Source organism: Arenicella sp. 4NH20-0111 (genome assembly GCF_040366405.1).
Classification (GTDB): Bacteria; Pseudomonadota; Gammaproteobacteria; order Arenicellales; family Arenicellaceae; genus Arenicella.
In genome coordinates this window covers 634386-692056 of the sequence record NZ_BAABWF010000001.1, presented here as the reverse complement: position 1 = coordinate 692056, position 57671 = coordinate 634386, and the positions used below count along the sequence as shown (strand labels likewise).

Annotated in this window: 55 protein-coding genes (2 of these 55 cut by a window edge); 22 read left to right on the top strand and 33 right to left on the bottom strand. The window is 44.8% G+C overall.

Annotated features, from left to right (window positions below):
• The 9 genes from ABWW54_RS02925 to ABWW54_RS02885 form a co-directional block, all read left to right on the top strand.
• Positions 1–503, top strand: partial view of a TIR domain-containing protein gene (locus ABWW54_RS02925; protein WP_353409933.1) — the final stretch only. It extends 1387 nt beyond the left edge of the window; 503 of the gene's 1890 nt are visible here — the last part of the coding sequence; its start codon lies beyond the left edge, outside the window; it ends in the stop codon at positions 501–503.
• A gap of 24 nt (positions 504–527) precedes the next feature.
• Positions 528–2327 (top strand): adenylate/guanylate cyclase domain-containing protein, encoded by a 1800-nt coding sequence (locus tag ABWW54_RS02920; protein WP_353409931.1) that lies wholly within the window; start codon positions 528–530, stop codon positions 2325–2327.
• Between the two features lie 207 nt (positions 2328–2534).
• Positions 2535–3935, top strand: a complete 1401-nt coding sequence (locus ABWW54_RS02915) for a sugar porter family MFS transporter (RefSeq protein WP_353409929.1) — start codon at positions 2535–2537, stop codon at positions 3933–3935.
• Between the two features lies 1 nt (position 3936).
• Positions 3937–4602 carry an NUDIX hydrolase gene (locus tag ABWW54_RS02910; RefSeq protein ID WP_353409927.1) on the top strand — a complete coding sequence of 222 codons (666 nt, stop codon included), beginning with the start codon at positions 3937–3939 and terminating at the stop codon, positions 4600–4602.
• 53 nt (positions 4603–4655) lie between these two features.
• The gene (locus ABWW54_RS02905; RefSeq protein ID WP_353409925.1) at positions 4656–7058 is read left to right on the top strand and encodes a glycoside hydrolase family 3 N-terminal domain-containing protein; all 2403 of its coding nucleotides are present in this window, start codon (positions 4656–4658) and stop codon (positions 7056–7058) included.
• A gap of 175 nt (positions 7059–7233) precedes the next feature.
• Entirely contained in the window at positions 7234–7614 is a 381-nt protein-coding gene (locus ABWW54_RS02900; protein ID WP_353409923.1) for a hypothetical protein, read from the top strand.
• Positions 7615–7726: 112 nt separating this feature from the next.
• Entirely contained in the window at positions 7727–9718 is a 1992-nt protein-coding gene (locus tag ABWW54_RS02895) for a TonB-dependent receptor family protein (protein WP_353409921.1), read from the top strand.
• 102 nt (positions 9719–9820) lie between these two features.
• Positions 9821–11104: a PepSY-associated TM helix domain-containing protein gene (locus ABWW54_RS02890; protein WP_353409919.1), complete on the top strand. Its 1284-nt coding sequence runs from the start codon at positions 9821–9823 to the stop codon at positions 11102–11104.
• 143 nt (positions 11105–11247) lie between these two features.
• Positions 11248–11682: a glutaredoxin domain-containing protein gene (locus ABWW54_RS02885; protein ID WP_353409917.1), complete on the top strand. Its 435-nt coding sequence runs from the start codon at positions 11248–11250 to the stop codon at positions 11680–11682.
• 18 nt (positions 11683–11700) lie between these two features.
• On the opposite strand, the gene ABWW54_RS02880 is transcribed toward ABWW54_RS02885, so the two are convergent.
• The 3 genes from ABWW54_RS02880 to ABWW54_RS02870 form a co-directional block, all read right to left on the bottom strand.
• A complete protein-coding gene (locus tag ABWW54_RS02880; protein ID WP_353410380.1) occupies positions 11701–13425 on the bottom strand; it encodes a bifunctional protein-serine/threonine kinase/phosphatase in 1725 nt (574 codons plus the stop codon).
• A gap of 148 nt (positions 13426–13573) precedes the next feature.
• The gene (locus ABWW54_RS02875; RefSeq protein ID WP_353409915.1) at positions 13574–14386 is read right to left on the bottom strand and encodes a formate/nitrite transporter family protein; all 813 of its coding nucleotides are present in this window, start codon (positions 14384–14386) and stop codon (positions 13574–13576) included.
• Positions 14387–14571: 185 nt separating this feature from the next.
• Complete coding sequence (locus ABWW54_RS02870; protein WP_353409913.1) at positions 14572–15333, bottom strand: hypothetical protein; 762 nt, start codon at positions 15331–15333, stop codon at positions 14572–14574.
• 113 nt (positions 15334–15446) lie between these two features.
• On the opposite strand from ABWW54_RS02870, the gene ABWW54_RS02865 reads away from it, so the two are divergent.
• The 10 genes from ABWW54_RS02865 (at position 15447) to ABWW54_RS02820 (ending at position 21882) form a co-directional block, all read left to right on the top strand.
• Positions 15447–16613 carry a sensor histidine kinase gene (locus ABWW54_RS02865; RefSeq protein WP_353409911.1) on the top strand — a complete coding sequence of 389 codons (1167 nt, stop codon included), beginning with the start codon at positions 15447–15449 and terminating at the stop codon, positions 16611–16613.
• A 1-nt stretch (position 16614) separates the two neighbouring features.
• Positions 16615–17268 (top strand): response regulator, encoded by a 654-nt coding sequence (locus ABWW54_RS02860; RefSeq protein WP_353410378.1) that lies wholly within the window; start codon positions 16615–16617, stop codon positions 17266–17268.
• A gap of 352 nt (positions 17269–17620) precedes the next feature.
• Complete coding sequence (locus tag ABWW54_RS02855; RefSeq protein ID WP_353409909.1) at positions 17621–18085, top strand: hypothetical protein; 465 nt, start codon at positions 17621–17623, stop codon at positions 18083–18085.
• 194 nt (positions 18086–18279) lie between these two features.
• The gene (locus tag ABWW54_RS02850) at positions 18280–18495 is read left to right on the top strand and encodes a helix-turn-helix domain-containing protein (protein ID WP_353409907.1); all 216 of its coding nucleotides are present in this window, start codon (positions 18280–18282) and stop codon (positions 18493–18495) included.
• Between the two features lie 18 nt (positions 18496–18513).
• The gene (locus ABWW54_RS02845; protein WP_353409905.1) at positions 18514–19020 is read left to right on the top strand and encodes a Clp protease N-terminal domain-containing protein; all 507 of its coding nucleotides are present in this window, start codon (positions 18514–18516) and stop codon (positions 19018–19020) included.
• 100 nt (positions 19021–19120) lie between these two features.
• Positions 19121–19645 (top strand): ion channel, encoded by a 525-nt coding sequence (locus ABWW54_RS02840; protein WP_353409903.1) that lies wholly within the window; start codon positions 19121–19123, stop codon positions 19643–19645.
• A gap of 80 nt (positions 19646–19725) precedes the next feature.
• Positions 19726–20190: a hypothetical protein gene (locus ABWW54_RS02835; RefSeq protein ID WP_353409901.1), complete on the top strand. Its 465-nt coding sequence runs from the start codon at positions 19726–19728 to the stop codon at positions 20188–20190.
• A 115-nt stretch (positions 20191–20305) separates the two neighbouring features.
• Complete coding sequence (locus ABWW54_RS02830; protein WP_353409899.1) at positions 20306–20731, top strand: energy transducer TonB; 426 nt, start codon at positions 20306–20308, stop codon at positions 20729–20731.
• 291 nt (positions 20732–21022) lie between these two features.
• Positions 21023–21487 (top strand): hypothetical protein, encoded by a 465-nt coding sequence (locus ABWW54_RS02825; RefSeq protein ID WP_353409897.1) that lies wholly within the window; start codon positions 21023–21025, stop codon positions 21485–21487.
• Positions 21484–21882 carry a hypothetical protein gene (locus ABWW54_RS02820; RefSeq protein WP_353409895.1) on the top strand — a complete coding sequence of 133 codons (399 nt, stop codon included), beginning with the start codon at positions 21484–21486 and terminating at the stop codon, positions 21880–21882. The genes ABWW54_RS02825 and ABWW54_RS02820 overlap by 4 nt, the downstream gene beginning before the upstream one ends.
• Positions 21883–21962: 80 nt before the next feature.
• On the opposite strand, the gene ABWW54_RS02815 is transcribed toward ABWW54_RS02820, so the two are convergent.
• From ABWW54_RS02815 to ABWW54_RS02800, 4 genes are all read right to left on the bottom strand, one after another.
• A complete protein-coding gene (locus tag ABWW54_RS02815) occupies positions 21963–22553 on the bottom strand; it encodes a hypothetical protein (protein WP_353409893.1) in 591 nt (196 codons plus the stop codon).
• 105 nt (positions 22554–22658) lie between these two features.
• Positions 22659–23504 (bottom strand): 2OG-Fe(II) oxygenase, encoded by an 846-nt coding sequence (locus ABWW54_RS02810; protein WP_353409891.1) that lies wholly within the window; start codon positions 23502–23504, stop codon positions 22659–22661.
• A 181-nt stretch (positions 23505–23685) separates the two neighbouring features.
• Positions 23686–24654: a heme-binding protein gene (locus ABWW54_RS02805; RefSeq protein WP_353409889.1), complete on the bottom strand. Its 969-nt coding sequence runs from the start codon at positions 24652–24654 to the stop codon at positions 23686–23688.
• Positions 24655–24754: 100 nt separating this feature from the next.
• Positions 24755–26674 carry a flavin monoamine oxidase family protein gene (locus tag ABWW54_RS02800; protein ID WP_353409887.1) on the bottom strand — a complete coding sequence of 640 codons (1920 nt, stop codon included), beginning with the start codon at positions 26672–26674 and terminating at the stop codon, positions 24755–24757.
• 374 nt (positions 26675–27048) lie between these two features.
• Between ABWW54_RS02800 and ABWW54_RS02795 the strand changes: the two genes are divergently transcribed.
• Positions 27049–28692, top strand: coding sequence for a C13 family peptidase (locus tag ABWW54_RS02795; RefSeq protein WP_353409885.1), 1644 nt, complete (start codon positions 27049–27051; stop codon positions 28690–28692).
• 75 nt (positions 28693–28767) lie between these two features.
• Here ABWW54_RS02795 and ppa read toward each other — a convergent pair whose 3' ends face one another.
• Positions 28768–29304, bottom strand: a complete 537-nt coding sequence (gene ppa, locus ABWW54_RS02790; RefSeq protein WP_353409883.1) for an inorganic diphosphatase — start codon at positions 29302–29304, stop codon at positions 28768–28770.
• Positions 29305–29588: 284 nt separating this feature from the next.
• On the opposite strand from ppa, the gene ABWW54_RS02785 reads away from it, so the two are divergent.
• Positions 29589–31598, top strand: coding sequence for a sodium-translocating pyrophosphatase (locus ABWW54_RS02785; RefSeq protein ID WP_353409881.1), 2010 nt, complete (start codon positions 29589–29591; stop codon positions 31596–31598).
• A 69-nt stretch (positions 31599–31667) separates the two neighbouring features.
• On the opposite strand, the gene ABWW54_RS02780 is transcribed toward ABWW54_RS02785, so the two are convergent.
• A complete protein-coding gene (locus tag ABWW54_RS02780) occupies positions 31668–32312 on the bottom strand; it encodes a helix-turn-helix domain-containing protein (RefSeq protein ID WP_353409879.1) in 645 nt (214 codons plus the stop codon).
• A 264-nt stretch (positions 32313–32576) separates the two neighbouring features.
• On the opposite strand from ABWW54_RS02780, the gene ABWW54_RS02775 reads away from it, so the two are divergent.
• Positions 32577–33923 (top strand): zinc-dependent metalloprotease family protein, encoded by a 1347-nt coding sequence (locus tag ABWW54_RS02775; protein ID WP_353409878.1) that lies wholly within the window; start codon positions 32577–32579, stop codon positions 33921–33923.
• Between the two features lie 15 nt (positions 33924–33938).
• Here ABWW54_RS02775 and ABWW54_RS02770 read toward each other — a convergent pair whose 3' ends face one another.
• The 24 genes from ABWW54_RS02770 to yidC form a co-directional block, all read right to left on the bottom strand.
• On the bottom strand, positions 33939–34472 hold the full coding sequence (locus tag ABWW54_RS02770; RefSeq protein WP_353409876.1) for a chorismate--pyruvate lyase family protein: 534 nt from the start codon (positions 34470–34472) through the stop codon (positions 33939–33941).
• A gap of 30 nt (positions 34473–34502) precedes the next feature.
• The gene (locus ABWW54_RS02765) at positions 34503–36392 is read right to left on the bottom strand and encodes a M48 family metallopeptidase (RefSeq protein ID WP_353409874.1); all 1890 of its coding nucleotides are present in this window, start codon (positions 36390–36392) and stop codon (positions 34503–34505) included.
• Positions 36393–36495: 103 nt separating this feature from the next.
• Entirely contained in the window at positions 36496–37083 is a 588-nt protein-coding gene (locus ABWW54_RS02760) for a LemA family protein (RefSeq protein WP_353409872.1), read from the bottom strand.
• Positions 37084–37245: 162 nt separating this feature from the next.
• The gene (locus tag ABWW54_RS02755) at positions 37246–37665 is read right to left on the bottom strand and encodes a F0F1 ATP synthase subunit epsilon (protein WP_353409870.1); all 420 of its coding nucleotides are present in this window, start codon (positions 37663–37665) and stop codon (positions 37246–37248) included.
• Positions 37666–37844: 179 nt separating this feature from the next.
• Positions 37845–39218 (bottom strand): F0F1 ATP synthase subunit beta, encoded by a 1374-nt coding sequence (gene atpD, locus ABWW54_RS02750; protein ID WP_353409868.1) that lies wholly within the window; start codon positions 39216–39218, stop codon positions 37845–37847.
• Between the two features lie 115 nt (positions 39219–39333).
• Positions 39334–40200 (bottom strand): F0F1 ATP synthase subunit gamma, encoded by an 867-nt coding sequence (gene atpG / locus ABWW54_RS02745; RefSeq protein WP_353409866.1) that lies wholly within the window; start codon positions 40198–40200, stop codon positions 39334–39336.
• Between the two features lie 103 nt (positions 40201–40303).
• The gene (gene atpA, locus ABWW54_RS02740) at positions 40304–41845 is read right to left on the bottom strand and encodes a F0F1 ATP synthase subunit alpha (RefSeq protein ID WP_353409864.1); all 1542 of its coding nucleotides are present in this window, start codon (positions 41843–41845) and stop codon (positions 40304–40306) included.
• Between the two features lie 40 nt (positions 41846–41885).
• Positions 41886–42422, bottom strand: a complete 537-nt coding sequence (locus ABWW54_RS02735; protein ID WP_353409862.1) for a F0F1 ATP synthase subunit delta — start codon at positions 42420–42422, stop codon at positions 41886–41888.
• Positions 42423–42468: 46 nt separating this feature from the next.
• On the bottom strand, positions 42469–42948 hold the full coding sequence (locus tag ABWW54_RS02730; RefSeq protein WP_353409860.1) for a F0F1 ATP synthase subunit B: 480 nt from the start codon (positions 42946–42948) through the stop codon (positions 42469–42471).
• Positions 42949–42981: 33 nt separating this feature from the next.
• Positions 42982–43260, bottom strand: a complete 279-nt coding sequence (gene atpE, locus ABWW54_RS02725) for a F0F1 ATP synthase subunit C (RefSeq protein ID WP_353409858.1) — start codon at positions 43258–43260, stop codon at positions 42982–42984.
• Positions 43261–43317: 57 nt separating this feature from the next.
• Positions 43318–44169 carry a F0F1 ATP synthase subunit A gene (atpB, locus tag ABWW54_RS02720; RefSeq protein ID WP_353409856.1) on the bottom strand — a complete coding sequence of 284 codons (852 nt, stop codon included), beginning with the start codon at positions 44167–44169 and terminating at the stop codon, positions 43318–43320.
• Positions 44170–44190: 21 nt separating this feature from the next.
• The gene (locus ABWW54_RS02715) at positions 44191–44661 is read right to left on the bottom strand and encodes an ATP synthase subunit I (protein WP_353409854.1); all 471 of its coding nucleotides are present in this window, start codon (positions 44659–44661) and stop codon (positions 44191–44193) included.
• A 203-nt stretch (positions 44662–44864) separates the two neighbouring features.
• Complete coding sequence (locus ABWW54_RS02710; RefSeq protein ID WP_353409852.1) at positions 44865–45728, bottom strand: ParB/RepB/Spo0J family partition protein; 864 nt, start codon at positions 45726–45728, stop codon at positions 44865–44867.
• A 19-nt stretch (positions 45729–45747) separates the two neighbouring features.
• Complete coding sequence (locus ABWW54_RS02705; protein ID WP_353409850.1) at positions 45748–46527, bottom strand: ParA family protein; 780 nt, start codon at positions 46525–46527, stop codon at positions 45748–45750.
• 45 nt (positions 46528–46572) lie between these two features.
• Complete coding sequence (gene rsmG / locus ABWW54_RS02700) at positions 46573–47223, bottom strand: 16S rRNA (guanine(527)-N(7))-methyltransferase RsmG (RefSeq protein ID WP_353409848.1); 651 nt, start codon at positions 47221–47223, stop codon at positions 46573–46575.
• A 175-nt stretch (positions 47224–47398) separates the two neighbouring features.
• On the bottom strand, positions 47399–49279 hold the full coding sequence (mnmG, locus tag ABWW54_RS02695) for a tRNA uridine-5-carboxymethylaminomethyl(34) synthesis enzyme MnmG (RefSeq protein WP_353409846.1): 1881 nt from the start codon (positions 49277–49279) through the stop codon (positions 47399–47401).
• A 129-nt stretch (positions 49280–49408) separates the two neighbouring features.
• Positions 49409–50479 carry a lipase secretion chaperone gene (locus ABWW54_RS02690; RefSeq protein ID WP_353409844.1) on the bottom strand — a complete coding sequence of 357 codons (1071 nt, stop codon included), beginning with the start codon at positions 50477–50479 and terminating at the stop codon, positions 49409–49411.
• Positions 50480–50490: 11 nt separating this feature from the next.
• Positions 50491–51402, bottom strand: coding sequence for an esterase/lipase family protein (locus ABWW54_RS02685; protein WP_353409842.1), 912 nt, complete (start codon positions 51400–51402; stop codon positions 50491–50493).
• A 17-nt stretch (positions 51403–51419) separates the two neighbouring features.
• The gene (locus ABWW54_RS02680; RefSeq protein ID WP_353409840.1) at positions 51420–51764 is read right to left on the bottom strand and encodes a cupin domain-containing protein; all 345 of its coding nucleotides are present in this window, start codon (positions 51762–51764) and stop codon (positions 51420–51422) included.
• Between the two features lie 61 nt (positions 51765–51825).
• On the bottom strand, positions 51826–52863 hold the full coding sequence (locus ABWW54_RS02675; RefSeq protein WP_353409838.1) for a hypothetical protein: 1038 nt from the start codon (positions 52861–52863) through the stop codon (positions 51826–51828).
• Positions 52864–53095: 232 nt separating this feature from the next.
• A complete protein-coding gene (locus tag ABWW54_RS02670) occupies positions 53096–54295 on the bottom strand; it encodes a hypothetical protein (RefSeq protein WP_353409836.1) in 1200 nt (399 codons plus the stop codon).
• 252 nt (positions 54296–54547) lie between these two features.
• Positions 54548–55219: a hypothetical protein gene (locus ABWW54_RS02665; protein WP_353409834.1), complete on the bottom strand. Its 672-nt coding sequence runs from the start codon at positions 55217–55219 to the stop codon at positions 54548–54550.
• 113 nt (positions 55220–55332) lie between these two features.
• Positions 55333–56664 (bottom strand): tRNA uridine-5-carboxymethylaminomethyl(34) synthesis GTPase MnmE, encoded by a 1332-nt coding sequence (gene mnmE, locus ABWW54_RS02660; protein WP_353409832.1) that lies wholly within the window; start codon positions 56662–56664, stop codon positions 55333–55335.
• Positions 56665–56679: 15 nt separating this feature from the next.
• A protein-coding gene (yidC, locus tag ABWW54_RS02655) for a membrane protein insertase YidC (RefSeq protein ID WP_353409830.1) crosses the window boundary here: on the bottom strand, positions 56680–57671 show its 3' portion. Its footprint extends 676 nt past the window's final position; the window shows 992 of its 1668 coding nt (coding positions 677–1668); its start codon lies off the right edge, out of view — the gene reads right to left on this strand; the stop codon is at positions 56680–56682.

Genomic DNA, 57671 nt, shown 5'->3' with positions numbered 1-57671 from the left:
ACGGTGAAGGCATCGCTCGAAATTACAAAGCGTCTACGCAATGGTTAACCAAAGCGGCTCAAGGCGGTAACAGTCAAGCGCAATATGAGTTAAGTGAACGCTTTCAAGCGGGCAAAGGGACCTATCAAAATTCCGAGGAAGCGGTCAACTGGCTCACTCGCGCCGCTCAACAAGACAATGTAGACGCTCAAACTGGGCTAGCTGAACGGTATTCAACGGGCAATGGTGTCCCTAAGAACGATGAGCTCGCCTTGAGCTGGTACCTCAAAGCCGCAAAGCAGGGTGGACTCAAAGCTCAGAAGAGCTTGGCCACCATCTACGAGTTTGGATTGGGAACCAACAGCGACCTAATTGCAGCCGTAAAGTGGTACACAGCCGCCGCCAGTCAAGGCGATATGAGCTCAACACTCTATTTGGAAAAATTATTAAATAAGGCTCCGCAACTAAGAGAGTTGGTAGACCTAGAGGCTTCCGAAACCGGCATTCAACGAACGCCGCAATAACAACATCAACAAAGGACTGGTTTAATGACAGCAGCGCATGAACAAATTGTAGGCAGAGTTAAACAAGCCATGCGTACTGGCGAATATTTACGTGCTTATGATTGGGCTTTAATCGGGCTTGAAGACATGCCCGATGAAAGCGAGCTTCAATATCTTGCTGTGCTCGCATTGGCTCGAACTGGCGCCACCGACCAAGCTCAATCTCGCTATAAAGAATTCGGTCTAAGCGACATAGACAATATCGACTACGCAGCCTTGGAAGCTAGGCTGGTAAAAGACAAAGCCTTGGTGAGTCATCCTCGTAAAAAACCATCGAGATTTACATCCGCCGCTAAACTTTACGAAGCCGTGTTTGCACGGACTGAAGAAAAAGAATTTTATCCTGCAATTAACGCGGCAACGACCTACTATCTCGCGGGCGATCATACCAAAGCAGACTCCTTAGCGCGTACGGTATTGTCGCTATGCCAACAAACCGAACCCAACTATTGGCGCTACGCATCGGAAGCCGAAGCACATCTTTTGATGGGCAATATTGACTTGGCGGTTAAAGCACTGGAATCCTCAAACGAATATTCCGATGGAAACCTAGCGGCGATGGGAGCCACAAAAAAACAATTGGCCTTGATCTGCAATGACCCTGCGATATTAGACACGTTGAAGATTCCCAGGGTGGCCCATTTTGCAGGACATATCATCAGCACAGATTCCACGACTGGGCGCTTTCCTGCGTCACTGGAAAGTGAAGTGGCGGGAAAGATCGAAAAGCTCGTAGACCAGTTGGACGTGGGCATTGGTTATGGCTCACTTGCTGCGGGTGCTGACATTCTGTTTGCGGAAGCAATTTTACGACGGGGCGGAGAACTACACATCACGCTGCCTTTCAACCTCGAAGAGTTTAAACGCGTGTCTGTGGGATGTTCTGGTGAACGCTGGTTAACTCGATTTGATGCCTGTTGGGAACAAGCATCCAGCCACAGTTTTTCCTCTGAAGGTAACTATCGTGGAGACAACACCCTCTTTAACTACTGCAGCCTTTATTCAATGGGTCGAGCGTGTCTAAAACAACAACATTTAGCCGCGTCACTGTCGCAACTTTTGGTCTGGGACGAAGAAACAGCCTCCACCGTTGCTGGCACCTACAGTGACTATAAAATATGGACGGATTTAGGGTACGAAAGTCACATCGTGTCTTTGGCACGTAACACTGGACTATCTAACCAGCATTCGCCCGCAACATCAGCCAGTGATGAACCCGCTGAAAACGCCAAACAACTTCACGCTATATTATTCGGGGACATTCGCGGATTCAGTAGCTTATCTGATGCCAAGTTGCCTAAATTCGTGAAAGAAATAATGGGCTGTTTAGCAACGGTGTTAGACAACATCAACGCCGAGTACCATGGTGATGCGGTGCTAATGGCGAATACTTGGGGAGATGGCCTTTTTATTGTGTTAAGAAACGTCGAAATTGCCGCTCAGTGTGCCATTCACATGCAACAAGCACTGAAAAAGCTTGAATTGAATGATGAAGAATTACAAGAAAAAGCCGAGCTTCGACTCGGCATTCATTTCGGGCCAATATACGAAATTAAAGACCCCGTTACTAAACGCGAGAACTTTTTTGGAGAGCACGTAAATCGCGCGGCTCGAATCGAACCAATCACGCCTCCCGGTCAAGTATACGTCACTGAATCTTTTGCCGCTCAACTGGCACTAACGCACGGTGCAGACTATAAAACCGAATACGTAGGTTACATGCCAATGGCAAAAAATTACGGCGATTTACCGATGTATCTACTCCGAGAAGCATTCGATGATTAGCGCCCGTACTCACTGGCCCTCAAAACTTAGACCAGCACTCAACACTGATTAGAGCAGCCTGTGCTCGGCAGTAGAGCACTTTCGCGCATGCGATAACTATAGTCATATTGACTATACCGGAGTTATCTTTATACTTTAGCGAATCTTCTACGGCGCTTAACCCGAAGCTCGGTAGCAAATAAAAATAAAATCAACCTGGAGCTACCGATGGATTCAAAGAAGAACTATAACCTGCCACTGATCATAGCCATTAGCTTTGTAGCCACCTTAGGAGGATTCCTGTTTGGGTTTGACAGCGGTGTCATTAACGGCACTGTAGATGGCTTACGTACAGCCTTCAACTCCGACAGTATTGGAACCGGTTTTAACGTAGCTTCCATGCTTCTAGGGTGTGCTGTGGGCGCATTTTTCGCTGGAAGGCTTGCTGATCGCTTAGGAAGGAGGTCGTTACTGCTCATCTCCGCGGTCCTTTTCATAGTCAGTGCCTGGGGCTCAGGTATTTCAGAATCCTCATTCGCCTTCATCATCTACCGAGTATTAGGTGGGTTGGCTGTGGGCGCAGCAAGCGTCATGGCACCCGCTTACATCAGCGAAATAGCACCGGCTGAGATCAGGGGGCGACTCGCTACAATTCAACAAGTCGCCATCATTTGTGGCCTGTCGGCGGCGTTTTTTTCAAACTACATCTTGGCAAACAGCGCTGGTGGTTCTGTACAAGAATTTTGGCTAGGTTACGAGGCCTGGCGGTGGATGTTCTGGATTGAACTGTTTCCGGCCACTTTGTTTTTCTTTAGCCTGCTACTGATTCCAGAAAGCCCCCGTTTTCTTGTTCTAAAGGGAAAAAAAGAACAAGCATCATTAGTGCTAGGGCGTCTATTTAATGAGTCGTCAGCACAAAAAATGACGGATGAAATAGCCTCTTCACTGGCCGACGATGGTCACAATCCCAGACTCACCGACTTGATGGATACGACGGGAAGGGTAAGAAAAATCGTTTGGGTCGGTATTGGATTAGCCACTTTTCAGCAACTGGTTGGTATCAATGTTGTTTTCTATTACGGCGCTGTGCTTTGGCAATCTGTTGGATTTTCCGAAAACGACGCACTACAAATAAACATTCTGTCCGGCGTATTAAGCATCGCAGCGGTTGTGCTGGCGCTTGTATTGATCGACAAAATAGGGCGTAAACCGCTGTTGCTAATTGGTTCTATAGGAATGGCCGCGACACTCACTACCGTAGCTTATGCCTTTGCCACGGCCGATTTTTCCAGCGGAGAATTGGTTCTGACTGACCATATGGGTAAGGTCGCCCTGGTCGCCGCAAATGCCTACGTGATGTTTTTTAATTTTTCGTGGGGGCCGGTGATGTGGGTCATGCTAGGCGAAATGTTTCCGAACCAGTTGCGCGGCTCCGGTCTGGCCGTCGCAGGACTGTTTCAATGGTTTTCTAATTTTGTTATTACCATGACATTCCCAATCATGCTGGCAGGCATCGGTTTAGCCGCTGCTTACAGTATTTACGCATTCTTCGCCGCAATATCGATCATCTTTGTCGCCAAATTTGTGGCTGAAACAAGAGGCCTACAACTCGAAGAAATGCAAGGCTAACATGTACTCTGTTTCCGTCGACAACCTAATATTTGGTTGTCGTGATGGTGTGCTCGAAATTTTCCTCATTCAGCACGCACATGGTCCAGCGTCAGGAAAATGGGGGCTGCCTGGTGACTGGATAAAAGATGGAGAAAGTCTTGAAGAAGCAGCGTTAAGAACATTGAGTACCCGTACAGGAATCACAGATATATTCTTAGAGCAACTTCATACCTTCAGCTCAATAGACAGACACCCGGAAGAGCGTGTTATTACCACAGCTTACTACACGCTCATTAGGCCTCAAGATTTTGCAACCATGGCAGGGTCTCATGAATTAGACGCCAGATGGTTCTCAGTCAACCAGCTTCCGCCATTAATGTATGACCATCAGCACATACTGCAAAGAGGTTTGCTTAAGCTACGTCAAAAGGTACGGCATGAGCCAATTGGGTTTAACCTTCTCCCTGCCAAATTCACACTTGCCGAACTGCAAAAAATTTACGAAGCAGTACTGAATATTAAACTGAACAAACCTAACTTCCGACGCAAAATGCTTAACATGAATTTGTTAATCGATTGCTTAGAGAAACAAACAGGGCAGGCCCACAGAGCAGCTTCGCTGTACCGCTTTGACCAGTCCATCTATAACGATTTGAAAACCCGAGGCTTTGTATTTGAACTCTAACTAACACTGAATTCAAATCAAAAAGCCCACCAATTACTTGTAAGGAGATACGCATGTTCACGTCTACGAACAACACACTTTTCACGAGCGCAATTTTTGTGGCTCTGTTTTTAACCACCCACCTAACCTTAGCGCAGGAACACTCACCGCCCAGATACAAAGACTCTTCTCTATCAACGCCGGAACGTGTCAAAGACCTATTATCAGAAATGACACTGGAAGAAAAAGTGTCGCAAATGATGTGTGTATGGCAAGGAAAAAGACAATTTTTGGATACGTCTGGAAACTTAGACACAAAAAAAATGGAGACAATGCACCCGAACGGAATTGGCTGCATAGCGCGTCCACAAGATATCGTTGGGCTAGGGGACTCAAACGAGACTCCGGCCCGCGATGCGGCCTCCAGTGTCGCACTGACGAATGCCATCCAGAAATACGCAACGGAAGAAACTCGGCTTGGTATTCCTGTCCTGTTTCATGAAGAAGGCCTGCATGGCTTTCAAGCAAAAGACGCGACGTCATTCCCTCAATCGATTGCCCTAGCAAGCACATGGAACACCGACCTTATTGAACAGGTCTACGCCATAACCGCGCGTGAAATAAGAGCACGCGGTGTGCACCATGTCTTGTCGCCGGTGATCGATGTCGCCCGTGACCCTCGATGGGGACGAATCGAAGAAACATTCGGTGAAGACCCCCATCTCGTTTCCAGAATGGGGGTCGCTGCAGTAAAAGGGTTTCAAGGCCGGTCTACTAAGTTAGAACCAGGCAAGGTTTTTACCACCCTGAAACACATGACGGGACATGGCCAACCGGAATCTGGCACCAATATCGCACCGTCGAATATTTCCACACGAGTACTCAGAGAAGTCTTCTTTCCTCCTTTTGAGGCCGCCATTAAGGAAGCGAATGCCGCCTCTGTCATGGCGTCTTACAATGAAATAGATGGCGTACCATCTCATGGAAGTAAGTTTTTGCTGAGAGACGTACTGCGAAAAGAGTGGGGGTTTCAAGGACTGGTCGTTTCTGACTATTTTGCAATTGAACAGTTAAAATCACTTCATCACATCACCGACACAAACGCTGGCGCAGCCGTAATCGCACACGGAGTAGGCGTTGATCTAGAATTACCAGATCCAGCCATTTATCCTGAACTGATTAAGTTAGTAAAGACCGGTAAATACCCTGAGTCATCGATCGACGAATCTGTTGGCAAGATTTTAACCTTAAAGTTTAACGCCGGATTATTTGAATCCCCGTATGCGGACGCGGAGTTCGCAGAGCTAATTACCGGGAATCAAGAAGCGAGAGACCTTGCCCTTAAAGCCGCACATCAAAGCATTACCTTACTCAAAAATGACAACTCAACTCTACCACTCGATGTAAACAAAGGCGAAACGCTGGCCGTAATTGGCCCCAATGCCGAAGGGGTAGTTCTTGGAGGCTATTCAGACCAACCTAGGCAAACCGTTTCCATTTTAGAAGGAATTAAGAACAAAGTCGCTGACCAATCTATTGGCAGCTCCCTGAGCAAGAGTAAAGTATTGTACGCGGAAGGGGTCCGAATCACTGAAAATGCCAGCTGGAAGAGCTGGGGTAGAGATGAGGTGGTTTTTGCTGACCGAGACGAGAACCTAAATCGTATAAAGAGCGCCGTTAATATTGCAAAACAAGCCGATAAAGTAATCTTAGTAGTGGGGGGCAACGAAGCCACCAGCCGTGAAGCCTATCAAGATAATCATTTAGGCGATAGGTCAAACATTTCACTCATCGGTGAACAACAGGAATTGTTCGATGCACTCTACGAGACTGGTAAGCCAATCATTGTGGTGTTAATCAATGGTCGACCTTTAGCCATCACCGATATATCGGAAAAAGCGCCCGCCATTATTGAAGGATGGATTCTCGGTCAAGAGACTGGGACTGCTGTCGCTGACGTGCTCTTTGGGTCGGTAAATCCAAGTGGAAAATTGCCGGTGACAATTCCTCGTTCTGTTGGTCATTTACCGGCTTACTACAATTACAAACCCAGTGCCCGACGAGGCTATGTGGACAGCAATATCAGCGCACTCTACCCATTTGGGTTTGGCCTAAGCTACACCACATTTAACTACGCTGCTCCAACGCTGAGCAAAAATGTCATCAATAAGAACGAAAACGTCAGCGTTTCTGTGGTTGTGAAAAACTCAGGCGATATGGCTGGTGACGAAATTATTCAGTTGTATGTCCGTGATCGATCTAGCTCAGTGACTCGACCAGTAAAAGAGCTTAAGGCCTTTAAACGAGTTTCGTTAAATCCTGGAGAGTCCAAGACCGTGAGCATTGAATTTAACGCCGGCGAAGCTCTGGCTTTCTACGACATCAACATGCAGCGAGTAGTTGAGCCCGGCATCTTCGACATCATGATCGGGCCTGATTCCGAAAACCTAGACACCCTATCTCTAGAGGTACGTTAGCAAGTACTAAGCTTACTGCGGTGGCATAATTAGGGTGGCCACCGCAGCTTCAAAACACGACAACACAGGTTCTACAAAACCATTCTTTACTCTGTAAAACCTTGATTTTTAATTCTATAAACCTTAGATTAGCCGCGACCCCAGAGACACACATAAAATTGATGTAGCGTTAAAAGTGAACTTGTCGGCCTTTCAATCTAAGACCATCTACGTGGTAATTTTCGCATTAATCCTCAATGCGATAACCTCCACTGGTGCGTTTGCGGCGGCAAATTCTGGAAGCCAATCGGTACTTTTATGCACATCTCAAGGCTATCAGTGGGTTGAAGTCGAATCAGATTCAGTCGGCACGCAACAACCATCTCAGCACTGCAAACTGTGTTTGTTTCCACCGAGTGATGATGCATTCGACAAGTATCTTACGTCTCACCCATACAACGACGTTACGCTCGAAGAGAGCAAATTAAAACAGGCCGCTACCACCACTGTTGTTCTAAGTACATTCGCTTATTTTCTGGCACAAGGCCGTGCCCCTCCGATTAGAGTCTTTTCTTAAAAAACAATACGAGTTCGCTGTTACCAGCTGACTAACCATTACGGCATATATATTTGGCAAACATAGGTGTTGCCAGGTACCTGCGCCATAGAAAAGACATTCGAGAGCTACCATGAAGATAACTCCAATCAGCATCGCCATCGCGTTATGTTGCTCAGTGCCACAAAGCAACATCCACGCCTCTGAACAAACCATTAACTCAGCGCCTGAAGCATTAATCGAAACCATCACCGTACTGGGTGCCTCTAACGCCAAAAATGCCAAATTGGGCGGCATAAACCTCAAGGAACTGCCCCTGAATGCTCACGTGGTCGGTCAAATAGAAATTGAGCGCATCCGCTTTGTTGACCCTGATGAATTATTGGATCGAATTCCGGGTGAAACTCAGGTCAGGAATTTGCGAATCCCAAATGGCGGCAAAAGTTACACATTGGCCTTCGTAGACGGCGTGCCAATAGAAAGCCCCTACAGCGGTGCCACCCAAAGACTTGATCGGGTGAACACAGCGGACATTCAACGAGTGGAAGTAATTAAGGGACCCGCTTCCGCTTTGTTTCCCAATAACGTATTCGGTGGAGTGGTTAATGTTGTAACCCAAGACGTTCCTAAACAAAGCTCCGGCAGCATAAGCGCAGAGAGCGGAAACTTTGGGCGTCGGCGACTCGGAGTTGATTATGGTAATACGGTTGGCGACTTTGGCTATTCGCTTAATCTGAACAGCCGAAAGCTTGATGGGCTACGCGAAGAATCCCAAAATGACAGAGACGCCGCCAGCGTAAAGTTGGTTTATGATCTTAATGATCGCACTCGCCTTACTTCAAGGGCAGAGCGATTTGAGGAAGTAACTCAAGTGAGAGGAAACTTGAGTGCGGAACAAATTGCCACCGACCCACGTCAGGCTGGAAGCCTAAGTTCAGCGACAGACCTCATTCAAGATACGGCTTCCATCACTGTGCGCCATCAGCTGGACCAAGGTGAAATCAATGGCGTACTGCTTCGCCGCACTAAAGACACCATCGGTCTCTCTCGATTCAGAGGCCCGCAGGATTCAAACGATGACGCCACAAACGCCAATCTAAGCTATCGCCACGACTTGAGTAATGGTTCCCTGATATTCGGCATCGACACGTACAGAGGAGACGTTGATACGAAGCAGTTCGATCGCGCCGATGTGGATTTAGCCGGAGATTTTAATCGGTTTTCAACCCAGTTAGCTATCGATGCGTACTACGGGCAATATAAACTCGACGTCACTGACCGGTTTACCGTAATCGCTGGGGTCAGACACGAAGAAATCCACCTCGCTTCGGATTTGGAGGGCGGACAGCAAGCTGAGTTTGATTCCACTGCGCCTAAGCTCGGGCTAACCTACGCCGTATCGGACACAAACCAAGTTTGGCTCTCTGTCTCTGAAGGTTTTTACACGCCTGATTTAGACGATTTGTACGACCCTGAGAATGGCAACCCAAACTTAAAACCTGAAGAAGCGAAAAACATAGAACTTGGAATTCGAGGAAACATCGGAAACTGGGCTTACGATACGTCGATCTATCGGAACAGAATAAGTAACTACTTGGTTACACAAGAGCTGTTTAACACTAGTGGCGACGAATTTGAACTGACGACGAATGCAGGTCAGGTCACCGTTCAGGGCGTCGAATCAGTGTTGGAGTACGCCCCATCGGAAGCTAACTGGCGAATAGGGGTGACGCACACTTATGCCAAAAACAAGTTCGATTCTTTTGTTCAAAGCACGCCAGGCGCTGCCGATGACTACTCTGGAAACGAACTGGCGAGGTCACCCGAACATCATCTTAATGCCAGACTGGCCTGGGAACCTTTGAGCAACTTCACCGCTGAACTGGAAGGCGATTTCTATTCCACTTACTACTCTGATGATGCAAATTCAGACGCTGGAAAGTTTAAGCGAGATGAACGACTAAACCTCCGACTTTCGTACGCCAAAGACCAATGGAGATTTTGGTTAAACGTATTGAATCTATCCGACACACTGGAAGATAGATCGAGCTTTAGCAGAGGGAACCTCACTTTTAGGACCGTTGACGGGCGCAATTACTACGCGGGTGTTTCTTATCAATTTTGATACAGACGTTTAACGTTAGTGCATTAGGTGGCTGATGCGCATTGGGCTCAGCCACAACTCTATTGCAAGCCCAACCTTCTCAAAGAAACGGTTCAAATAGTAATGAATAAATCTAAGCAATTAAATCAATGGCTGTGGAAATGGCACATCATCGCCGGCCTGGTCAGCGTTCCAATCATGGCGTTACTCTGCATCACGGGCGCCATTTATCTTTTTAAAGGTCAGTTCAATGACTATGTTTATGACGACGCTCGCTTTACGGTGTCATCTGAAGGTCAACAGCACAGGCCATTTTCAGAACAACTTAATGTCGCCGAAGGCGCCAGCGACAGTCACATAATGAGTGTCACACTGCCTCAAAACAGTGAGCAGACGACAGCATTTAGAGAGCATGCCACTCGTCATGCGCGTAACCTAATCTATGTAAACCCGTACACAAGTGAAGTTACTGGCACCTACCAGCAAAAAGAATCATTTATGTACACCGTTCGAAAACTTCATGGCGAACTTCTTTTGGGGCAGGTTGGCACCTTAGTTGTTGAACTCGTCGCAAGCTGGTTTATCGTTCTCGCACTGACCGGAATCTATGTTTGGTGGCCTTTCAAAACGTTCTCGGCTAGCGGATTTTTTACTATCCGAACGAACAAAACTCGCAAGATTTTCTGGCGCGACATGCACGCTGTATTGGCGTTTTGGATGAGCCTCTTTATGCTTATAATTTTGGCGGGAGGCATGCCGTGGACGGAGCTCTTTGGCGACAATCTAAAGTGGGTGCAACAACAAACTAACACGGGATACCCTCAACATTGGCGCAACTCTAAAGGGCTAGAATCTAACCTATCAGAGGACCAATCTCAGTCTTCGATATCATTAGATCAAGTGGTAGACTTCAGCAAAGAAAAGAATCTCAAGGGCGAGATCACCATCAAAATCCCGATGGAACCGAGTGGTGTTTTCACGGTTACCAACAAATCATTTTGGCTTGAAGATCAGCGAGTACTTCACGTAGATCAGTACTCTGGTGAAATCATTAAAGAACTTGAATGGAACCAAGTGGGAATACTGATGGCATTGCGCCAGGTCTTTATGCGCTTACATCAGGGCGAATACGGCACCGCAAATCTGATTGCAGTATTGATGGTAGCACTGACGTTTTTCCTTTCAACCACGGCTTCACTGATCTCATACCTAGTACGCAAGCCCAAAGGCCGCTGGGGTTTACCCAAAGTACCTGCGAGCTTTAATGCGGGCTTAGTTGTAATGCTGCTTATTGGTTTTCTTGCGCTGTTGTTTCCGGCGTTTGGTCTAAGCTTACTGTTAATTCTAGTAGGCAGTTGGCTTGCTAGCCTGTTTGCAGGCAACCGGCAATCCCAACCGCAACAGTAGTCACGCAACTGAGCTCCAAAATGACGGCGGATTGCTTGAGCAACGCCATCGATATTGTGATGATGCCTACGAATTTCCATAGGCATCATCGACGCACTTTGATATAACTAGAGCAACGCTTTCATCACTAACTGTAAACCTAAATGACCCCAAACCGATGTCACTATTTAGTACTGCTAATTTTGTTCGCCAGCAGTTTGGCGCACGGCTCTAAGGTTCAAAAGTGGGTCGATGAGGATGGGCAAGTTCATTACGGTGAAGCTCCCCCAGAGTACGCCAAAAGCCAAAAGTTAGACGGGCGTATTTCCAGCATCAAGAACGACAATGTGCAGGCCGACCAAGTAACACTTTACTCTACATCCTGGTGCGGATACTGCAAAAAGGCTCGGGCATTCCTTCAGAAGAATAGGATTGCATTCACCGAGCTTGATATAGAGCGCGATTCGTTTGCCAACCGTCGTTATAAATCAATGGGGGGAAGGGGCGTTCCATTTTTAGCTCACGGTGAAAACACACTGCAAGGATTCAACCCAGACAGTTATAAACGTTTTTTCAAATTGAATAACCTAAGCAACTGATTGCCGGTCTGCTTTTAATCAATGCAGTAAAACAACGGCTAAGACTACCGCCAAAATAAACGATACTCCTTGCCAAAATAAAACTGGATTTCTGTCCATCAATGGCTCTTTAGCTGTGTTTAAAAACCGCCTGCTCGGTTGGCGCATTTCATACACAAACTCCGACAATTCAGACTGCCGCTTTAATGGATCTGGGTGCACAGACCGCCGCAATGCGTCATCAACCCAAGCCGGAATTTCAGAACTCTCGTCCCTCACGGATTGATAGACCAATCGCCGTTGGTCAGCACGACTGTGTGCTTTTGCGGCGGCGGTTCCATAAGGCAATCTGCCGCTGAACATTTGGTAGGCAATGCAGCCCAAGGAATAGAGATCTGAATGGCGTGTACCGAACTCACCAAGGAAGTATTCTGGCGCCGTAAACTGAACAGTCCCAAGAATATGCTGGCGCTCGACGTGACTGCTTATCTCCTGTATACCGGCAACAAACGTTGACCCAAAGTCGATGATTTTCACCGTTCCCGCGCCATCTATCATGATATTTTGCGGTCGCAAATCTTGATGAAGCATTTCTTGCCGATGAAATGCCTGCAGCCCCTTCGCAACCTGTTCGACAATGTCTCGTACCGCCTCCAAACTGGGCTTAGGATTATCGATCATCCATTGCGCAAGAGTCCGACCTTCAATGTATTCCGTGGCCGTATAGATATAGTTGCGTTTTCTTTTTGCCGGAAACGATTTCAAAATATGAGCGTTGTTCAAACGATTAGCGATCCACTCTTCCATTAAGAACCGTTCCAAGTAAGCGCTGTCGTCTCGACAATCGACTGACGGCGTTTTTATTACCACTGATTCCTGCGTTTCAGAGTCACGCGCCAATAAGACGTGACTGCGGCTACTGACGTACAATTCTCGGATAATTTCGTATCCATCAAACTGCATTCTGGCTTTAAGTAACGGAGGAAAAGGCAAGTGATTTAGGCGTTCAAGCACCTCGTCTCCTTGCACTTCCGGCAACTGATCTACTCGAACAAGCTGAAGGGTGACATTGTCATCGCTGCCCGCCGCTAACGCTTGTTCTACAATGAGTTTTGCAACGTCATCAAGGCTGCCCTGGGCTTCACTAACGCAGGCAACAAGCCCATGGGCATCGATATACTCATAGACGCCATCGGTCGCAAGCAAAAATACATCTCCTTGTTCTAGCGGCAATTTAGCGTAATCTATTTCGAGCTTTTGAGTCACACCCAAGGCACGCCCCAAATAACTTTTATCTTCGCTTAGCCAAACACGATGATCTTCCGTTAACTGCTCTAACTTTCCCTCAACAAGCTTGTAAACCCGCGCATCTCCTACATGAAACACATGCGCCGTAGTCGACTTAAAGACCATGGCCGTAAACGTACAAACATACCCTTTGTCTTTGTTAAATCTGAATTCATTATTACGTTGGTTTTGCGCAAACAACCAAGAATTTACCGCAAGTAACACTCGATCCACACAAGACTTAACGGTCCAAGAGTCAGAGGTACAATAATAATCCTCTAGAAAACTTCGTATGGCTGTTTGGCTCGCGACCCGACTGACTTTGCTACTACTGATGCCGTCGGCTACCGCCACGGCGATTCCTTTTGTGGTTAACGCCGGTTGCTCTGGCACGCAAACACCATGAAAATCTTGATTTTCTTCTTTGAGCCCTCGATCAGAAAACTGACCTATGGATAACTTCAGTGATGAAGACATATAGACATAAGCGTGAAGCCAGTAGCGCACTCGCAGCGCTCATTGGAATTGCTATTACGGCGATAGTAACAGAAAAAACCGCGGCCAAAATCGACCACGGTTTATAAAAAAGGACAGACTGATTTTAATCGTTCATTGATGGCATCAGCTATATAACTTTACGATCAGGGCTGGTCCTAACGTGGGTAAAATACAACGGTAATCCAACCAAACATAAGCCGCCAAATAAGTTTCCTAACACGGTCGGAATCTCATTCCAGATAAGGTAATCGGCCACGGTGAATTCACCACCCATGATCATTGAGAACGGGAACAAGAACATATTCACAATAGAGTGCTCAAAACCCATGAAAAAGAACAACATCACCGGCATCCACATTGCCGCCATTTTTGAACCTGCCGACGTAGAAATCATGGCGCCAACCACGCCCATAGACACCATCCAGTTGCACAACATGCCTCGAATAAATATGGTGAACCAACCGCCAACACCGTGTGTTTGGTACCCTAATGTACGCGATTCACCAATTGTGGCAACCTTAGCCGCCAAGGCTCCACCGTCGGTATTAAACCCATAAGTCAATATGAAGGCGACCATGGTTGCCGTGGTTAATGCGCCGGCAAAATTGCCAACAAATACCAAACCCCAGTTTCGTAAAATTTGCCCAACAGTGACACCCGGTCGTTTATCCAACCAAGCCAATGGTACCAATGTAAAAACACCGGTTAACAAGTCAAACTTCATGAGGTACAGCATGATGAAGCCCACTGGAAACAACACTGAACCAACCAACAAGGATCCCGTTTTGGTAGCCACAGTTATCGCAAAAACCGCCGCCAACCCCAGAATTGCGCCAGCCATGAACGCTCTAATGACTGTGTCTTTCGTAGACATGTAGACTTTTGATTCGCCAGAATCGACCATTTTGGTTACAAACTCAGATGGCTCTAGATATGCCATGGTATCCCTCCTAGGGAAGTTGTTTAAACAGACCATCGCTTTGTCAGCAATAAGCGTGCCAGAAACCAAACCTCCTAACTATCCAAGCTAAAGTACACCTGTATACCGCAGTTGTATAAACACTCTTGCCAACAACGCACCAAAACAACTTCCACTCCATTGCCTTGCACCATGTTGAAGCAGCGTTATACTTTTGCTACTTGGCGAGCCGTTTTCCTTGGCTTATAGCGTTTGGCTTGTTGCCAAATAATCACATTGCCGATGACCGCGGGCAACACCCAAGGCACGATAGCCACGTAACCGGTAAGCAATTCAGCAAAAACACGGCTCGCTCCAAACACAAAAAATGCGGTATGAGACCCAATACCCGCTCCTATAATGCTTGATAGATGCGCGATAATCTGTTCTGTCCTCTTAACGTTTTGCTTGAAACAAAAACGCAAGTTTCCGACCGACGTGATCACGCAAATGAACGCAAACACATAAAACAAAACACTCATGGGCGAGTTACCAGTTGCAATAAAACCTAACCAAACGCCCACGGATAACAACAAAAAGTTGATGGATAAATTGTCCCAACGCCGCATTTGCTGATGATTTTTCTTTGCCTGTATCGTTTGTAGCCCATGACGCACACCAACTAATACTAAGACCGAGATCGCTAACAGAAAGATGCCCGTATCCTTAACGCTGGACACCACTTTTGGTAGCTCTTCATCACTGAACTCATGATTGTTGAACTTAAACCCGATTGGATCCACCATTAGCATCAGTGACAACGCTAAAGCACTAAAACCAACAGCGTACATGGTTTTGGCATACCAATGCCCGCTGCGTGTGTGAAAGTCGCTGCCCTTTTTGGCAAAAACAGGAATCCAAAAAAACACCAATGAGGCGAAACCAATTGCGATATGGGAAATTAAAAGAGCTTTGTAAGTGTAAAACATGAACCACCTCCGTAAATGTAGAACTGAGATAGTAGAAAAACGCGTTGCCCAGGGTAAGTACCGAAAGTCACGACTGTTAATCATGACTTTTGGCCTATTTGTTTTTTCGTAAAATGCGCAATAATGACGGCATGGAAAATAGAATCAGTTTTTATCAGCACTCAGGCGCAATCGTAACCGCATCTGTGGTGACTGGGATCAGCGCTTGGGTGTTATGGCAAAGCCCACTATTACTAGAGGCAATTAGTTGGCAATGTTTGATTTTAGGTTTGATTTTCCTGATCTCAATTCCAGCGTTAAAAGAGAAGCACCCTGATGTTGGTCGTTACGCATTCTATTTAATCCTGCCCATTACCTTCGCTTTGAGCATTCGAATTCAGATTGATGTTTTCTTCATCTATTCAATTATTTGGATTGCATACGTTCCAACGTATTTACCTCGCTCCTTAGCTTGGTGGAGCCTACTGGGTGTGGCATTAGCCTGGTTTGGAATCAGAATCACGTTCTCACAAGAAACCAACGTGTTTGCCAAAACAATTCTAGAATCCACCTTTCATATGTTCGCGTTAATCTCTTCGATTGCAACGCAAGACTCCATCAAAGCCAATGACAAGACTCAACAGTTAAACCGAGAGTTACTCGCCACTCAGCAGCTCCTAAGCGATGCGTCGAAAGAAAATGAGCGCACGAGAATCGCTCGGGACCTACACGACCTATTGGGGCACCACCTTACGGCATTAACCATTAACCTGCAGGTGGCTGGCCGCGTAAGCGATGGCGAAGCGAAAAAACACATAGAACAATGCTACGCATTATCGAAACTATTGCTCAACGACGTTCGCGAAGCCGTGTCCACACTAAGAAGCATGCCCGTGGTCAATGTCAAAGAATTGCTTAGCATTGCCACCAGAGACCTTCCCAGACTTTCCGTGTCATTAGAAGTGCAAGAAACAATAAACTTAGACGATGTAAACATTGCAGAAACGCTGTTAAGAGTTGTGCAAGAAGCAATCACCAACACGCTAAAACACAGCGATGCCAAGCAAGCTTGGGTAACGATGGTCGATCAAGGCAATACCATTACGTTCAAATACTCAGATTCAGGCTCAGGGAGCAAATCATTATCTCTTGGAAATGGGCTCAAAGGCATGCAAGAAAGATTAGATAGTATAGGCGGTACCGTATCGTTTTCCGATCAGCCTGCATTCACAATTTACGCGCAGCTGCCAAAGACGGCGAAAGAAAATGGTCCAAAAAGCAGCATTGAACGCTCAAGTTGATATGACGAAAACATCCATAAAGGTCGCGCTAGTCGATGACCAAACGCTGGTTCGAAGCGGCATTAAAAGTTTACTCAGCCTGTCTGAAGACGTAACGGTAGTCGGCGAAGGCGAAGATGGGGAACGCGCCGTAGACATTGCTAGAGAATGTCAGCCGGATGTCTTTTTGATGGACATACGAATGCCAAGAATGAACGGCATAGACGCCATTAGAAGCTTGCGCGATAACGATATCACTACGCCAGTAATCATACTGACCACGTTTGACGATCATGAATTAGTACTGGAAGGCCTGAAAGCCGGCGCTCACGGCTATCTGCTAAAAGACGTCTCGCTGGAAGCACTTATTGATGCCATTCAATCCGTTAACAACGGCGAAAAAATTGTACAGCCAGCACTGACGGACACACTTATCAGAAGCCTAAGCGCACAGAAAGACGAATTTGATTCCTTACCAGAACCTGAACCCTTGTCGCCCAAGGAAACAGAAGTGCTTCGATTTGTAGCAAGCGGTTACAGCAATAAAGAAATCTCCACCGCGTTACACAAATCTGAGGGCACCATCAAAAACCACGTATCCAATATTTTGGCAAAACTGGGTGTACGTGATCGCACGCGCGCGGTTCTTAGAGCACTGGAAATTGGTATTATCTAACACAGCCAGGTTGAAGATAAAACATCGTCCCAAGACTACATCTTAACTACGAGCCCTCCGCCCGCTTGCTAAACCAACGAGCGAGCAGGTATCCTTCAACAGGCAATAAAGGTGATCTAAACGTTGTGCTCCGGTGAGTGAAAACTGAATAATTCTATCGCTCATGCAACACAACCGATAACAAGGACAGCGTCCCAGTTAACTAAATAGCAAGATCACTATGCAATTAAATTATCGATAAGAAACAACGATTTATATAAAGGAAAAACAAATGGACAAAACAAAACAAGGATTCCTGATAATAATGATATCTGGGACGGCGTCCCGTATATCATACTGTTAGTTGTAAACTATGCATAAAGATAGTCGTTCAATACCTTTAGAAGAATATCATGGTGTTCCCAAGGGATGGTCTAAAGACGAAATACTTGAACGCCATCGAAAATTGGGTGGAGAATTTTGTATTGATGGAGAAGATGCGAAAGAACCTGGAGCGCCTGCGTTTTTGCCAGACCGTTATAATTGGCTTCAATATCGAATAACTTTATATAGAGTTAGTGATGGAGTGAGGGAAAATGATACCGCTTGCGTTGAACTAGCTATACGTTACATTGAACTAAACTATATTGGCTCATATTCTGGGTTTATACGAGAGAAGCTTGCTAGAGCTCTTAAAAGTGCTACCTTGTCCTCTTCTCAAGCGAACAGGCTTAAAAAGCACTTTCAAATGCTTGTCGACACTAAAGAGTGCTTTGAAGAATTTTCGGAATATAAAAAACTTTTGAAAAAACTATCCGCGAATGAAAAAAACAACTAACAAGCGGCTCCACGCAGACGCCCAAACCTACGCGCTTTTTGTGGGTTTCGCTGCGCTCACTTTACCACAAAAACCTCTCCGGCTTGGGCGCTGGTGAGCCGGGCGTTAGATGCTCATCACTTTTCTTCTCTATATTTCTAAAATCACCGTCAATATAGGTTGACGAAAGTTTTTTCGTCAATTATAGTTGACGCATGTCAGATATAAAATCATTACCATCTCCTGAAAACCCTGAAGAGGCGCTTGCTGCTGTTGTTGCGCTGCACCGAATGGCTGAGCAATTGGAACGTAAAGCGGTGAAGGAAGCAATAGCGCAAGGATGGAGCTGGTCTCAAGTAGCCGAAGCATTAGGGGTATCAAAACAAGCTGCCCATAAGCGTCATGCTGCTAGTATTTCCAAGTCAAAATAGAAAGCGAAGGAGAGTAGAATGTTTAAAAGGTTAATGCTTCGTTTCCGCGATATGAAAACCATCAGCAAATTAATATCTGGAGCTGATGAGCAAGCCCATATTAGTGGAGAGGAAAAGCCAGGTGCTGAACACTTTGTTCTTTCAGCGCTAAATTTAGAAGATGGTAGTGCTAAACGAGTATTCGAGAAAATAGGTGCAGACACTAACGATTTCAGAGGAGCGATAAAACAGCAATACACTGATGCGCTCAGTTCTATTGGTATTAATGGCGTAGCTACTGACATACACCCCGATCCAGTTGAGCCAAATATAATGCTACATAATTCACAACCATCAGGCCAAGAGCTAATGAAATCACTGTATGCTATTAAGCAAAGCGATAAAAATCGACCTTTGTTGGGGGCTCACGTGATAAGTGTTGCGGCTGAAATGGAACATGGTGTGGTAGCTAGAGCTCTTAAAGTTATGGGTGTTGACCGGGAGCGGCTGGCTAAGTTAGCTAAAAATGAAATCGAATCAAATTAACTATGGTCATAGAAGCGCATCTAACAAGGTGCTGCTACGGAAAATTTACTCGCTGGGGCTCGCAAATTCCCGCAGAGCATGGCGTTAGGAAGACAAGCCTATGAGTCACTCTGAAGCAATGAATGGCGGTTTTGGAATGATGTTCGCAATAGCATCGTTCATTACAAGTTTTATTCTGCCCGCTGAAATTTCGGTCATATTATTGATAATCGCTTATCCGATGTTTATAACTACTGTTGGCTTAATGATTGGAAACAACGATGGTTGGTATGGAGAGGCTATTTCGTTTTTTGTAATGCTGATTGTGGCGACCGTTGCAATATTTGCAGTCATATATTGGCGCTATGGTTTGCTCGCCAACGGCGAGCATATAGATATATCTATTCTTGAATCCATATATTTCAGTATCACCACTTGGACGACTTTGGGGTATGGCGACTTTGCGCCAATACCTCGTATAAGACACATAACGTCTATTCAAGCAATTATGGGTTATGTTGGTCTTGGCCTTTGGGTTGGTTTGATGAGCGGTTATATAAACAACTTGAATCGTCTGCGCTCTGAAATAAATGAGCACAATGCTAAGCTGTTTAAATCTATAGAAGATGAAAATAAAAATTCCTAACAAGCTCCAAAACTACCGTTCACTGCGTTCTCTCGGACGCGCAAAAAACGCGCGCCCGTTTGAAAGGCGTTAATTTTACTATGGTCAATATCTCAAATTTGAGCAGTGTTTTCGAAGTGACATTCGCGATGAATGCTATTTTCTATATCTTTTCATACGCACCTTTTATAGAAAAAAATATAGAACAAAAATTGAAACTTTATGGCGAAACTGTCAATGATGCTAAGAAAGCTAATATTAAGGTAAATACTACTTATACTTACTGGTCTAGTAGGGATTTAATCCAAGACCTAAATGGGCTCCTTGGTCCATATTCTATCTTGTGTTCCTTAGTTTCTTTGGTCCTATTGATTGTCTCGGGTTTTAATACAGAATTGAGTATGCCCAACATCCTTGCCTATATATTGCTATTTCTACTTATTGTTCCTGTTCCAGCTATGTCATTTAACCTACATAGAATCATTAACGCTAAAATACATCAAAGCACTGAAGAAATTGAAAAGAGAATCGAAGAGAAGAGAGGCAGCGCCAATATTGAAAATTAACAAGAATCAAAAGCACGCCTAACGTCGGGACGCTCCTGTCGTCGCGCCCCTTTGTTTGGCGTTAGTTTTATTATGGGCTGCGATATACATTTATATATAGAAACATATTCTGGGAATGGTAGTTCATTTTCGAAAGAAGCGCATATCGCAGGATTCAGTAACGGTGATACCTACGTTCTGTACTAGTACACCGACACCTGTTTTAGATTTAGGCGGGCATGGAAAAGGGGCCTCTGACTACTGGAAAGCTGCATATCGAGAGCCACCGGTCTATCCTCAAAAGGCGTTAAGGAAGGGGATAACTGGTTGTGTTCTTTTGAGGCATGTTATTTCAAGTTCGGGGAAATCGAGAAACGTGGAAGTTTTATATTCAGTCCCTAGTGACATATTTGATTATTCCGCTAAACAAGCACTACGTAAGTACCGATGGGTTACAACCAGCAAAAATAGAGGGAGAACACCTGTAAGGTCAGATTGGGTGTTAAACTTCACAACTACAGATAATCCTCAAGCCCCCTCATGTGTACAACCAAAAACCTAACAAGAGACTACGGTCTCATTTTCAATGATATCCTCCAGATTAATCGTACATATTAGGGTCAACTGTTGGTCATTTTTACCACTGTCTTTGTTAGGCTTATTTAGATTTAGAACCGCGCGCGCTTTTAGTAGTAGCTTTTCAGTAAGGCAGGTGATGCAAGATCAGCAACAGAAAATGTAAAAACAACACATTTAGCAGATCGTAAAACAAAATACGATTTACGATCGCTTTGACAAAGCATAGGACGTAACCGCCTACTTAGAAGGCGCGATATAGACCACGAGGTTTAAAGTGTATTTTTGGAAGATCGATAACCTGAAGAAGGATCTAATAGATGAAAAGGTCACGGAGAAAGACTTATTCTGTTACCTACTAATTCCCGCTGTTTTCATTATGATCATGATGGAATTAGCTCTGTGGCTACCACCTGAGGAGGGTAATCATTGGGACTTAATACTGAGTGTCTCAAACGTTTTAATCTGTTTATTGGGGCTCATTTACTGCTTTTTTAAAAACGGCGGTGGAATGGGGAAGGACTTTCTTAAAAGATACGTTAGCGTTAGTTTTGTGATGGCTATTAGGCTTACTGTGTTTATGATTCCGGCGTTCTTCCTGATTTATACAAGCTACTTCTTTATCTACCCTGAAGACACTGAGTTAGTTAGCACTGCAATAGACACTGTTCCTTATATTGTTATGTATGTGTGGTATTTTTGGCGTGTCGCTACCCACATTCAGGATGTTAAAGGTCAATGAAAAACGAGGATTTTAATCCAGGGTTCAGGCTTTCGATCTTTGACCTTGCTGTCATAATCTTAGGTCTTGCCGGAGCTTGGTATCTCAGAGATATATCAAATGAATTTAGTTTAGTAATCCTGTTCGTATTAGGGCACTTCTTTTACTTCTGTAACATCAGCCGCATGTCACGTATGCCCGAGATAATTTGGGCAATTTGTTTTGTTATTTCGTATGGCGTAGGGGTTTTTTACGGCATAGTCACGGTAGCAGAAGCGTTTGTGATTTCATTTATCATCACAATAGTTTTGACGGTTCTGGAAGCTCGGAAGCCGTCATATCACGGAGTTCTCTGGTCAAAAATAAATCCAGGCGCACAGGATTGGTTTGATAGAAACAAGGCAACAAAAATTTAAAACTAATCAATTGGATGATTGTACTAACTCAGGCTAACAGCCGACGCGCTAAACTAAGCGACGAAGGCGTTAAGATCATGTCAATCGGCTAATAGGCGCCCCGAAACGCGCGTGTTTGGATACATTTCTTGTTCTAATCGGTAGTACGCTCGTAAAAGATCCATTTCAATCCCTACGAAATCACGCGCTTCTGCTAAGCTCATTTCCAATATACGTTCGTAGTCTACTTCAGCGAGAGATTGGCAATTTGAGACGAAACCCAGGTGCACGGCTTTGCGGAAGACTAACAAATCTTCTTCATCAAACTGATAAGCTTTGGGGTATAAAAATTTAGCTATCAAACCAAAGACAGTCTGCTCGATGGTGCCAACACGATTTGATGAACCCATGGTAAAGCCGATGACAAAGGCTTCGTCTTTAGCTAATAAACCTCGCCCGAGTAGTGCGTGAATACAATCGTGTTGCTTTATGTCCACAGCGCCCGAAAAAAACTCTATACCTGGAAAGTCATAGGCTGGGTTTTCCACGATTTTCACAATGGTTGGCGTTTCGTAAGACGTGTTATTTATTGCTTTCAGAGAATCCAACACCTGCTGAACCGTGACATCTTGGTGTTCGATGCTGACAAACCAATCACGCCAACTGCAATCTTCTTCGATTTGGAATTTCATTTTTTGGGGAAACTTTATCTATCAATACCAAGCGTTATGATAAGCGATAAACGAGCTGATTGTTAACACGCTCAATCACATCAAACGTGACTGTAAAGAGGGCGTTCATAAGCGCTTTCTTATTTGCCTGACAAACGTTGCCAAGTTATTCACTGCTCGTCGTGGCAATACCTTTCTGACAATGTTTTTGGCTGAATGATACAAACTGCGTTGATCGTGTTCGGTGACCGCTTTCCATTCGACGTAGTTACTGTGCTTTATGTCGCTCTGCTCTTTTTTGGTGGTATAGAAATAGAGCGCCATGGAGTTTCGACGCATGCCACTGGGGCAAGTCACGGGTTGCGGATGACCATGGTAACTGTATCGACCTGTGTAAAATATAACCGCTCGGTTAAATGTCGGGGCCACGCTTTTTACGCACTGTTTTGCGTCTTTATCCCACAGCTCTAAATGCCCACCGTATTGGTCTTTCCAGTCTGGCGTGCAGTAGTATATTAAGTTGATCAGTTGATGAAAGTCTTTGTTGGGGTGCCTGGATGCATCAACGTGAAGCATGAGCCTTCCTCCACGGCCAGTTGAATGCAAGCCACACCCAAAATTATGCGGGTCGGCATTCAGGTGACGATACCCTGTTAGCCGTTCAATAAAACGGATAAAGATTCCGGATTGCATGCTGTGCATCAATTGGCGAATTGAGTCTGGAAAACCCTCTTCGTCCGACATGGATATCTTTTCAACGTCCGGGTCATCGGTGTGTTTTGAGTCTCCGGGCCCAGCTAATCTCCAGCTCTGTTTGTTCACACTTGAAAATTCAGATGCAACCCTATTGGCAACGTCTAGCGGCAAAAAGTCATCGATGACCACGTGTTGAAAAGGCTCTGCATTTTGAAATTCATGCGATAGTTTTTTCGACATGGCTTCAAGCTCAGCTCTTTTAAAGAAAAACATCATCTTAGACAGATCTCCAACAGAGAATCATAGTATTCACTGCATTCTAGTTCAGTTTTAGTGAGTGTAACTCTTTTTTCTTGAACGTACCGCGATGCTAATCAGAGCGATAGAAACTCAACGTAAGTGATGGTGCATTGGGTTTCTATGGCTTTGCTTTGCCTTAAGCTCTTGGTCAAAGCAATCAGTCTTCTACTTTTTCCAGCGTATTAATACTGATGTGAGGCCACCGAATCAACCCTGGTTGGCCGTCGGGGCGAGGGAAAAAGTCTAGAAACACCGTTTGCGTGTACTGTAATCGTAACTTAGGTGTTCCATCTTTTTGCTTTTCTTTTAGTTGCTGAATCCAAAAAGTAGAATGCATTTGCGACGCGTTCGCCTGCTTGGTCACAAACGGGATGTTTACAATTCCGCCTGTGTCAAACTCGGTATCAACGTGAAGTTCGGTGGTATGAACGATCTCTACGCCCTTGTTTGCTTCTTCCAGAAGTTGGTTAGGGACCGTGGGGTCAAACAGGTTTTCAAACAAGTTACGATGAAAGTGTTCATAAGGCGCTAAGTATGGGCTGGACAGTTCATCAGACACGCCAATAGGCAGCCCACTGATAACTGGAATATTTGGCGCTCCTGCTTTCTCGAACGCTCGCCCTAATGCCATTACAGAGTCTCCGTGAGGAATGGTGCCCAACCTAGCAATGTCCAATCCTTCGGTCACATTATTGGCCATGTGCAGCCACAGTCCGGGCTCCCTATGAATCGGCAAATTGGGGCCACCTGCTTCGCCACTTTCCGGAAAGTCATCCGCGGCTATTTGGGTTATTGACTGAGTGTATTCCAACGTCGCTAAAAACTGATCGTCCTCAGTCGATTGTCCGTACTGCCGAATACCGCGATTGGGGACGGCTTTATCCACGATGGTAAATTCAAGTTCTTCGTTGTATTGGTTTAACAGCAACCGATAGTTGAAGGGCGTCTTCGGTTCGGTCGCAAAGGGTAGGGCAATCATATTCCAACCTCTCCCGGGTAAATTAGGCACATTTGCCCATTTACCGGGTAATAGGTTCAACGGCCCGAGTTGTTTATCTCCCTCTTTTGCAACTTCAATAATACGGCCGCTTTCGGCCATTTCATCGACTTGTTTCATGTCTAACATGATTAATACTCCTTAGGTGGTTAGTCGTGGTGTTAATGCGTTTAGAAAAGTCCGCTAAGTTAAAAAAACGAACTCTTCTACTGCAAACAGCGCTGGTTTCTTAAACGCCCTCTACCATTAACCGCGAATCTGGTAATGACTGTAAATGCGGAATGCTTAGATCTGGCCTAGCCATTCGACTTAGCGCGTTTAGTGAGGCCGCTATGGCGCCTTCTTGCCAACCCGGTAGCGATGAAACCTGATCGCCGATAATAAAAAACACAGGGTCCGACAATTTACCGTTGGCATCATAGATGCCCGAACCTTGGTCGAGTACGTTAAAGTGCTCTACCGCGTTTTCTACTTCCTGCCACTGTGCCCAGCCACCTTTGATATAAGGCATGTTTTGCCAAGCGATGGCTACGCCGTCAGCAAGCCCCTTCGCAAAGTCCACATCAAACTTTTTTGCTCCTTCGCGTGCATTTTCAAGGCGTTTTGCAATGGGTTCCTTACCGCATTGATAGGCGATTTTGCCAAAATTGTAAGCACCCGTTAAAACGCCTTTCTCGTCATGATACGCATTTGACGGGTACCAGATTTGCGTGATGTCATCATCGGTCCATGAAATGCCACCAAATATAGGCACCACACCAACTTCCGACTTAGGCAACCCTATGGTTTCAACCCCATCGCCGTCCTCATCATTTGATTTAAAGGAGCTTCCTTGCCATAAATCCCTGTCTGCCTGCCAACCTACTTTAGTGGTACAAGCTAAAAAACGCTTCGAATAACAGTCCTTATCGCCCTTGAACTGCGCCGAGTAAACGGCATTAAGAGACTCTTTGAAATCCAATGCCAGTCCTGATTCCGGTGTTTGTGTGTTCTGCAGTTCGGGCGACAATATCTCGCTGAGAAACGGCATTGCCAGATTGCAAAAACAATAATCCGCTTTATAGATGATTGGTTCATTGGTGCCTATTTGTTCTACTTTAACGATGAACTGAGTGCCATCCCAATCAATCGATTTAACTGGGCTGTTTAGATGAATTGTTCCACCGTGTGCCGCTACCTGTTGAGCAAACGAGTGTTGCACCATGTCCATGCCACCGACGGGCTGAAACAACGTGGGTTGCCATAGAAAGTCTGATGGTTGATAGAAACGAGTCTTTTCCCAATACTCTGATTCGAGCAATCGTTTGAATGCAATCGGCTTAGCAATCGTTCCCGCATCAACACCAGGAAGCACCGTATAGCCTGCGCGGCTACGACCATTTTCAAACCCGTCTTCCCCGGCGGTTGGCACGTATTTTCCATAATCTGGATTAGGATTTTCGTCGTCTCCTTTACCAATTAGTTCGCCAAACGAAACCATTAATCTACGAAGCTGATCTGCTGTTTGCTCTTGCTCAGGTTTATCAATACATAAATCAGGAGACTTAACCAGTTCGTCTGCATTTTCAAATACCATTTGCGCCAACCAGCCGCGCGTATTGTGATCAAGCCGACGGTATGTCAGTGGCTTATTGGGTTTGGTGCCCGGCCCACCATTCATCTGCACTAGGTTTGCGTCGGAGTTCATTACGTACACTTCGACATCAACACCAAACTTTTTTAAGTACGACAATAGTCGTTTGTGCGCCGATGGGATCCTACCCGGCCCAGCATTAAGGTACGGCTCGCTGTCACCGACGGGGCGCTTAAATCGCACCATTTGTGTTTCGCCGGGTTTTGAATTGAAGAGGTCGCTATCTATATCTTCAGTAAAGGTATCTCCAGTTCTCAAACTTAAACAGCGGCCGCCCGTACGATTCTGTGCTTCCAGTACGGTGACGTCCATTCCAGATTCTTGTGCCAATAGTTCGTACGCGGTTGTTAATCCAGACACCCCAGCTCCGATAATCAGCGCTTTCTTTCCTTTATATTGCCCCTTTTTCAGGCTTATTGGTCCGGGGGTAATTTTCTTTTGCGCATTCGTTGCTTCATCCAGTGCAGCCCATGCTGACGCGGTAGGGTTTTTTTCGAAAAATTTTGCTCTGCTCATTTCTAATTCCTAATTGTATTGTGGGGTGTTCAGCATTCCTTTACGGTTTACTTAGACGTGCTTTGCCAATTTTCAGCTTACAGAGGGCCGAGTAACGATTAACCCGAGACCTTTCCATTGCTTGATATAGAGGGCTCATTGTTTGTGTGCGTTCTCATCTAAAGCGTAAGCCTGGATGGCAAGCACTAAGTCGAGAGTGGTTCTATTACAATTGTCTATATTTATCATTACTCGGAGCCTAATTTAATTACACGGCATTACACTAAGCTCAGCTGATGCTTTTAGCGCTGAGATAAAACGGTATTCCATGCTAATGTTGGGCTTCTACTCTCATATTTAGGCGTGCTGGAAGCACTGCACAGAGGAACAAACAATTGATCGCTTTTAGATGCAAACTAACCATGATTCTTTTGGGTACTTTATCGGCTTGTTCTGAGCCTATCATCGTCGCTCCAGACGCCGTTTTTCCTGATGGCTCTAGGTATGAAGGCGAGCTAGAGTCCGGAATGCTTCACGGGAAAGGAACCCTAATATACCCAAACAAAACGCACTACACTGGCGACTTTGTTGAAGGACAATTTCACGGCACTGGAGAACTTGTTTACGCGACTGGCGAAAAGTACACAGGCGAATACAAGCACGGGCAACTCAATGGCTTTGGTCATTTTGTCGACACAAAAGAAAACTCCTACGAAGGAGAGTTTAAGCAAGGCGTATTCAATGGACACGGCACACACTCACTTAAAAATGGGGCGGTCTATACCGGACAGTTTGACAACGGTTTGTATCACGGCAAAGGCCGTTATAGCCATGACGATTATTTTTACGAGGGAGATTTTGTAAAGGGCGTGTTTACCGGTTCCGGTAGCTACAAAGATTACGAGGGAAGCACGTACTCCGGTCAAGTAAAAGATTGGGTAGCTCATGGCAAGGGAAGTAAAACCAATACGGAAGGCACGGTGGTAAACGGCGACTTTGAAAATGGTTATGCGTCTGGCGACGGTAAGATCGACTATAAAGATGGAAGCCAGTATGAAGGGTCGCTGTCATACGATAAGCCAGAAGGTGAGGGGGTGATGACGTACGCAAATGGAGACGTGTTCAAAGGTGAATTCTCTTACGGTCGACGCTTTGGTAAAGGCACTCTTACTCGCTCATCACCCGCAGAGGGAGAAATCAAAACGTTATCTGGAAAGTGGAAAGGAGATTCATTGATTCACAACTTTGAAACCGGTGATCGCCAACATGATCAAGCTGGCATTGCATTAGAGTACCACCAAGAGAACCTGAAAAAATCGATTGATAAACTTGAACCTAGTACACCGGGTAGTCCCAATATCTATTTTTTAGGCGTCGCCGGTGACGGTAGTCAAAGTGTCTTTAAACGAGAATTAGAGTACGTGGCACCGTTAATCGAATCTCGGTATTCAAGTAAAGATCGTTCAATGTTATTGGTAAACCACCATGACACCGCTGAGGTCTACCCGCTCGCGACCAAGCGCTCGATAGAGTCTGCCGTAAATGGCATTGCGGCGAAAATGGATACAGACGAAGACGTCTTGGTCGCCTACTTCACGAGTCACGGGTCAAAGGATCACGAGTTTTACCTTAACCATGACAGCATTAAGTTATCAGATCTTGGTGCAAAACAGTTAGCGGAGATAGTCAAAAACTCACGCATAAAGTGGAAAGTTATTATTGTCTCTGCGTGTTATTCCGGTGGATTCATTTCTGAACTAAAAGATGACTACACAATGATTATTACAGCCGCTGATGCTGATAGTCGATCGTTTGGGTGTTCGGAAGAATCCGAAATGACGTATTTTGGCCGCGCGCTGTTTAAGGAGGCATTGACAAAAAACCCCAATGCTTCTTTGAAGCAAGCGTTTGCGAAAGCTAAAGAGCTTGTCAGTGTCTGGGAAAAAGACGAAGAAAAACGTTCATCAAACCCTTTAATTCACGCACCAGCTGCAATCGTACGTAAATTAGAGCACATCCGCGCTCACACCAAAAAATAACAGGGCAAAAAAAAGCCTTGCAAGATTATCTCCTGCAAGGCTTTTAGAAAAAATAAATAGCGTGAGACGGGGTAACTACCCTTCAGCGTTATTGTATCTTTCAGCCGAATCTATGATCTCTTGACGAGCCTCATCTTTACCAGCCCAACCGCGAACCTTAACCCATTTTCCTTGTTCTAGGTCTTTATAGTGTTCGAAGAAGTGTGAAATTTTATCCAACATTTCTTGCTGGACGTCACGGAAAGTTGATACGTTGTTATAGAACTTAGTCAACTTTTCTACTGGAACGGCCAAGATTTTTGCGTCTTCTCCAGCTTCATCTTCCATCTGTAGTACGCCAATAGGTCTAACACGGACAACTGACCCTGTTACCAATGGGAACGGGGCCAGTACAAGAACGTCTACTGGATCTCCATCATCAGATAGAGTTTGTGGCACATAACCGTAGTTACACGGGTAATGCATGGCTGTAGACATAAAACGGTCTACAAACATCGCACCAGAATCTTTATCTACTTCGTACTTGATTGGATCGCCGTAACGAGGAATTTCGATAATTACGTTTACATCATCTGGCAATGAATTGCCTGGGCCTACTTCGTTTAAAGACATCTTGTGTGCTCCGAAAGATTGGTCTTGAAAAATTGGCTGTATTATACTGATTTAACGCCGTTTAACAGCTGCGTCAAACTAAAAAATCAATAACATTTTGTTACTCCCATATAAGGGGATTGAAGGGTGAACCAACTTAGACAGTTTTTGTAGCATGGAATAATCAGATCTGGCGAGTTAGCTCACCCTTAAAGTGAACGCTTTCGCCTAAACGCAGTATGATTACTGAGTTAGTTTGTCCGATACCTGACACCTCGAATGGGAGGCCCACAGGAGGACACTCTATGTCTCTACAAGCAGCACCCGCTTTATTTGGAATAGTAGGTTTAGTCATTGCTTTTGTCATTTACTTTAAGATCGCAAAGCAATCTGTGGCCGATGGAAAAGTTGCCAGTATCGGCAACCAGATTCACATCGGCGCCATGGCATTCATGCGACGTGAATACACGATCCTATTCGCATTTGTCATTGTTTTAGCCATATTGATCGCCGTATCCGACTTAGGATTACACACCATGTACGCCTTTTTACTAGGCGCATTTTGTTCCGCTTTCGCCGGTTACATAGGAATGTTTACCGCGACCAAGGCCAACACCCGCACGACAACCGCCGCTCACAATGAGGGCGCGTCGGCCGCGTTAATGACGGCATTCAATGGCGGTTCCGTGATGGGCCTGACTGTGGCATCCATGGGGTTACTCGGGCTGGGAATTTTGTATTACACGTACGGTGCAAATGCAGAGAGCGCACACACCATCCATGGCTTTGGTATGGGCGCATCAGTTGTTGCTCTGTTCTCGCGTGTAGGCGGAGGCATTTTTACTAAAAGCGCGGACGTAGGTGCGGATTTAGTGGGTAAAGTTGAGGCAGGCATTCCCGAGGACGATCCACGAAACCCAGCTGTAATAGCCGACAACGTTGGTGATAACGTCGGCGATGTGGCTGGCATGGGGTCCGATATTTTTGAATCTTATTGTGGTTCCATGATTGCCACGATCGCGATTGCGTCAACCTTAAGCGCAGCGGCTCTTCTCAGTCTGGGTGGAAAGCAAGAGGCCTTAATGGGGCTTCCTTTGGCACTTTCATCCATTGGTCTAATTTGTTCTGTACTTGGAATAGTGTTGGTCGCGCTCATGAGTGGCAGCTCGGCTGAAAAAGCCTTGAGAGCAGGAACAATGGGCTCTTCGGTCTTGTTTATCGTGGCGTCCTACTTTCTGATCAAACAGTTTGGAATCGCCAACACCGTTTGGTACTCGGTAGTTATTGGCTCTGTTGGTGGGATAATCATCGGCTTAGTTACCGAATACTACACCGCTGGAGCGCCAATTCGCACGATTGCATCTGCGGGTGAAACTGGCGCGGCGACTGTCATTATTTCAGGCTTAGCTATTGGCATGCAATCGGTGGTCATTCCGGTACTGACTTTGTGCGGTATCATCTATTTTGCTAGCGCATTTGCCGGTTTGTATGGCGTCGCAATTGCTGCAGTTGGCATGCTTGCTACGGTCGGGATCACCATGGCGATAGATGCCTACGGACCCGTTGCCGACAACGCGGGTGGCATTGCTGAGATGGCGGGGCTAGGAGAAGAAACGCGAAAAATCACTGATTCTCTTGACGAAGTCGGAAATACCACAGCCGCAATAGGCAAGGGGTTTGCAATCGGTGCGGCCGCATTAGCCGCATTGGCCATCATCTCCGCATTTATCGAGACCGTATCGTCAAATATTGAAGGGTTCAGCTTACAAATAAACAACCCCGAAGTGCTCGTTGGTATGTTTATTGGCGGCATTTTTCCATTTTTGGTTTCAAGCCTAACGATGACGGCGGTAGGTGATGCCGCATTCGATATGATTAAAGAGGTGCGTAGGCAGTTTAAAGAGATACCAGGCCTACTTGAAGGCACCGCTGAGCCCGATACAGCACGGTGTGTAGACATTGCTACAACTGCCGCGTTAAAACGCATGATACTTCCCGGCATTTTGGCAGTTTCAGCACCAGCCGTCGTTGGTTTCGGTATTGGCGCTGAAGCCCTAGGTGGCATGCTTGGTGGCGCTCTTTTAGGCTGCGTATTATTGGCAATCACGATGGCCAATGCGGGTGGTGCGTGGGACAACGCGAAAAAGTATGTCGAACGTGGAAATCACGGGGGCAAAGGTTCTGACACTCACGCTGCCGTGGTAGTTGGCGATACGGTTGGCGACCCATTTAAAGATACGTCTGGTCCTTCAATGAACATTCTCATTAATGTAATGGCCATAGTAAGCTTAGTGATCGCGCCACTGCTGTCATAGCTGGATTACACAGACAGTCTAAGTCTTTAGTCAGAGGGGCAGTTTACGTCCCTCTGATTAGGAATTTTTCTAGTGTTTTATTTTTGCTTTTAAGAAATCCGATAATTTTTCTGGTTCATCACTTCCTATTCTTAGACGTTTGCCGTCCACAAGCGTTAGCTCAACCGCTCCTAATCCAGAAACATTGTATAGCCATCCTTCACCGTAATAACGTATACCCCAACCCCACCAGCCTTTGTTTTTGACTTGGCGCACGTTATCTATAACCGCTAAATCGATTTTCTTTTTCCAGAATCCGATCCCAAAATACCAAACTATAGATTCGTCAGTCACTTTCACGGACAAGGTGCCAAAGAAAGTAGAGATCACACTCAAGATCACAGTTACGGTAATAAAGACGTGAAATGCCATGGCTTCCCTAGAAAATTGCCAAACACACACAGCCAAAGCGCCTAAGAGCAACGCCAAAATAGTGTATCCGAGCTGTACGTTGTAATAGTGATCCCTCAACTGAGTATCGAGTATGAGTTCGTTTGCAGGGACTTCCAACGCTGATGCTAGCGATTTGAGTGATTCCAAAGACGCTTTCCCTGAACTTTCGATCCTCTGCACAGTTCTTAGGCCAAGGCCACTCGCTAGCGCAAGTTCCTCTTGAGACCAAAGCTTTTCTTTTCGCTTACTCTTCAATATCGCCGCATTAATCTTCATCTTCATAATATTATCTCCTGATGATGTTCAACGGTAGTAATATCTAAATTGAAACTAAATTGCCTCGCCATCAAGCCGCCAATTGCCCGCCATCCTGAATAATGCTTGTTGCCAAACAAGACTCATAACGTTTGTAAGCAATTTTTTTGTTTCTAACGCGCTAGCTTTTTCAAGAAAAACCTTCTTTTCGGATCTCACCTCTCGTTATTGTTGACTTCCTGTTGTATTTTGATAGGTCAGGGGTGTTATCTAGGGGAATAGGTTTTATCTATGAATATTAGGGAATTTCAAAAAGGTTTTCTGCTTTTTGTCTTCGTCACGCTAGCTGTATGCCAAAGCGGTTCATTAGCCGCCGCTGTTGTGGTTTTCGAAATATCTTCATCCACTTTTGGTCAGCGACTTCAATCTACTACGAATTTTGAATTTGTGCCCTCGGTTCACGCCCTAGCCCCAGGCGATTCAATTGTTATAGACGGGCTGATAAGCAGCTCAATGAAATTTGAAGTAACACGAGCCGAACTTTCTAACGGCCACCAGAAGTACATAGAAGCCACGTCAGTAAATAAGCAGATTCTGCTACTCAATTTAGACGGAAAAGCCATTTACGGTTCATTATCTGGAAATGGCACTCGTTATACGATCTCTGGTAATCCTACGACCGGGTTACAGTTTGCCAATCAAAACCACCCAGACTTCCCGGTCATTGATCTTAGTCATGACGCAATGATTCCTGAGGGGATGTCTCCGAAGATACCAGGCATTGATCAAATCCCTCAGCACTCTTTAAGAAAGCTCAACGACGCAATAGCCGAACAATCCGAAGGCGGCCGATCGATCATAAGGATGCTTTTTGTTCATTCAGCTGAGTTTGGCTCGGGGTTTTCTTCTCCTACTGCTCGAATCAATCAATTGGTGTCTTTTACCAATTCGTCTCTGCAACGAAGTGGAATAGACATCGAATTCACAGTCGCCCACATTGAAGAAATTGCTTTTAATAACAGCCTTACTACCAGTACAACACTGAGCCAAGTTACTAATGGACAGGGATCCTTTAGTGGTGTTCCTGCCTTACGCGATCAACACGGTGCTGATATGGTTGCGGTATTGTCTTTTGCCGAAGGGTTTAGTTCTAACGGCGTTGCTTGGGTAAATGGATCTAACCCAGACCTTGCTTTTTCATCTACGCGATTGTCACCCAATTGTTGTGACTCCGTGTTTGCCCATGAACTTGGTCACAACTTGGGATCAGGACACGAGCGTTCATCAGTAAACCCCAGCGGTGCTTCTCCATGTACAAGCTTCAATTTTACTGGGTATTCTTGCGGTCATGGCAATATCGGTAACGGCTGGGGAACGATAATGTCCCGTTTGAATAGTGGTGTCGTAGATGACGTTTTCAGTAATCCATCTCTGTCCTGTTTGGGAGAGCCTTGCGGTATCGCACAGGGCTCCAGCAACTCTGCTGATAACTTTGCGAGTTTCAATATAACCCGTTCATTGGTTGCTGCGTTTAGATCAGATCCAACCACAATCACGCCAGTACCAACAACACCTACGGGTGCGCGTTCTGACACAGTACTAGTAGGTCCTCTGCTTATATTACTTCTTGAGGATTAGTGAAACGAGAGGCTACTAAATATACTTTTTTAAACTGGGTAAGAAAAACTCGCTCACCAAAATCGAGCTGTCTCGATACTCATACGGTGTTCTTCTCGCATGCACTTTTTCTGCCCCAACAATCAGCGTAGCGAATTCTCGTCGCGATGCGCGCATTTTGCCATCTTTAAATAACAAATGGCCCAATGGTGTTTTTCCTAAATTGTTCAACCCAAAACGACCAGGGAGCGCCAATTTCATCGGTATAACACTGCGCGCGAAGATAACCGGCTCGTCGTAGATCTTTAACTTAACTTCTCGAACAGCGGCGACCGAGGTTACCTTTAAATTAAGCAGCTTAGCTTCACCATTAAACGGCGTTCTCTTAGTTTGACTAACAACTTCAACTTCAAAACTATTATTACTGATTTGTCTTAACGCCGCCGTCAATGACCCCTTAGTACACAACCAGCCGCGGAGGTCATTTGGCAAAAAATACTGGCTCAAAGGCGTATCATCTTGCCATTTTGCGTTTCTTATTAGCTCACTAAGAGCAGAACAATCTGTCATTGAAAAGGATATTTTGTGGAATTGTTAACACTAAGACGCGGTCTGCAGTAACGGTATGGGAACATGGAGGAGAGCAGATATCACTCGCATCATCTCCTGTTCTTCTGATATCAGTTTCTTATCGTCTAACACGGTCTTACCCAAAGCAATAAGTACTTTTTCCTTATCACTCATCTTCAACCTATTTAACGTTTTAAGCGCTTTATCTAATTCCGTTTGCCAATTGTCGATGAAACTCAGGTTCTTGTGCTCAATGCCAACTGCACTCATGCCTGATTTAAACGCTCTCTGAGCCAGTTGAATACCCTGAGTACTCGTTGAGTTCTGGCCATGAGAGGCCAGTGTACTAATCACGAGTGTCAGTTCTTCTACGCAATTACTCAGAGACTTTCTCCCTTTCCAAGAATGTTTACTGTGTTCCATTGACTCGACTAGATATTGTCTAAGTAATCTGGTTAATAAGTATTCGAAAGAATCAATATTTCGGTCTACGCTAACCAATTGATCAACAATAACTAACAAATTTTCAATCTCTTCTAGGGACCTACGCTTCACAGACGGGTACGCGGATTCAAGTAGCGGTAAACGTAGTTCAATTTTAACCAAACCGTTACTTTCTAAAAGATGAACTATCTTTTTTTTGCTTAATCGTCCCATTGAATTGGAAACTATCGCCAACTGCTTTTCACGAAGCGTGGGGTTTGCATTTAATACACTGTAAAGCAAAACCTCTGGTGCCCATTCCGATGAATGCATAGCGTGTTTTAAAACATCGGTAATAGACTCTGTCATCAGCCTTGCTGCGGTTAAACGGCCTGCATCTGGTTGTCCAATAAAGGCAATCACATCTTCAATTTTAAGTGCTTGATCTTTCTGTTTTGCAGTCAATTTTTGACTCAACTCAAGCTCAGCTAGTTCGGCCTGAACATGGTTTTGGTTTTCTTGCTCTCTTAGTTTTTCAGAAATGCGATCGATTTCATTAACATCAAATGTTCGTTCCAATCGTTTAATTCGGTCAGACAGAGGAGGGTGAGTGGCAAACATGTTAGCTCTAAAATTGCCGGTGAAAAGCATATGACTGATTTCTTCGGTATCAGCACGCAAATAGGTGCTTGACTGATAAGCAGCTATTTTTTTGAGCGCTCCAGCAATACCATCAGGGTCTCGGGTAAATTGAACCGCTGAAGCGTCGGCCAAATACTCTCTTTGGCGCGATATAGCCGACTTTAGCCAACGAGAGAAAAAGAGACCAACATAACCAACTACAGATAGCGTTATCCCGATTGCTATGACGGCACCCGCACTATTATTCTTAGACGACCTGCGTTGGTAACGGTTTGCATGGAGGAATTTTCTTCCCACAATCGCTAGAACCAAAATTCCGAACATTAGCCCCATGAGTCTAATATTAATGCGCATATCTCCGTTCAGGATATGACTAAATTCGTGCGCGATGACACCTTGGAGTTCGGATCTATTTAACTTTTCCAATGTTCCCTGTGTGACAGCGACAGCTGCATCTGAAACACCGTAACCAGCGGCAAAAGCATTAATCCCAGATTCATTTTCGAGTATAAAAACATCTGGGACAGGAACGCCCGACGCGATTGAGATTTCTTCAACAACGTTATACAACCTGCGCCGAAGAGGGTCTCTTACATCCGCCGTGACTAAGGTTCCGCCTAAATTCCTAGCTATTTTTTGGCCCCCCTCACGCAGAGAGATTACTTTACCCAAACTCGAAATACCGATGATCGAAAGAGTTATGGCGCTTGTGATAAAGATTAACTCATAGTGCTCTTTTAAGTTTTCAAATGAAAATACCGTAGTTAGTGAAAATGATCCCGGATCTTGATTGCTCGTATGCCCTATCTCTAAACTGAATATTAAGAGAACAACTGCATTAATGACGGTGATCATAATGAGAGTGACACCGAGAAAGGCGAGTAATATTAACCGAGACTGCTTACGGGCGTTCTGCTGGTGCTGAAAGAAATTCACGTTAGCTTTTCCACATTATTGACTAGAATTCAACTTTTGGAACAGTTTTCATACTGTCACTTTCCAACTCCAATAGTGTGGCTTCTTTAAAGGAAAACCAATCTGATATTAAATTACTCGGAAACTGTTCACGCAGATTGTTGTATAGCATCACACCGTCATTAAATGCTTGACGCGCAAAAGAGATTTTATTTTCAGTGGTGGTCAGCTCTTCGGAAAGTTGCATCATATTTTCATTTGCCTTTAAGTCAGGGTAAGACTCAGAAAGCGCAAAGAGCCGTCCTAGAGCCCCACTGAGCCCGCGTTCAGTTGCTCCTAACTTTTCTAGGGCCGCAAGATTTCCAGGGTCTGTTTTGGCAGCGCTAAGATCGCTAATGGCTGTATTTCGAGCTTCTATTACCGCTTGCAAAGTCTCTTTTTCATGTGACATATACCCCTTAGCGATTTCTATCAAATTGGGGATTAAGTCATGTCTTCGAGTCAATTGAACGTCAATTTGCGCGAAGGCATTCTTATACGCATTGCGGGCAGCGACTAAACGATTATAAAGACTAACAGAGTAAAAAATAACTCCCACGAATATAAGAAGAAGTACGGTTCCAGTTCCCATGAGATAGACCTCAAATTTCTATTGTTCTGTCATTGTGGTGAATAAGTATAAGCGTTTGATTTGAGTTTCGTACATATGTTTGCTAAATCAAAAGTAGTTAGGCATAAAAAAAGCCCGTCAACCATGAAGCCGACGAGCTCTTAGATTACATCAAGCAAAGATCTATCGGCCTTTTTTAACCATTTTCTTAAGTGCTTGTAACTGCGCTGCAGCTTGTGCCAGCTCAGCTTTTGCTCTCGCGTAGTCAATATCAGCTTTGCTATCTTTCAATGCTTGTTCCGCTTTTCTTTGTGCTTCCAAAGCGGCCGCTTCGTCTATATCGTCAGCTCGAATCGCTGTATCAGACAAAACCGTCACTTTTTTGGGAGTGATTTCTAAAATACCACCCGAAACATAGATAACCTGCTCTTCACCGTCAGCGGTTTGAACACGAACATCACCGGCTTTAAGGCTAGTCAATAGGGGAGTATGTTGTGGGTAAATACCCAACTCACCCGACATCGCGGTGGCAATCAACATGGTAGCTTCGCCGGAAAAAATCTCCTGCTCAGCACTGACCACTTCAACTTGCATTGTACTCATTTCAATATTCCTATTTAGGCCTACGCCTTGATAACAAGGCTCGGCATTTTAGGTTCGCCTAGCTACGTATTTTAGTTCCAAATCAATGTCAGGCCGATTCAACCAAGATCTAAACTTACCAATGTAAACTCAGACAGTTAAATCCGCCTAACAATCATGTCTAAATCTAAACCTACTTACTAGGATTTGCCTTTGGCGATTACTTCTTCAATACCACCGACCATATAGAACGCTTGCTCTGGATAGTCATCCATTTCACCGCTCAAAATAGCTTTAAAGCCAGCAATCGTATCTTTCAATGAAACGTACTTACCGTCAGCACCGGTAAATACTTGTGCAACAAAGAAAGGTTGTGACAAGAAACGTTGAATCTTACGAGCGCGTGCTACGGCTTGTTTGTCTTCTTCAGAAAGCTCATCCATACCTAGAATAGCGATAATGTCACGCAACTCTTTATAGCGTTGAAGTGTATTCTGTACTCCACGTGCTACTTCGTAGTGATCGTCGCCAATAACTAACGGATCAAGTTGACGCGAAGAGGAATCAAGCGGGTCAACAGCAGGGTAAATACCCAATTCCGCAATTTGACGCGAAAGAACCAATGTAGCATCCAAGTGAGCAAAGGTTGTAGCAGGCGATGGATCCGTTAAATCATCCGCAGGTACATAAACAGCTTGGAAAGAGGTAATAGAACCATTCTTAGTTGAAGTGATTCGCTCTTGTAGAGCACCCATTTCACTGGCAAGAGTAGGTTGATATCCTACCGCAGAAGGCATTCGGCCCAACAAGGCGGAAACTTCAACCCCTGCTAATGTGTATCGATAAATGTTATCGATAAACATCAAAACGTCACGCCCTTCGTCACGGAAGTACTCAGCCATGGTTAAGCCAGAAAGAGCAACACGAAGTCTGTTGCCTGGAGGCTCGTTCATTTGGCCGTAAACCATCGCAACCTTATCGAGTACGCCAGCTTCTTTCATTTCGTAGTAGAAATCGTTTCCTTCACGAGTTCGTTCACCGACTCCCGCGAATACAGACAAACCTTCTTGCGCTACCGCAATATTGTTAATCAATTCCATCAACGTTACTGTTTTACCAACACCAGCACCACCGAATAAACCAACTTTGCCGCCCTTAGCAATAGGCATGATCAAGTCAATTACCTTTACGCCGGTTTCAAGGATCGCCGTTTCTGAAGCTTGGTCAGCATACGCTGGTGGCTCACGATGAATTGGATCATTACGAACGGCTTCTACTTCACCTGCGTTATCTACAGGGCGTCCAAGTACATCCATGATTCGACCCAGTGTACCTTGGCCTACAGGAACCGAAATAGGAGCACCCGTATTACCAACTTCCAAGCCACGCTTCAACCCTTCAGTCGCGCCCATCGCAATAGTACGAACGATACCGTCGCCTAATTGCGCTTGCACTTCCATGGTCAAATCAGCACTTGGAACAAGCAGTGCGTCATATACGTTTGGCACCGCATCTGCAGCAAACTTTACGTCTACCACCGCGCCAATGATTTCTACAATATTTCCGGAACTCATTTTGGTTTCCTCTTAAATACTAAATTTTAAATTCTTTCTAAACTCTGACACAAACTGAGAAAACATCGCCCTGAACACACACCGTGCTTTTATCGGGCCTCAGCGTTGTAAAGCGCTAAACCGCCGCCGCACCACTAACGATCTCAGAAATCTCCTGAGTAATCGCCGCTTGTCGTGCTTTGTTATATACCAACTCAAGCTCACCAATCAGATCACCAGCATTATCGCTCGCAGCCTTCATTGCCACCATTCGAGCTGACTGCTCACAAGCCACATTCTCAACCACCGCTTCGTAAATCTGAGATTCGATATAGCGTTTCAGAACGGTGTCCAAAATCGGCTTGGCTTCTGGCTCGTAGATATAATCAAATAGAGCAGGTACCTCGTTCGTTGCTTCTTCAGTAGTCGCAATTGGCAACAACTGATTTGAGGCTGGAGACTGAGTCATGGTATTAACGAACTCGTTAGACACCACATACAAACGATCTATGATTCCATCTTCATACGCTTTAAGCATTGAAGTAATAGCGCCCAAAAGATCAGTTAAGCTAGGTTTATCGCCATAGTGCGATGCTTCCGATACTACGTTTCCGCCAGTTCGACGAAAATACGCCAACGCTTTAGAGCCGATAGTTGCCACATCGATTTCTACACCGTTAGAGTCCCACTCGGCCATCTCGTTCATGGTTTTACGAAACACGTTCATGTTCAGTCCACCACAAAGTCCACGATCAGAGCTTACAACAATGTAGCCCACTCGCTTTACATCGCGTTCAACCGTAAAAGGGTGCTTATACTCTAAGTTCGCCTTAGCAATATGAGCTACAACTGAACGAATCTTTTGTGCATAAGGTCTAGCAGCCAGCATGCGATCTTGCGCTTTACGCATTTTGCTTGCTGCTACCATTTCCATGGCTTTGGTGATTTTCTGCGTACTTTTAACGCTTCCAATCTGATCGCGGATTTCTTTACCGACTGCCATAATTTATCTCGAATAAATGTTTACACAGATTCATGAGCCTTTACTCTGACCACCTTCAAACCTGACTAAAGGTGGCCAAAGAGCTTCGACTCTATGAATATAACTAGAAGCTTCCGTTTGCTTTGAAGTCTTTCAGAGCTTCGTGCATGCCTGATGAAACTTCGTCGGTTAGCTTAGGAGTCTTGTTAATGCCATCAATCAAAGACGCAAAGTTAGCTTTTATGTGTGCCTGCATAGCAGATTCACACGCAACAACTTGCTCTTTCTCAACATCATCAAAATAGCCTTCATTAGCAGCAAATAATGACAACGCCACTTGTGCAGTTGACATAGGCGCGTATTGCGCTTGCTTCATCAACTCAGTAACGCGCTCGCCTCGAGCCAATTGAGCCTGAGTTGCTTCGTCAAGATCAGATGCAAACTGTGAGAATGCCGCCAATTCTCGATATTGAGCAAGAGCCAAACGAATACCACCACCAAGTTTCTTAATGATGTTTGTTTGTGCTGCTCCACCAACTCGAGATACAGAAAGACCAGGGTCTACTGGCGGACGAATACCAGAGTTAAACAAGTCTGTTTCCATGAAGATCTGACCATCAGTAATCGAAATAACGTTGGTCGGTACGAACGCGGATACGTCACCAGCTTGAGTTTCAATAATAGGTAACGCAGTCAAAGAACCGGTTTTACCTTTAACACCACTCAAACGTTCAACTTCTGCTTCATTAATTCGCGATGAACGCTCAAGAAGACGTGAGTGAAGATAGAAAACATCGCCAGGATATGCTTCACGACCAGGTGGTCGACGTAGTAGTAATGACACTTCACGATAAGCAACAGCTTGCTTAGAAAGATCATCATATACGATTAAAGCATCTTCGCCGTTATCACGGAAGTACTCTCCCATGGAACAACCAGCGTATGGAGCAAGATACTGAAGTGCTGCAGAATCTGAGGCATTTGCCGCAACCACTGTTGTGTACTCAAGCGCACCATGCTCTTCAAGCTTTCGAACAACCGCGGCAACAGAAGAGGCTTTTTGCCCAACTGCAACATAGATACATTTAACGCCGTTGCCTTTCTGATTAATGATCGCATCGATCGCAACCGCGGTTTTGCCCGTTTGACGATCTCCAATGATCAACTCTCGTTGACCACGACCTATTGGCACCATTGCGTCAATGGATTTAAAACCCGTCTCTAGAGGTTGATCAACACCCTGACGCTCAATAACGCCCGGCGCTACCTTTTCGATTGGCGAGGTCTCAGTTGTCTCAATAGCACCCTTACCGTCGATAGGGTTTCCTAAGGTGTCTACAACGCGACCTAGAAGAGCAGGGCCGACCGGCACTTCTAAAATACGACCAGTACACTTAACTGTATCGCCTTCAGAGATATTTTTGTAGTTACCCATGATCACGGCACCTACTGAGTCTTGCTCAAGATTAAGTGCTAAACCAAAGATATCACCAGGAAATTCCAACATCTCGCCCTGCATTGCTTCACTCAAACCGTGAATACGTGCAATGCCGTCGGTCAAGCTTACAACCGTACCTTCAGTACGAGATTCAGCTGATGCTTCAAAGTTTTTAATCCGATCCTTAATCAGGTTACTGATTTCTGATGGATTCAATTGCGTTGTCATGACTTCAAGTCCTCAACGTTAATAAAGTTTCTATCAACGACTAACGCATTAGCGTCGTCGTCAACTTTTCTATTCGCCCTTGTGCCGAACCATCAATCACTAAGTCACCAGCTTTAACAATAGCGCCACCTACGATGCTTGCATCTACGGTTTCTTCAATGACCACTTTCATACCCAATCGGGCTTCAAGTGCACTGGTTAGTGATGTTTTTTGGTCGTCTGTCAGTGCGATAGCAGTTAGAACCTCAGCGTTAGCTAACGCTTTGGCTTTCGCCACCAACTCACTGAACTGCTGTTGAATATCATCTAAAGCTAAAAGACGGTCATTTTGCACAAGCAAATTGACAAAATTTTCGCCACCATCAGGTAACGAGTCTTTGCTTAAATCTGTCAACAACTCAACCACCTTAGAGCCATCAACACGCGGGTCTGAGACCAACGCGCTGAAGCTTTCATCTTGGCTGATAGCGGAAAGGTTCTCTAACGCAACAGTCCAACTTTCGTAGGAATCTGTTTCTTGCGCTAAATCGAACACCGCTTTGGCGTAAGGTCGAGCAATGGATGCATTATCTGCCATTCTTCTTACCTGTTTGGTTTGCGAACGTCGCTAAACATACTTGATGTTAGCTTGCCTTCAATTGCGACACTAAGTCTTCGATCAAAGCAGCATGTGCTGTTTCATCAATTTCTTTAGCGGCAATTTTACTCGCTGCAGCAACAGCAATAGACGACACTTGGCCACGAAGTTCTTCGCGAGCGGTATGTACGCCTTGCTCAACTTCAGCTTGAGCAGAAGCAACAATGCGCTCCTTCTCAGACGTGGCTGACTCTTTCGCTTCTTCAACAACAGCATTTCCACGCTTCTCAGCACTCGCGATAATTTCGGCAGCCTGAGTCTTAGCATTACTGACTAACTCGGCGGCTTCCTTTTCTGCGACTTCTTGAGCTTGCTGGCCTTTTTCTGCTGCTGCTAAACCATCTGCAATTTGTTTTTGGCGTTCAGCCATGGCGTTAACCATCGGCGGCCAAACAAACTTCTTGCAGAACCATACAAATAGAAAGAACGAGAGAGTTTGACCAATCAGGGTTGAATTAATATTCATCTTTTCGTTCCTCTACAGTTAGGTTGGTAAAGATTAAGCGGCTGCTTTCAATGCTTCCAATACGCTTGCGTCGATAAGACCAGAAGCGAACAAGAAGTATAATGCGATCGCTACTGCGATAATTGGAATCGCGTCAATAAGACCAGCGAGTAAGAACATTTTAGTTTGCAAAGAGTTTGCCATTTCAGGTTGACGTGCAACGCCTTCTAGAAAACGACCACCCATAAGGCCAATGCCGATTGCTGCGCCAACAGCTGCTAAACCCAACATAATGCCTACGGCAATTGCGGTCAAACCTACGATAGTTCCCATTTTGGAGCTCCTATACTTTAAAGATAAAAATTAAAATTTAAAAAAGTGCGATATTGATTAGTGGTGCTCATGAGCTTGGCTCAAATACACGATAGTCAACATCATAAAAATATATGCCTGCAGCGTAATAACTAGGATGTGAAAAATTGCCCAGCCAAGCTGTGCAAAACCACCCAAGATACCAAGGCCCAATCCAGCGCTGTACATCATTGCGATAAGAATAAAGATCAACTCACCAGCGTACATATTGCCAAACAGTCGCAAGCCTAAAGACAACGGCTTAGCCAACAAGCCTACTAGTTCCAACACAAGGTTAAATGGAATTAGGTATTTACCGAACGGTTGTAAAGACAATTCTTTACCAAACTCGACAGGTCCTTTGACCTTCAAGCTGTAGTAGATAATCATAATGAAGACGGCTAGTGCGGTACCCAGAGCAACATTCACATCAGTGGATGGAACGATCTTCATGTACTCAAAACCAGCTATTTTGAGCGCTTCAGGCAACCAATCGACAGGCAATAAGTCCATCAAATTCATAAAGAAAACCCAAACGAATATGGTTAACGCCATCGGGGCTATCCATTCGTTCTTCGCCTGCTTGGTAAAAGTGCTGTCTTTACTATCTTGTGCCATCTCAAAAAGAGATTCGACAAAACATTGCACTTTAGATGGTTTATCCGCACTAAACCCTTTGGCAATGCTTCGAAAGATTAAGAACATAACCACGCCCAACCCAAGAGACCACATCATGCTGTCTACATGGATTGCCATAAAGCCCATACTCGCCGCTTCTTCAGCGCCGTGTGCGAAGCCCCATGTGCCATCAGGGAATTGACCGTAAGTCAGATTGGTAAGGTGATGGTTAATATAACCAGCGCCTGTTAGTTCACCGTTTTCAGATGCCATATTGAAATCTCAAACAAAAATTTAAATTTTGTCTTGCTGCTTCTTGTTGGATGCCCACTTCAGCCTCTCAACCTTGGCTGCTTTGGTAGCATCCAAATACAGAAACAACAAATTAACGATTACTGCCGCTATAAGGTACGCAATTATAAACGGCAAAATCGACACTTCGATTACAACGATGAATATAGTCATCATTGCCAAAGTGAATATCATTTTCAGAACCACACTAATATAGAAGCGGATAAGCGCTTCACCTGCTGCGACTTCTCTTAACAGAGAAATGCGATAGGCTCCAAACAATCTGGTCGCCATAAACAGGCTCATCGTGGTGGCCACCAACCCTCCAAAGAATGCTGATAGCGCTTCGCGTAAGTCAAAGCAGTAATACATACTTAAGGCAAACACCATGGTGCCAAAAGCCTGCAATGCGGCTAACCTGAACATCGCGCCATGGTTTGTTTCGTGCTCAAACTTACGCTTTGTTTTGTTCATTGCTATGCCTTAATAACTGCGTGCGGAGTATAAAGGCTAGATGAACCTTTCGCAATGCTTGAAAACTCTTTTGTTTCAAGCAAAAACCGCAGATTCCTTCAGCCCTTCTTAAGACAATATTCTGTTAACAATTCAGAGACCGAAGATGACTGCGTGATTTTAAATAGAAATCACAACATCGCAAATTATGTTTTGATTTAGCGCTACTTAATATGCGCAAGAATTCCGTCTAAGACATCGAGGTTTTTATATTCAATGACCAACTTCCCCTTGCCCTTATTATCGTCGACCGAGACCTTGGTGCCGAGTGTTTCAGATAGGGACTCTTCTAACGATCGTATGTCGGGGCTCTTTATGGTTTTGACAACTTTCTTCTTAGGGTTAATATAGTCTCTAACCAATGCCTCTGTCTGTCGAACAGAAAGCTGACGTGCATACACCTCGTTTGCAGCTTGGTCTTGCATTTCTAGCGGTAAGCCCAGCAAGGCCCTTGCATGCCCCATTTCTATTTTTCCACTTTCGAGCAATTGTTTCGCGCCAAAATTTAAACTCAATAGTCGAAGCAGGTTAGTGACCGCTGCTCGAGAACGACCAACACTCTTGGCCATTTCTTCGTGAGTTAATTCAAACTCATCCATCAAACGCTTAAGGCCGACCGCTTCTTCTACCGGGTTAAGGTTTTCTCGCTGTATGTTCTCAATCAACGCAACAGCCAGAGTGGCCTCATCTGGAATGTTGCGAACCAAAACAGGCACATCTTCTAATTGAGCAATTTGCGCTGCGCGCCACCGTCGCTCGCCAGCGATTATCTCATATTGATCGTTCGCAATGGGACGGACAAGAATAGGCTGAATAATACCTTGCGCCCTAATTGAAGCGGCAAGCTCCTCCAAAGAGTCTTGATCCATGTTGGTTCGAGGTTGATATTCTCCTCGTTGCAATTTCTCGATTGGCAACGTGTTGGGGGAATCCACATTACTGCTGGGAACACCTTCTTCCAAGGTAGCACTGCCACCCAACAATGCATCCAACCCACGACCCAATCGTTTCTTCTTTTTGCTACTCATTATTAATCACACATTCCAGTTAAGCACTAACGGCTTTAGGGATTGATTTACCCAACATTTCATCAGCCAAACCAAGATAGGCTTTCGCGCCCTTAGATTCGGGGGCATAGTCAATTGCAGGCTCACCATAACTGGGGGCTTCTGCCAGTCGAACGTTACGAGGCACCACGGTATCGTAAACCTTTTCCCCAAAATGGGACTGTAATTGACGGCTAACTTCTCCTGACAGTGTATTTCGTTTATCAAACATGGTTCGCAACAACCCTTCGATTGATAATTTCGGGTTAAGAGTCTCTCGAATTTTTCGCACCGTTGAGATAAGCGCACTCAAGCCCTCCAACGCAAAATATTCACATTGCATTGGTATCAGCACTGAATCTGAGGCAACCAGAGCATTGATCGTAAGGACATTTAGGGCAGGGGGGCAATCTATGAAAATATAATCGAATGCGTCCTGTTGAGGGATAAGAGCTTTTTGCAAACGCAGCTCTCTGCCGATTTCGTTTAGCAACTCAACTTGAGCTCCAGCTAAATCGCCGTTCGCTGACATCACGTGTACACCACATTGACTTTTTACTATGGCTTGTTCAGCGGAGGCTTCACCGAGAAGCACATCATAAATAGTGCTCTCAATATCATCTGGATCGACACCACACCCCACCGTAGCATTACCTTGAGGATCCATATCAATTAGCAAGATTTTCTGTCCGCGCTTGACTAAGGAAGCAGCCAAATTAATGCTTGTTGTGGTTTTTCCTACTCCACCTTTTTGATTAGTAATGGATATTACTTTTGCCATTCGTTTGCCTACCAGTGTGAGAGTCACCCTTTCATAAGCAGGGCGTTATTTAGGCGCGTCGATCACTATTAAATTTCGTTGCGCATCTAATTCAGGTACTTTAAGTGCAAAGGTATCAAATTTTAAGCCCATCTTCTTAAGAACTTTCAATTCTTCTTTAGGAACTAAGCCTTTCATCGCCAACCAGCGACCATTTGAAGCAATGGCATTCTTTGAACCCTCAACGAATTTTTCCAAACTAGAAAAAGCTCGAGAGGTGACCATTGCAAACTTTTCCTTAGGCTCAAACTCTTCGATGCGCATATTTTTTACACAAAAGTTTTTTAAACCTAATTTGTTCGCAGCGTACATCTGAAATTGAGCCTTCTTGCCTCGAGTTTCGACACTGGTCACTTCCAAGGCTGGAGACAGAATGGCCAAAATCATACCGGGCAAACCGGCACCACTACCCACATCCAGTAAACTAGAACCCTTGATATAAGGCATGATACTGGCGCAATCAAAGACATGGACGCTTAGCATTTCATCAATATCATCCACGGCCGTAAGGTTATGGGTCTTATTCCACTCTGACAGCAAGTTCATAAACACCACCAAATTAGCGATGGCCTGCTCACCATAGGATACATTTAGAGCGTCCAAGCCCTTCATGATTTTACTCTCTAATGATGTATCTAAATCTTGTTTTGCATTCATACGGTTTCATTCTCCGAAGCGAAAAGTTACGCCTTCAATAAAACTCAGCTGCTGATTATAAGAGAAGGCCAAGCAAAAAAAACGCTATTTTCCCATTGAAAGTGTAAAGCCCATGATTTCACCACTTTTGATGAAAAACCGAATTACTAAAGCTGACTTCCTTTTATTGTGTTCTTTACGCTGCATTGCCGCGTTTTTTCAAATAGACCAACAACAAAGAAACCGCGGCGGGAGTAACACCTGAAATGCGTGATGCCTGTCCGACGGTGACAGGCTTATGCTGGTTTAGTTTTTGTGCCACTTCATTCGACAAACCTTTAACCAGCGAATAGTTCATATTGATATCTAGTGCCGTCTTCTCTTGCTTTTTCTGCTTTTCAATCTCGGCCTGCTGCCGATCTATGTAACCTTGATATTTCGCCTGAATCTCTAGCTGTTCTGCTACTTTTGAGTCTGGCACCGGCTCGCCCGCTCCAGGTAAAGTCAATAATGTGTCGTACGTTACCTCGGGACGACGCAATAGCTCCAGCAAGTTGGCTTCTTTCTTCAAAACGTTGCCTACGACACTCAATGCCACATCCTCTGGTACGGTACCGGGCTGTAGCCACGTCGACTTCAATCGCTGATGTTCTAACTCGATTGACTCCCTTTTCTCACAAAACCTTTTCCACCGAATATCATCAACCAACCCTAGGCCGCGCCCAACCTCTGTCAATCTGAGGTCAGCATTGTCTTCTCGTAGCAATAGGCGGTATTCAGCTCTTGAGGTAAACATTCGGTATGGCTCTTTCGTACCCATGGTAATAAGGTCATCCACCAAGACACCGATATAAGCTTGATCTCGAGTAGGGTACCAGCCCTCTTGATCACGAGTTAATCTTGCAGCATTAAGTCCAGCCAGAAGCCCTTGTCCACCAGCTTCCTCGTAACCAGTTGTGCCGTTAATTTGTCCAGCAAAAAACAACCCATCAACGTATTTAGTTTCCAATGTGGGTTTCAGACCTCGCGGATCAAAAAAATCATACTCGATTGCGTATCCTGGGCGTACAATTCGTGCTTGTTCAAAACCGACAATTGACTGAATAAAACTCAGTTGCACATCATAGGGTAACGAAGTCGATATTCCATTGGGGTAAACTTCATAGGTCCTTAAACCTTCAGGTTCAACAAATATCTGGTGTGAGTCTTTATCCGCGAACCGCACTATTTTATCTTCTATTGATGGGCAATATCTTGGTCCAACACCTTCTATGACCCCCCCATAGATGGGAGATCGATCTAGACCACCACGGATAATATCGTGCGTTTTTACGTTGGTGTGTGTGATGTAACAATTCACCTGTTCTGGGTGATGAGATACGTCGCCTAGAAAGGAAAAGACTGGCTCAGGTTTATCTCCTGGCTGTGCCTCCATTTTTGAAAAATCAAGTGTTCTCGCGTCGAGTCTCGCTGGCGTACCTGTTTTTAGCCTGTCAACCGTAAACGGCATTTCTCGCAGCCGTTTAGCTAATGCGTTTGATGGTGGATCTCCGGCCCGTCCGCCTTGAAAGTTTTCCATACCAATGTGCAGAATACCACCCAAAAACGTGCCAGTCGTAAGTACCACGGCTTTCGCATGAAACCTCAAACCCATTTGCGTAACAACACCGGTAACACGCCCGTTGTCCACAATTAGGTCGTCACAGGACTGTTGAAACAAAGCAAGGTTTTCTTGACCTTCAACAATATCCCGAATAGCGGCTTTATAAAGGGCCCTGTCAGCTTGAGCTCGTGTGGCTCTTACCGCGGGTCCTTTGCGAGCATTTAGTGTTCTGAACTGAATACCTCCACGGTCGGCGGCGAGAGCCATTGCCCCACCAAGCGCGTCGATCTCACGAACGATGTGCCCTTTACCAATACCACCAATAGCCGGATTACAAGACATTTGGCCGATGGTTTCAATATTATGTGTCAGTAATAATGTGTTAGCCCCAGTTCGCGCAGACGCTAATGCAGCTTCAGTACCTGCGTGGCCGCCACCAATCACAATGACATCAAATGACTCTGTATGGAACATGCTTCAATCTCTATTTTACCAGCACGCTGTACACGCAGGGTGCGTAAAACGTTCATGATGGTTAATTGAGCGAATTCTAACTCGTAGAGTCTCAAAGCTCTATAAATACTCTATCAAAAAGACATGAGTTTAGTTGTCCTGCTCTATTAACAGATCACGTAGGCCGGCTTTTGTTCGATCTGAAGGCTCAATAAAATACTGAGCTTTAAGGTTATCCAACTTGATTTGGTAGTCCTTTGAAGTTGGGTCTAACCCCGCGGATGCTGTTTGATATTGTTGATAGGCTGTATTGAATTGGCGTTGATTTTGACGATACCCCACCAATTCATTTGCCTTGGGTTGACTTAAGCCTTTGTCAACCAATGCTTGGTGGTAGGCCGAGTCATCCTGATGCACCAAGGCAAGCTGGTCAATGTCTTTTTGTTGCTCTACTTGTACATTAGATTGCGTTTGGCTCTGTTGCAATTCAGCTGGCAGAGAATCCTGCAACTCTGTCATTTTTACGTTGCGTTGGTCTTCACTGAGGGTGTCATCCGCTAATATTTCCAAACTAGACAGTGTGTATTCCTGATAGGCATCTTCCAACCCAAATAGAGCGCTATTTTCTCCATCACTGAACAACTCATCTCTCTTAAGTTTTAACTCAAGGAAATTGTTGCGTATCAAGTCCAGAAGCTGGTCGTTCTGCAGGTTTTCACCTAATAGTGGTTGCTGTTGAGTTTGCGACTCAAACTGTTTGTAACGCAAATAGTTTGCCAATAAGTTTCGGGCATCTCCCGCTGCTTTAGTCGGTAAATAATCAGTTATGTATCGTTGCAATTCGCCGATAGCTGCCTCGGCACCCAGCTCATCAGATGCACTTAGAAAGTAATCAAAGAAATCTCTGACCTGCTGATTTAGTACCAAGTTCCCCTGTAGATCCGAACTAAGCGCGCCGTCAATATCCGTACCTCTTAATGAATGAGCGAACTCCATTTGATCATGAGATAGTGGCGTTTTAGAAGTTACTATTGTGCTTTTTTCACTCTGAGTATTCAACGCCAACTTCTGTGGTTGGCTATTGATTTCGCTATCTGAAGAAGGGTTCGAATCTGCTATCTCTATAGACGTAAGTGTGTTCTGGTTATAGCTATAACCAAACAATAACCATAGCGCTGCACCAAACAACGCTACGGTTACTACTATTGATGCCTTTTTCATTAAACTAGTGTCTACAGCCCGCGATTTTTTAAGCGGTTCGCATGACTTCTGTATAGGCTAACAGGGTTAGTCCAGCCTCGAATACCGAACAAATGATTCACCGCATCGATGTGGTTCATGTGGTAACGACTGTAAATTACGTTGCCAAGCTTAGATGAACACTCACTGACTAAACCATCGTTTCGTTCGAAACCAAACGCCAATGCTGTAATCCCCAGTGGCCCATCGCTGATGTCGAAAAAATTTGTTAGTGGGTAAGTGCCGCTCCAAGAAAACATTTTCACATTGTGACCATCGATATTTACGTTCTCATTTATTGAACTACAGTTGCCACTCAACCCCTTGTTACCAAGCGCGTTGTTAAGCGCTGTGGTCCCGGCCGTACTAAGTGTCATTGCAGAAGCAAGCGAGTCTTGTGTGTTTTGGTTATTAGAAAGAAAGTTAATAACTGAGCCTGCCGCATTCGCGACGCTCACCGCGACACTTCGAATCACACCTTCGGGTAATACGCCCAACGCTATGTCGGCCACTTTAGACCCTAAATTGGCTCCGTTTACCGATGTTACTGAAGCTACTTTATGAGGCACTAACGACGCCGCTACTCTGGTCGTCGGTGCTCCTTGACTGTGTCCGATTAAATTGAATTTACTTTCAGGCAATGTCATCAAATAGTTAGCCAGTTGTTGCCCTCTGGCTTCCGATGAATTAAATGCCGAGACAGAGGCAACATACACCTTTGCGCCTGACCGTCGTAGGTTGTAGGGCACTGTGTGAAAATAATCTACCACGCCACCAACGCTATCAAAACCTGAAATACCGTGCACAAGCACAATAGGATATTTCGTTTTAGTGTACTGCGCGAAAGTGTTAGCACAAGCCAACGTACAGCAAAGAATACTTAGTAAAATAACAGCTCTTTTCATTTTTAGAATTCCTGTTTTTAGTCTAGGATTTCTTGATAGTTCTGCTCTTCAAACCTCGGTGTGCAAATCGCCAAGAACACAAGGTCGCTCGAACCTACGTTTTGTATCTTTTGCACTACATTTGGCGGTATTACTACTATATCACCCTGTTCTACCATCCACGTTTTCGGCCCAACCGTGACTTGGGCTGTCCCATCCAATAAGACATATCGTTCTTTGGTATTACGCAGCAAATGCGGTTTCGTTGTTTTATTTACTTCAACTCTAACTCTCGCTACAGACATTTCGTCATCAGCGCTGCTGTTATGCCACTCCTCGATAAAGCATCCTTCTTTAAAGAAATATTCGGTAGTTTTAGCCATTAGAAGTCTTAGTTAAGAGCAGAAAGCCCGAAGCTCAATCGGGCTTTCTATCAAGCACTTTTTAGTTATTTAGTGTGTCGTACACGTTCGCAGACATGCTCTTATTGCTTCCATTTCGAACCAACCTAACTTTAGTCCACCAACTCCACCATTTGCGCTCGGTGTAATCATTAAAGTCAGCTCTGATTCCATTAAACGTTCGATCATTTACAACCGTAGCGAAATCTCCACTTCGGCTGCTATTAATGGCTTCACTATGATCGGTATCATCGCCCATCAATATAGGGTAATGGCTTGCATACAGTGAAGACGGTGCTCGAGAATTTTTCAATTGTCCGTTTGTTCTTATGCCTCTATTACAAGATTCATAATCTCCAGCGGAGCGTGAACCACAAGCGCTGTGAAATGGGACAACGCTGTCATCATAACCTTTAATAAACCCTTTAGTAACTCGTAAGTATTGATCACCAGCGCCCACAAACCTCAATCGTGGCGTTGCATTTGAAGAAGTAGCCGTCGATCGCGCTATCGTAGGTCGCAAATCATTCAAAACTCCAATAGCGGATGTGGTTGGGGTAAACCCTAGAAAAAGATTCACTGCTCCTTTTTGAACTGAGTTAATGATCCCACTGCCATTCGCAACATTGAACGCAACGTCGGCAATTTCAGTACCGCCACCGGCTCCAGCAAAGTCCAGCACCGCCAGCACTCTGAAGTTATTCGAGTTGACTCCCCATTGCCCTAAACGGGTTAAAGCATCACGCAATACTAAATCGCCCGTAGAATGTGTGACGAATACGCAACCTGACGCACACGTTCGATTTGCTTCAAGTTGTTTAATTTGGGTACGGATAGAATCTTTGATTCCACCAGTGACTCGACTTGCAGATGACCAATACAATTTAGCCTCTGCACGCGATCCCCAATAGGAATTCCAATAACTGTTGGCATTCTGTTGTTGCTTGGAAATATTAGGTGGATTTGAAAGGTCACCAGCTTGAAAACCGTGAACTAAAACCACGTTTTTTCCAGCAAGTTTTGCGTGACCGGTTACACTGAATAAGAGTGATGCCACTAGTAAAAAGACTTTAGTCTTCATTGAATTATCCTCATTTGGTTGTACTTCTTATAGTGTGCTGATGAGTCTTTTTGCTCATTAAGCACGTTCTTAACTCTGTAGCAGTAACCTGATTACTAAATAGGTACGGCTAGTTTGGAACGCATACAACTGTTCCGGTACTACTTTACGGTCTAATTAACAATGCCCCTGAAAAACCAGAACACCGCGTTTGACTCTGTTTTAAGCAGGTCACGGTAATCAAAAATTATATTTAGTTGTTATCATCCTCCTCAGTACGGCTCGATTGCTCAGTTGTCGCAACCTGTGGCTCATTAACTTGTTCTTCATCTATCGCGCCCATTTGCCTTAAAAAAGCCAAACGTTCTTGTGATAGCTCATCTACAAACTCTTCATTATCATAGGATGAAAATGGAAACCCTTGGATTTGATACTCTTTCTTGTACGTTGAACCAGGCGAATCAAACGTTTCCCCTTGTTCTGCGCCTCGATGAAGTCTGACACTTCTCAATATATAAGGTCCTTCAGACTGTTGTAGAGTTAAGGCAGAAATATGTGCATTCAAATTTAGCAATCCATTCCCAGCTAACAACGGGCCTTCGTTTTGCAACTCGATCAGCGGACGCCGCGTCAACTTGTCTTCCAGGACGCCACGCAAAAAATAGTACCCACTTTGCCCAACGTTAACTTGAAGTGGGATCACCATGTTTGCGCCTTCGACTCGAGCGGGCATCACACCAATGATTTGCGCTGAGGGTATGTCATATCTGAAAGATACCGTCGTGAATAAATCTCGGTCGCCCACTTTCGCTGTCAACTTAACCAACATTTCCGTTGTCATTAAATGATTGGGAGCCAGATTAGTATCAAAATTCGCTGTAAATTCAGTCAATGACGAGTTTGTTGCCTGAAAGTTTAGAGGCAACGGAATATCTCCGTTAGCGCCTGACAAAGTGCCGGTTACCCCGATGAAAGTATCGGTTGGGGCTCCTGATATTTGAACCCTCGTTTGTATAAGGTCTCCTTGGAAGTACTGATAAGTATCGGTGGCTGCGGCTAAACGAATAGGATTTTCATCGCCGTCACTTTCAGGAAACGGTAAATCAACTTCGGTAAACTCAAAAGGTTCTGGCTCTTTAACGGCGTCCGGATTAAACACTGGTTGAGATCCGATAGGGTACTTACTGGTTTCTTCGTATAAGTCTGCGATCTGCTGAAGCTGCCCTTTGAATACTTCTGATTCATAAGGATTGAATTCTTCTACGTCATCTTCCTTTTTTGACTTTGGCTCGTTGGTTGCGGTTGAAGCGAGTGTTACCACCGGTTCAACGCCTGGCTCTGCATTAACCGATTCACCAATATTGCGTTCTGCCTGGTTGTTAAACAACCACCAACTTAACCCTAAAATACAGACCAACACACTCAGCACAATAACGACAGTTCTTCTTCTCATGCACGCCTCTCCTTGAACATGTTTTTCATGTCGATGTGTAGTCTGTGTTTTGTAAAGAGCCGTCTGTTCATTGCCGTACGTCGTTGTGAATAACTGGTTTAGTCACGTACTACATTTGACCAAGGCTCTCTTTTAGCAAAACTTTTCGTTAGTTACCAGATCAAATGTCTAGTAACGTTAAAACTTTCATAAATAGTGGTTATATCTTATATAAAACGCAATCATTACTAGACAATAGACAAGCAATGGGAATCAATCGTATTTATTGGAGTTTCTTATTTTTCCGTCTTTATCCGTTAGATTAAATTTCTTTTTAAGATCTCTACACATACCAGAGGTTGATATAGTTCCATTATTAAAGTCATCAAATGATTGAGGAACCATGGTTAGCGTTTGGCACTCAACGTCATTCTTCCGTATTTTGTAATTGCCCCCTCCCAATGGACCGGTTTCCCTTTCAATATTTTTTCTTACCCCTTCTATGGGTGCACTAAAGGATTGCGTAAATGACCTAACTTCCTCAGACTTCCTTGAAACAGCTTCCTTAGCCTCATTTCGAATAAGCTTAGTGAAGGACTCGTTATAAATTGATGGAATAGCAATGGGTTGAGAAGTCTGTTTATCTTTACTCAACAAAACATCTTTAAACTGCTCGATGGGAGTAGGGGGGATTTCTTCCTCTGGTTTTGGCTCCTCGGATTCTTCTTCCACCATTTCCTGAAAATCCGTTTTTTGAGTATCTTTACTATTATCTGTAGATGTCTCTTCCTTAACTTCAGCGAGGGGTTCAATTTCTAAATAGAGCTCGGTTAAAACTGTATCCGTCTTATCGGATGCGACCGGCCTTAGCTCCAAACCTAAAACGATCAAATGCACAACGACGGCCGCAACAAGTGCCAGCCATATCACGCTTCTTGAATACATTTTATTTACTGCACCGATACCCTCCATGGTGGCTATATTATGGCGCGATTAATCGGTTTTTAGATTTATGGTTAATTATTAATGCTAACAAACAAGAGCCCTAATAAACGGCGTTACTTTCCAATACAAAAGCCACCAAATATCTCACCTAATAAATCATCTGAACTAAATTCCCCTGTTATCTGATTTAGCGAGTTTTGGGCTTGTAGCAGTTCATCAGCCAGTAACTCTCCAGCGTTATACTCTTTTAACTGCCTCAGCCCTCGTTCCACTGAATCCATCGCATCAGACAAGGAGCTTATGTGACGACGCCTGGCGGTAAAAATAGATTCGGAGTTTTGAGAATAACCAACGATGTCCTTAATGCAATCTTTTAATTGATTTAATCCGTCGCCATTTTTCGCTGAGATAGCAATACCATCACTGTGTGGAAAGTCCTCATCCAACAAATCCTTTTTATTAAATACCTTTGTTAATGACAGTCCTTCTAACTCAGGAAATTCTGAAACGTCCGTCAGTGGTGACTCACTGGCATCTATTAAAAAGAGAACATGGTCAGCATCCTTTATAGCCACTCTAGCTCTCTCGATCCCAATTTTTTCTACTCTATCGCTACTGTTTCTTAATCCTGCTGTATCAATAATATGAACAGGCAAACCATCTATATCAATTGTTTCATTAACGATATCGCGAGTCGTGCCGGCTACCTCAGTAACAATTGCCGTTTCTTGCCCGGCTAAAGCGTTCAATAGGCTGGATTTACCAGCGTTGGGCCTTCCCGCTATTACCAATCGTAACCCGTTTCTCAATATCGCTCCCTGACCCGCTTGAGCAATGGTGCGTTTAAGGCTGATTAACAGAGCTTCAATACTGTTTCGAATTTTGTCATCTGCTAAAAAATCAATTTCTTCGTCAGGGAAATCGATGGCCGCTTCAACATACATTCTTAGATAGATAAGCTCTTTTAATAACTCATTAATCTTATTTGAAAACTCTCCCTGTAATGAGCGCACCGCTCCTTTCGCTGCCTCAGACGTACTACTGTCAATTAAATCAGCAATGGCTTCCGCTTGAGCCAAGTCTATTTTGTCATTAAGAAATGCTCGTTCCGAAAACTCTCCCGCTCTGGCCGGTCTAGCCCCAAGTTCAATGGCGCGGCGAACCATCATATCTAAGATAACCGGTCCGCCATGACCTTGAAGTTCAACTACATCTTCGCCAGTAAACGATTTTGGACCTGAAAAGAATAGGACCAATCCAGTGTCAATTGTTTCTTCTTCGTGGTCTTTAAAAAGAGCGTACATCGCTATTCTGGGTTTTAATACTAAGCCCGATATTTTTTCGCCAATATCCTTGGCCCTAGACCCTGATAGCCGAATAACACCAACCCCTCCTTTTCCAGGAGGGGTCGCGATTGCAACAATAGTATCTTGATCGAGTACCAATGTACCGAAGCTCTCTTAGACTGCGTATTTTCTATTGATATACCATTGCTGAGCCATAGACAAAATATTGTTCACAACCCAGTAGAGCACTAACCCTTGTGGGAAAGTTGCAAAGATAAAAATGAAAACGATCGGCATGATCATAAACACTTTCTTCTGAATGTCTTCCATCGGAGCAGGATTCAGCTTAAACATGATGAATTGAGTGACACCCATCAATACAGGAAGTATGTAATAGGGATCTGGTGCCGACAAATCCTGCAACCATAATGCGAACGGTGCTTGCCTTAGTTCCACGCTTTCCAAGAGAACCCAATACAATGCAAAGAATACAGGCATCTGCACTAAAATTGGCAAACATCCTCCCGCCGGATTTATTTTTTCCTTTTTGTACAAAGCCATCATTTCCATTTGGAATTTCTGACGATCATCCTTATAACGCTCTTTTAAAGTCTGTAAACGCGGTTGTATTTTCTTCATTGCCGCCATCGACTTTCCACTTTTATCAGAAAGCTTAAAAAAGGCGGCTTTAATTAATACGGTGAGCAATATGATTGCCCAACCCCAGTTTCCGACTATGTCATGAATTTTTTCTAACAACCAAAAAAGCGGGTCTGCTATTACAGTCAAAAAGCCATAATCTACCGTACGAGCCAAACCGGTAAACCCTTGCTCTTGAAGTGCTTTTAATCGGTATTGAGTTTTAGGCCCAACGTACAATTGCGTGCCTACAGTACCTTGACTATTTGGCGCCACAATGTGCGGATTTGAATTCCGATACCCTATACGATAATTGGGTTGTGCTTCATTACCCGCTAAAGAATACAATTCCTTTTTAGCATCTGACGGGATAAATGCGCCAACAAAATAGTGTTGTAGCATTGCTACCCAAGACTTTTCAACAGGCTGTTCAAGTTTTAGGTTTTCATCCTGCATGTCACCGAAGTCGTACTTTTTATATTTATCTTCTACAGTATAGTAAGCACCACCTGTGTAACTGGGCAATT

Coding starts and splice junctions, on each gene's coding strand:
- ABWW54_RS02920 (WP_353409931.1), top strand. CDS start 528: ATGACAGCAGCGCATGAACAAATTGTAGGCAGAGTTAAACAAGCCATG.
- ABWW54_RS02915 (WP_353409929.1), top strand. CDS start 2,535: ATGGATTCAAAGAAGAACTATAACCTGCCACTGATCATAGCCATTAGC.
- ABWW54_RS02910 (WP_353409927.1), top strand. CDS start 3,937: ATGTACTCTGTTTCCGTCGACAACCTAATATTTGGTTGTCGTGATGGT.
- ABWW54_RS02905 (WP_353409925.1), top strand. CDS start 4,656: ATGTTCACGTCTACGAACAACACACTTTTCACGAGCGCAATTTTTGTG.
- ABWW54_RS02895 (WP_353409921.1), top strand. CDS start 7,727: ATGAAGATAACTCCAATCAGCATCGCCATCGCGTTATGTTGCTCAGTG.
- ABWW54_RS02890 (WP_353409919.1), top strand. CDS start 9,821: ATGAATAAATCTAAGCAATTAAATCAATGGCTGTGGAAATGGCACATC.
- ABWW54_RS02885 (WP_353409917.1), top strand. CDS start 11,248: ATGACCCCAAACCGATGTCACTATTTAGTACTGCTAATTTTGTTCGCC.
- ABWW54_RS02880 (WP_353410380.1), bottom strand. CDS start 13,425: ATGTCTTCATCACTGAAGTTATCCATAGGTCAGTTTTCTGATCGAGGG.
- ABWW54_RS02875 (WP_353409915.1), bottom strand. CDS start 14,386: ATGGCATATCTAGAGCCATCTGAGTTTGTAACCAAAATGGTCGATTCT.
- ABWW54_RS02870 (WP_353409913.1), bottom strand. CDS start 15,333: ATGTTTTACACTTACAAAGCTCTTTTAATTTCCCATATCGCAATTGGT.
- ABWW54_RS02865 (WP_353409911.1), top strand. CDS start 15,447: ATGCGCAATAATGACGGCATGGAAAATAGAATCAGTTTTTATCAGCAC.
- ABWW54_RS02860 (WP_353410378.1), top strand. CDS start 16,615: ATGACGAAAACATCCATAAAGGTCGCGCTAGTCGATGACCAAACGCTG.
- ABWW54_RS02855 (WP_353409909.1), top strand. CDS start 17,621: ATGCATAAAGATAGTCGTTCAATACCTTTAGAAGAATATCATGGTGTT.
- ABWW54_RS02850 (WP_353409907.1), top strand. CDS start 18,280: ATGTCAGATATAAAATCATTACCATCTCCTGAAAACCCTGAAGAGGCG.
- ABWW54_RS02845 (WP_353409905.1), top strand. CDS start 18,514: ATGTTTAAAAGGTTAATGCTTCGTTTCCGCGATATGAAAACCATCAGC.
- ABWW54_RS02840 (WP_353409903.1), top strand. CDS start 19,121: ATGAGTCACTCTGAAGCAATGAATGGCGGTTTTGGAATGATGTTCGCA.
- ABWW54_RS02835 (WP_353409901.1), top strand. CDS start 19,726: ATGGTCAATATCTCAAATTTGAGCAGTGTTTTCGAAGTGACATTCGCG.
- ABWW54_RS02830 (WP_353409899.1), top strand. CDS start 20,306: ATGGTAGTTCATTTTCGAAAGAAGCGCATATCGCAGGATTCAGTAACG.
- ABWW54_RS02820 (WP_353409895.1), top strand. CDS start 21,484: ATGAAAAACGAGGATTTTAATCCAGGGTTCAGGCTTTCGATCTTTGAC.
- ABWW54_RS02815 (WP_353409893.1), bottom strand. CDS start 22,553: ATGAAATTCCAAATCGAAGAAGATTGCAGTTGGCGTGATTGGTTTGTC.
- ABWW54_RS02810 (WP_353409891.1), bottom strand. CDS start 23,504: ATGATGTTTTTCTTTAAAAGAGCTGAGCTTGAAGCCATGTCGAAAAAA.
- ABWW54_RS02805 (WP_353409889.1), bottom strand. CDS start 24,654: ATGTTAGACATGAAACAAGTCGATGAAATGGCCGAAAGCGGCCGTATT.
- ABWW54_RS02800 (WP_353409887.1), bottom strand. CDS start 26,674: ATGAGCAGAGCAAAATTTTTCGAAAAAAACCCTACCGCGTCAGCATGG.
- ppa (WP_353409883.1), bottom strand. CDS start 29,304: ATGTCTTTAAACGAAGTAGGCCCAGGCAATTCATTGCCAGATGATGTA.
- ABWW54_RS02785 (WP_353409881.1), top strand. CDS start 29,589: ATGTCTCTACAAGCAGCACCCGCTTTATTTGGAATAGTAGGTTTAGTC.
- ABWW54_RS02780 (WP_353409879.1), bottom strand. CDS start 32,312: ATGAAGATGAAGATTAATGCGGCGATATTGAAGAGTAAGCGAAAAGAA.
- ABWW54_RS02775 (WP_353409878.1), top strand. CDS start 32,577: ATGAATATTAGGGAATTTCAAAAAGGTTTTCTGCTTTTTGTCTTCGTC.
- ABWW54_RS02770 (WP_353409876.1), bottom strand. CDS start 34,472: ATGACAGATTGTTCTGCTCTTAGTGAGCTAATAAGAAACGCAAAATGG.
- ABWW54_RS02765 (WP_353409874.1), bottom strand. CDS start 36,392: ATGATCACCGTCATTAATGCAGTTGTTCTCTTAATATTCAGTTTAGAG.
- ABWW54_RS02760 (WP_353409872.1), bottom strand. CDS start 37,083: ATGGGAACTGGAACCGTACTTCTTCTTATATTCGTGGGAGTTATTTTT.
- ABWW54_RS02755 (WP_353409870.1), bottom strand. CDS start 37,665: ATGAGTACAATGCAAGTTGAAGTGGTCAGTGCTGAGCAGGAGATTTTT.
- atpD (WP_353409868.1), bottom strand. CDS start 39,218: ATGAGTTCCGGAAATATTGTAGAAATCATTGGCGCGGTGGTAGACGTA.
- atpG (WP_353409866.1), bottom strand. CDS start 40,200: ATGGCAGTCGGTAAAGAAATCCGCGATCAGATTGGAAGCGTTAAAAGT.
- atpA (WP_353409864.1), bottom strand. CDS start 41,845: ATGACAACGCAATTGAATCCATCAGAAATCAGTAACCTGATTAAGGAT.
- ABWW54_RS02735 (WP_353409862.1), bottom strand. CDS start 42,422: ATGGCAGATAATGCATCCATTGCTCGACCTTACGCCAAAGCGGTGTTC.
- ABWW54_RS02730 (WP_353409860.1), bottom strand. CDS start 42,948: ATGAATATTAATTCAACCCTGATTGGTCAAACTCTCTCGTTCTTTCTA.
- atpE (WP_353409858.1), bottom strand. CDS start 43,260: ATGGGAACTATCGTAGGTTTGACCGCAATTGCCGTAGGCATTATGTTG.
- atpB (WP_353409856.1), bottom strand. CDS start 44,169: ATGGCATCTGAAAACGGTGAACTAACAGGCGCTGGTTATATTAACCAT.
- ABWW54_RS02715 (WP_353409854.1), bottom strand. CDS start 44,661: ATGAACAAAACAAAGCGTAAGTTTGAGCACGAAACAAACCATGGCGCG.
- ABWW54_RS02710 (WP_353409852.1), bottom strand. CDS start 45,728: ATGAGTAGCAAAAAGAAGAAACGATTGGGTCGTGGGTTGGATGCATTG.
- ABWW54_RS02705 (WP_353409850.1), bottom strand. CDS start 46,527: ATGGCAAAAGTAATATCCATTACTAATCAAAAAGGTGGAGTAGGAAAA.
- rsmG (WP_353409848.1), bottom strand. CDS start 47,223: ATGAATGCAAAACAAGATTTAGATACATCATTAGAGAGTAAAATCATG.
- mnmG (WP_353409846.1), bottom strand. CDS start 49,279: ATGTTCCATACAGAGTCATTTGATGTCATTGTGATTGGTGGCGGCCAC.
- ABWW54_RS02690 (WP_353409844.1), bottom strand. CDS start 50,479: ATGAAAAAGGCATCAATAGTAGTAACCGTAGCGTTGTTTGGTGCAGCG.
- ABWW54_RS02685 (WP_353409842.1), bottom strand. CDS start 51,402: ATGAAAAGAGCTGTTATTTTACTAAGTATTCTTTGCTGTACGTTGGCT.
- ABWW54_RS02680 (WP_353409840.1), bottom strand. CDS start 51,764: ATGGCTAAAACTACCGAATATTTCTTTAAAGAAGGATGCTTTATCGAG.
- ABWW54_RS02675 (WP_353409838.1), bottom strand. CDS start 52,863: ATGAAGACTAAAGTCTTTTTACTAGTGGCATCACTCTTATTCAGTGTA.
- ABWW54_RS02670 (WP_353409836.1), bottom strand. CDS start 54,295: ATGAGAAGAAGAACTGTCGTTATTGTGCTGAGTGTGTTGGTCTGTATT.
- ABWW54_RS02665 (WP_353409834.1), bottom strand. CDS start 55,219: ATGTATTCAAGAAGCGTGATATGGCTGGCACTTGTTGCGGCCGTCGTT.